The sequence below is a fragment of the Sneathiella glossodoripedis JCM 23214 genome, from assembly GCF_000616095.1.
Lineage (GTDB): Bacteria > Pseudomonadota > Alphaproteobacteria > Sneathiellales > Sneathiellaceae > Sneathiella > Sneathiella glossodoripedis.
Map to the genome: position 1 here is coordinate 1 of NZ_BAMS01000001.1, position 57,671 is coordinate 57,671.

General features: G+C 45.7%; 52 protein-coding genes and 5 pseudogenes (1 of these 57 running past the window's edge). 32 read left to right on the forward strand and 25 right to left on the reverse strand.

The window, feature by feature from the left end; translation table 11 throughout:
- Positions 1-1,172 (reverse strand): LamG-like jellyroll fold domain-containing protein (locus tag JCM23214_RS18305; protein ID WP_037492547.1); only part of this gene is annotated, 1,172 nt, incomplete at its 3' end.
- A gap of 633 nt (positions 1,173-1,805) precedes the next feature.
- On the opposite strand from JCM23214_RS18305, the gene JCM23214_RS00015 reads away from it, so the two are divergent.
- A complete protein-coding gene (locus JCM23214_RS00015; RefSeq protein ID WP_037492548.1) occupies positions 1,806-2,438 on the forward strand; it encodes a VPLPA-CTERM sorting domain-containing protein in 633 nt (210 codons plus the stop codon).
- A 49-nt stretch (positions 2,439-2,487) separates the two neighbouring features.
- On the opposite strand, the gene JCM23214_RS00020 is transcribed toward JCM23214_RS00015, so the two are convergent.
- A complete protein-coding gene (locus tag JCM23214_RS00020) occupies positions 2,488-3,348 on the reverse strand; it encodes a crotonase/enoyl-CoA hydratase family protein (protein WP_025896822.1) in 861 nt (286 codons plus the stop codon).
- 121 nt (positions 3,349-3,469) lie between these two features.
- Complete coding sequence (locus JCM23214_RS00025; protein WP_025896824.1) at positions 3,470-4,132, reverse strand: hypothetical protein; 663 nt, start codon at positions 4,130-4,132, stop codon at positions 3,470-3,472.
- A gap of 387 nt (positions 4,133-4,519) precedes the next feature.
- Between JCM23214_RS00025 and JCM23214_RS18310 the strand changes: the two genes are divergently transcribed.
- Positions 4,520-4,858 carry a DOPA 4,5-dioxygenase family protein gene (locus tag JCM23214_RS18310; protein WP_037492549.1) on the forward strand — a complete coding sequence of 113 codons (339 nt, stop codon included), beginning with the start codon at positions 4,520-4,522 and terminating at the stop codon, positions 4,856-4,858.
- 52 nt (positions 4,859-4,910) lie between these two features.
- Entirely contained in the window at positions 4,911-6,956 is a 2,046-nt protein-coding gene (locus JCM23214_RS00035) for a tetratricopeptide repeat protein (protein WP_025896825.1), read from the forward strand.
- A 1-nt stretch (position 6,957) separates the two neighbouring features.
- On the opposite strand, the gene JCM23214_RS00040 is transcribed toward JCM23214_RS00035, so the two are convergent.
- Together JCM23214_RS00040 and JCM23214_RS00050 are read right to left on the reverse strand one after the other, a co-directional pair.
- Positions 6,958-7,284, reverse strand: a complete 327-nt coding sequence (locus JCM23214_RS00040; RefSeq protein WP_025896826.1) for a GcrA family cell cycle regulator — start codon at positions 7,282-7,284, stop codon at positions 6,958-6,960.
- A gap of 355 nt (positions 7,285-7,639) precedes the next feature.
- Complete coding sequence (locus tag JCM23214_RS00050; protein ID WP_025896830.1) at positions 7,640-8,131, reverse strand: hypothetical protein; 492 nt, start codon at positions 8,129-8,131, stop codon at positions 7,640-7,642.
- 143 nt (positions 8,132-8,274) lie between these two features.
- Between JCM23214_RS00050 and JCM23214_RS00055 the strand changes: the two genes are divergently transcribed.
- Complete coding sequence (locus tag JCM23214_RS00055) at positions 8,275-9,036, forward strand: SDR family oxidoreductase (protein ID WP_025896831.1); 762 nt, start codon at positions 8,275-8,277, stop codon at positions 9,034-9,036.
- A gap of 41 nt (positions 9,037-9,077) precedes the next feature.
- Complete coding sequence (locus JCM23214_RS00060) at positions 9,078-9,788, forward strand: glutamine amidotransferase-related protein (protein ID WP_025896832.1); 711 nt, start codon at positions 9,078-9,080, stop codon at positions 9,786-9,788.
- Here JCM23214_RS00060 and JCM23214_RS00065 read toward each other — a convergent pair whose 3' ends face one another.
- From JCM23214_RS00065 to JCM23214_RS18315, 3 genes and pseudogenes are all read right to left on the reverse strand, one after another.
- On the reverse strand, positions 9,789-10,976 hold the full coding sequence (locus tag JCM23214_RS00065; protein WP_025896833.1) for a CaiB/BaiF CoA transferase family protein: 1,188 nt from the start codon (positions 10,974-10,976) through the stop codon (positions 9,789-9,791).
- 160 nt (positions 10,977-11,136) lie between these two features.
- Positions 11,137-11,628: a cold-shock protein gene (locus JCM23214_RS26330; protein WP_025896835.1), complete on the reverse strand. Its 492-nt coding sequence runs from the start codon at positions 11,626-11,628 to the stop codon at positions 11,137-11,139.
- 405 nt (positions 11,629-12,033) lie between these two features.
- Positions 12,034-12,563 (reverse strand): annotated as a pseudogene (locus JCM23214_RS18315) (peroxiredoxin-like family protein).
- Between the two features lie 209 nt (positions 12,564-12,772).
- Here JCM23214_RS18315 and cobT point away from each other — a divergent pair.
- On the forward strand, positions 12,773-13,750 hold the full coding sequence (gene cobT, locus JCM23214_RS18320; protein WP_148301723.1) for a nicotinate-nucleotide--dimethylbenzimidazole phosphoribosyltransferase: 978 nt from the start codon (positions 12,773-12,775) through the stop codon (positions 13,748-13,750).
- A 5-nt stretch (positions 13,751-13,755) separates the two neighbouring features.
- On the opposite strand, the pseudogene JCM23214_RS26335 reads toward cobT, so the two are convergent.
- From JCM23214_RS26335 to JCM23214_RS18325, 3 genes and pseudogenes are all read right to left on the reverse strand, one after another.
- A pseudogene (locus JCM23214_RS26335) lies at positions 13,756-14,411 on the reverse strand (histidine phosphatase family protein).
- Positions 14,395-14,763: an ATP-binding cassette domain-containing protein gene (locus JCM23214_RS25740; protein WP_148301724.1), complete on the reverse strand. Its 369-nt coding sequence runs from the start codon at positions 14,761-14,763 to the stop codon at positions 14,395-14,397. Before JCM23214_RS25740 ends, JCM23214_RS26335 begins: the two are co-directional and overlap by 17 nt.
- A 7-nt stretch (positions 14,764-14,770) precedes the next feature.
- Positions 14,771-16,213, reverse strand: coding sequence for an ABC transporter ATP-binding protein (locus JCM23214_RS18325; protein ID WP_148301725.1), 1,443 nt, complete (start codon positions 16,211-16,213; stop codon positions 14,771-14,773).
- Between the two features lie 181 nt (positions 16,214-16,394).
- On the opposite strand from JCM23214_RS18325, the gene JCM23214_RS00100 reads away from it, so the two are divergent.
- Entirely contained in the window at positions 16,395-17,210 is an 816-nt protein-coding gene (locus JCM23214_RS00100; RefSeq protein WP_025896839.1) for a metallophosphoesterase, read from the forward strand.
- Here the strand turns inward: JCM23214_RS00100 and JCM23214_RS00105 are convergent.
- Positions 17,207-18,382 (reverse strand): MFS transporter, encoded by a 1,176-nt coding sequence (locus JCM23214_RS00105; protein ID WP_025896841.1) that lies wholly within the window; start codon positions 18,380-18,382, stop codon positions 17,207-17,209. The genes JCM23214_RS00100 and JCM23214_RS00105 overlap by 4 nt on opposite strands.
- Positions 18,383-18,767: 385 nt before the next feature.
- Here JCM23214_RS00105 and JCM23214_RS26340 point away from each other — a divergent pair.
- Positions 18,768-19,735: pseudogene (locus JCM23214_RS26340) on the forward strand (UDP-glucuronic acid decarboxylase family protein).
- Positions 19,722-20,678, forward strand: coding sequence for a glycosyltransferase family 2 protein (locus JCM23214_RS21835; protein ID WP_025896842.1), 957 nt, complete (start codon positions 19,722-19,724; stop codon positions 20,676-20,678). The pseudogene JCM23214_RS26340 and the gene JCM23214_RS21835 overlap by 14 nt, the downstream one beginning before the upstream one ends.
- 27 nt (positions 20,679-20,705) lie before the next feature.
- Here the strand turns inward: JCM23214_RS21835 and JCM23214_RS00120 are convergent, their stop codons facing one another.
- On the reverse strand, positions 20,706-21,713 hold the full coding sequence (locus tag JCM23214_RS00120; RefSeq protein ID WP_025896843.1) for a glycosyltransferase family 2 protein: 1,008 nt from the start codon (positions 21,711-21,713) through the stop codon (positions 20,706-20,708).
- A gap of 279 nt (positions 21,714-21,992) precedes the next feature.
- Positions 21,993-22,877, reverse strand: a complete 885-nt coding sequence (locus JCM23214_RS00125; protein ID WP_025896844.1) for a diacylglycerol/lipid kinase family protein — start codon at positions 22,875-22,877, stop codon at positions 21,993-21,995.
- A gap of 143 nt (positions 22,878-23,020) precedes the next feature.
- Here JCM23214_RS00125 and JCM23214_RS00130 point away from each other — a divergent pair, with 143 nt between their 5' ends.
- Genes JCM23214_RS00130 through JCM23214_RS26215 form a run of 3 tightly spaced genes read left to right on the forward strand, consistent with a single transcriptional unit; the run spans position 23,021 to position 24,821 of the window.
- Entirely contained in the window at positions 23,021-23,869 is an 849-nt protein-coding gene (locus tag JCM23214_RS00130; protein WP_025896845.1) for a UDP-2,3-diacylglucosamine diphosphatase, read from the forward strand.
- Positions 23,806-24,426: a glycosyltransferase gene (locus JCM23214_RS26210; RefSeq protein WP_304945088.1), complete on the forward strand. Its 621-nt coding sequence runs from the start codon at positions 23,806-23,808 to the stop codon at positions 24,424-24,426. Before JCM23214_RS00130 ends, JCM23214_RS26210 begins: the two co-directional genes overlap by 64 nt.
- Complete coding sequence (locus JCM23214_RS26215; protein ID WP_304945089.1) at positions 24,396-24,821, forward strand: glycosyltransferase; 426 nt, start codon at positions 24,396-24,398, stop codon at positions 24,819-24,821. Before JCM23214_RS26210 ends, JCM23214_RS26215 begins: the two co-directional genes overlap by 31 nt.
- Here JCM23214_RS26215 and JCM23214_RS18345 read toward each other — a convergent pair.
- Together JCM23214_RS18345 and JCM23214_RS23220 are read right to left on the reverse strand one after the other, a co-directional pair.
- The gene (locus JCM23214_RS18345) at positions 24,818-25,324 is read right to left on the reverse strand and encodes a DMT family transporter (protein ID WP_369405877.1); all 507 of its coding nucleotides are present in this window, start codon (positions 25,322-25,324) and stop codon (positions 24,818-24,820) included. The genes JCM23214_RS26215 and JCM23214_RS18345 overlap by 4 nt on opposite strands.
- Before the next feature lie 51 nt (positions 25,325-25,375).
- A pseudogene (locus tag JCM23214_RS23220) lies at positions 25,376-25,704 on the reverse strand (EamA family transporter); the annotation flags it as partial.
- 121 nt (positions 25,705-25,825) lie between these two features.
- Here JCM23214_RS23220 and JCM23214_RS00145 point away from each other — a divergent pair.
- A complete protein-coding gene (locus JCM23214_RS00145) occupies positions 25,826-26,308 on the forward strand; it encodes a CYTH domain-containing protein (protein WP_025896847.1) in 483 nt (160 codons plus the stop codon).
- Here JCM23214_RS00145 and JCM23214_RS00150 read toward each other — a convergent pair.
- Positions 26,294-28,312: an ATP-binding protein gene (locus JCM23214_RS00150; RefSeq protein WP_148301727.1), complete on the reverse strand. Its 2,019-nt coding sequence runs from the start codon at positions 28,310-28,312 to the stop codon at positions 26,294-26,296. The two genes, JCM23214_RS00145 and JCM23214_RS00150, sit on opposite strands and share 15 nt — an antisense overlap.
- A 120-nt stretch (positions 28,313-28,432) precedes the next feature.
- Positions 28,433-32,032 carry a bifunctional proline dehydrogenase/L-glutamate gamma-semialdehyde dehydrogenase PutA gene (gene putA / locus JCM23214_RS00155; protein ID WP_025896850.1) on the reverse strand — a complete coding sequence of 1,200 codons (3,600 nt, stop codon included), beginning with the start codon at positions 32,030-32,032 and terminating at the stop codon, positions 28,433-28,435.
- 162 nt (positions 32,033-32,194) lie between these two features.
- Here putA and JCM23214_RS00160 point away from each other — a divergent pair, with 162 nt between their 5' ends.
- The gene (locus JCM23214_RS00160; protein WP_025896851.1) at positions 32,195-32,656 is read left to right on the forward strand and encodes an Lrp/AsnC ligand binding domain-containing protein; all 462 of its coding nucleotides are present in this window, start codon (positions 32,195-32,197) and stop codon (positions 32,654-32,656) included.
- Between the two features lie 4 nt (positions 32,657-32,660).
- Here JCM23214_RS00160 and JCM23214_RS00165 read toward each other — a convergent pair whose 3' ends face one another.
- The 6 genes from JCM23214_RS00165 to JCM23214_RS00190 form a co-directional block, all read right to left on the reverse strand.
- Entirely contained in the window at positions 32,661-34,436 is a 1,776-nt protein-coding gene (locus JCM23214_RS00165) for an SLC13 family permease (RefSeq protein ID WP_025896853.1), read from the reverse strand.
- 34 nt (positions 34,437-34,470) lie between these two features.
- A complete protein-coding gene (locus JCM23214_RS00170; protein ID WP_025896854.1) occupies positions 34,471-34,869 on the reverse strand; it encodes a nuclear transport factor 2 family protein in 399 nt (132 codons plus the stop codon).
- Positions 34,870-34,911: 42 nt separating this feature from the next.
- On the reverse strand, positions 34,912-35,736 hold the full coding sequence (locus tag JCM23214_RS00175; protein ID WP_025896855.1) for a metal ABC transporter permease: 825 nt from the start codon (positions 35,734-35,736) through the stop codon (positions 34,912-34,914).
- On the reverse strand, positions 35,729-36,493 hold the full coding sequence (locus JCM23214_RS00180; RefSeq protein WP_025896856.1) for an ATP-binding cassette domain-containing protein: 765 nt from the start codon (positions 36,491-36,493) through the stop codon (positions 35,729-35,731). The genes JCM23214_RS00175 and JCM23214_RS00180 overlap by 8 nt, the downstream gene beginning before the upstream one ends.
- 7 nt (positions 36,494-36,500) lie before the next feature.
- Entirely contained in the window at positions 36,501-36,962 is a 462-nt protein-coding gene (locus tag JCM23214_RS00185; RefSeq protein WP_025896857.1) for a transcriptional repressor, read from the reverse strand.
- Between the two features lie 67 nt (positions 36,963-37,029).
- Positions 37,030-38,325, reverse strand: a complete 1,296-nt coding sequence (locus tag JCM23214_RS00190) for a mechanosensitive ion channel family protein (protein WP_025896858.1) — start codon at positions 38,323-38,325, stop codon at positions 37,030-37,032.
- 159 nt (positions 38,326-38,484) lie between these two features.
- Between JCM23214_RS00190 and JCM23214_RS00195 the strand changes: the two genes are divergently transcribed.
- From JCM23214_RS00195 to JCM23214_RS00205, 3 genes and pseudogenes are all read left to right on the forward strand, one after another.
- A complete protein-coding gene (locus JCM23214_RS00195) occupies positions 38,485-39,066 on the forward strand; it encodes a helix-turn-helix domain-containing protein (RefSeq protein WP_037492656.1) in 582 nt (193 codons plus the stop codon).
- Positions 39,067-39,078: 12 nt separating this feature from the next.
- Positions 39,079-41,525 (forward strand): annotated as a pseudogene (locus tag JCM23214_RS23565) (GcvT family protein).
- A gap of 87 nt (positions 41,526-41,612) precedes the next feature.
- The gene (locus JCM23214_RS00205; protein ID WP_025896861.1) at positions 41,613-43,160 is read left to right on the forward strand and encodes an acyl-CoA carboxylase subunit beta; all 1,548 of its coding nucleotides are present in this window, start codon (positions 41,613-41,615) and stop codon (positions 43,158-43,160) included.
- Positions 43,161-43,212: 52 nt separating this feature from the next.
- Here the strand turns inward: JCM23214_RS00205 and JCM23214_RS00210 are convergent, their stop codons facing one another.
- On the reverse strand, positions 43,213-43,710 hold the full coding sequence (locus tag JCM23214_RS00210; protein WP_025896862.1) for a MaoC family dehydratase: 498 nt from the start codon (positions 43,708-43,710) through the stop codon (positions 43,213-43,215).
- 394 nt (positions 43,711-44,104) lie between these two features.
- On the opposite strand from JCM23214_RS00210, the gene rplU reads away from it, so the two are divergent.
- From rplU to JCM23214_RS00285, 15 genes are all read left to right on the forward strand, one after another.
- On the forward strand, positions 44,105-44,503 hold the full coding sequence (rplU, locus tag JCM23214_RS00215; protein WP_025896863.1) for a 50S ribosomal protein L21: 399 nt from the start codon (positions 44,105-44,107) through the stop codon (positions 44,501-44,503).
- A 5-nt stretch (positions 44,504-44,508) separates the two neighbouring features.
- Positions 44,509-44,766, forward strand: coding sequence for a 50S ribosomal protein L27 (gene rpmA / locus JCM23214_RS00220; protein WP_025896864.1), 258 nt, complete (start codon positions 44,509-44,511; stop codon positions 44,764-44,766).
- Between the two features lie 106 nt (positions 44,767-44,872).
- The gene (gene obgE, locus JCM23214_RS00225) at positions 44,873-45,937 is read left to right on the forward strand and encodes a GTPase ObgE (protein WP_025896865.1); all 1,065 of its coding nucleotides are present in this window, start codon (positions 44,873-44,875) and stop codon (positions 45,935-45,937) included.
- Complete coding sequence (proB, locus tag JCM23214_RS00230) at positions 45,925-47,052, forward strand: glutamate 5-kinase (protein ID WP_025896867.1); 1,128 nt, start codon at positions 45,925-45,927, stop codon at positions 47,050-47,052. The genes obgE and proB overlap by 13 nt, the downstream gene beginning before the upstream one ends.
- 25 nt (positions 47,053-47,077) lie before the next feature.
- A complete protein-coding gene (locus tag JCM23214_RS00235; RefSeq protein ID WP_025896868.1) occupies positions 47,078-48,463 on the forward strand; it encodes a glutamate-5-semialdehyde dehydrogenase in 1,386 nt (461 codons plus the stop codon).
- 2 nt (positions 48,464-48,465) lie between these two features.
- Positions 48,466-49,071, forward strand: a complete 606-nt coding sequence (nadD, locus tag JCM23214_RS00240) for a nicotinate (nicotinamide) nucleotide adenylyltransferase (protein ID WP_025896870.1) — start codon at positions 48,466-48,468, stop codon at positions 49,069-49,071.
- A gap of 67 nt (positions 49,072-49,138) precedes the next feature.
- Positions 49,139-49,498, forward strand: a complete 360-nt coding sequence (gene rsfS, locus JCM23214_RS00245) for a ribosome silencing factor (RefSeq protein ID WP_025896872.1) — start codon at positions 49,139-49,141, stop codon at positions 49,496-49,498.
- Between the two features lie 41 nt (positions 49,499-49,539).
- The gene (gene rlmH, locus JCM23214_RS00250; protein WP_025896873.1) at positions 49,540-49,998 is read left to right on the forward strand and encodes a 23S rRNA (pseudouridine(1915)-N(3))-methyltransferase RlmH; all 459 of its coding nucleotides are present in this window, start codon (positions 49,540-49,542) and stop codon (positions 49,996-49,998) included.
- A gap of 92 nt (positions 49,999-50,090) precedes the next feature.
- Positions 50,091-51,638 carry a 2,3-bisphosphoglycerate-independent phosphoglycerate mutase gene (gene gpmI / locus JCM23214_RS00255; RefSeq protein WP_148301728.1) on the forward strand — a complete coding sequence of 516 codons (1,548 nt, stop codon included), beginning with the start codon at positions 50,091-50,093 and terminating at the stop codon, positions 51,636-51,638.
- Positions 51,604-53,025 (forward strand): murein hydrolase activator EnvC family protein, encoded by a 1,422-nt coding sequence (locus JCM23214_RS00260; protein ID WP_148301729.1) that lies wholly within the window; start codon positions 51,604-51,606, stop codon positions 53,023-53,025. Before gpmI ends, JCM23214_RS00260 begins: the two co-directional genes overlap by 35 nt.
- Positions 53,025-54,314 carry a S41 family peptidase gene (locus tag JCM23214_RS00265; protein WP_025896876.1) on the forward strand — a complete coding sequence of 430 codons (1,290 nt, stop codon included), beginning with the start codon at positions 53,025-53,027 and terminating at the stop codon, positions 54,312-54,314. Before JCM23214_RS00260 ends, JCM23214_RS00265 begins: the two co-directional genes overlap by 1 nt.
- A gap of 104 nt (positions 54,315-54,418) precedes the next feature.
- Entirely contained in the window at positions 54,419-55,810 is a 1,392-nt protein-coding gene (locus JCM23214_RS21845) for a divergent polysaccharide deacetylase family protein (protein ID WP_159104274.1), read from the forward strand.
- Positions 55,807-56,289, forward strand: coding sequence for an RNA pyrophosphohydrolase (locus tag JCM23214_RS00275; protein ID WP_025896880.1), 483 nt, complete (start codon positions 55,807-55,809; stop codon positions 56,287-56,289). The genes JCM23214_RS21845 and JCM23214_RS00275 overlap by 4 nt, the downstream gene beginning before the upstream one ends.
- A 301-nt stretch (positions 56,290-56,590) precedes the next feature.
- Complete coding sequence (locus tag JCM23214_RS00280) at positions 56,591-56,824, forward strand: hypothetical protein (protein ID WP_025896881.1); 234 nt, start codon at positions 56,591-56,593, stop codon at positions 56,822-56,824.
- Positions 56,784-57,671, forward strand: partial view of a class I SAM-dependent methyltransferase gene (locus JCM23214_RS00285; protein WP_148301730.1) — the 5' portion only. Its footprint extends 378 nt past the window's final position; the window shows 888 of its 1,266 coding nt (coding positions 1-888); the start codon lies at positions 56,784-56,786; its stop codon lies off the right edge, out of view. The genes JCM23214_RS00280 and JCM23214_RS00285 overlap by 41 nt, the downstream gene beginning before the upstream one ends.

A 57,671-nucleotide genomic window follows, 5' to 3' on the forward strand; every position in this document is an offset into this window, starting at 1 on the left:
GGCGTGTTTTCCACAGGAGTTTCGAATTCTGGGAGGTTGCCGTCATCGAGTGCATACATACGCTCTGCAATCGATTGCGACGCATCGATCTGCAATACTTCATCATGGAAAGAAACATCTGCGACGCGACCGTCCAGCTCGCGCCCCCACAATGTACCTCCTGCAGTGACATCCCAGTATTTAGGGCCACTTATTTCAACATCAGTCGTGATGGTTGAGAAAACGGACTCACCATCCAAATACATGCCCAACACATTCGAAGAAGCGTCGTAAGTAATTTGAACATCGTGCCAACCCGCTTCTTTCAGAACATCCGGAATGGTATAGTAGTTGAGTTTGCCATCTTCTCCGCGTAGAGCAATGCGGACATCATCGTTTTTGACTCTAATGCCATACTGCATGTGGTTCCAAAGTAGTGCCTGATCCCCTCCACTCAAACTATTCAGCTCAAATGTCGCACTCAATGTGAAGCTTTCCATTCCAAACATGGATGGATCACGCCCAAGATTGACAACCCCCTCACCAAAATTGGCGGAAGCGGCTTCTAACAATTCCTGCTCAGAGAGAATTGGTGTTTCAGAAGCTGGCTGATCTGTTTCTACAGGTGTTTCGAGTTCCGGTAGATTGCCATCATCAAGAGTATACATGCGTTCAGCAATTGACTGCGACGCGTCGATCTCTAACACTTCATCATGGAAAGAAACATCTGCTACATTACCGTCCAGCTCTCGCCCCCATAGCGTACCACCTGCAGTGACATCCCAGTATTTAGGACCACTCAACTCGACATCGGATGTAATGGTTGAGAAAACAGCGGAACCATCCAGGTAAATATTCAGTTCATTTGATGGTGCATCGTAAGTAATTTGGATATCGTGCCAACCAGCATTTTCCAAAACATCCGGAGCAGTGTAGTAATTTAGCTTTCCGTCTTCTCCGCGCAAAGCGATACGGACATCATTATCTTTTACAATAATACCATACTGGGTATGGTTCCAAAGAAGCCTTTGGTCTCCTCCGTTCAAGCTATTCAGTTCAAATGTCGCACTCAGTGTGAAACTCTCCATACCGAACATGGATGGATCACGCCCCAGATTGACAACTCCCTCACCAAAATTGGCGGCAGCTGCTTCTAACATTTCCTGTTCAGCTTGAGACGATAAACTTCTCATTCCTGGGTTTCTCCTACTTACACGAGCACTTGAGCAGATGAGCGAAACTGCTCAATTAATCTTGCGAAAATATAGGAGAAAAAACGTTTTCAATTGGTTACTGTGTCAAATAAAAAAACAGAAATCACAAAGAAAACTTAATTTAAAATTCTGTAAAATTTTATACTTTTATGTAATTAATATTAAATATAAATATCTTTAAATAAAATTAAATAAAATAACTAATTGCAATAAGTATTTTTAAATAAATTACACAAAATTAACCTATATAAAACATGCAATAACTACAATAAATTATAATTAAAAAACACTTACAATCACATTAAATCTGAACAACACTTAAACTCGCATACATGGCTTAAATCATAAACCTTTGAAACCAACATATCGAAAGCCTAATACTTGATCTGGCTAGTTTGCAAACCCACTCCTAGAAACGCACAATGTAACGTTAAACTCAAAATTGATTACAATTTCCCGCAAAATTAACCATATTTATTGCCAGAAATTGCAGTTCTCCACCCATTTGGGGGATGAAAAATTGATAAAATTTTAATAAAAGAAGGGTCAATGGTGAGAGAATTCTCTCCTGTCGCGTAGTTTGTTAAGATTTTTTTATAGAGAGACATGAAAATGAAGACAAAAGCTTCGATGATTCTCGCAGCCATATTTGCGCTATTCACTGCTGTTTCAGCCAATGCTGCCACGCTATCCATTGTTGGTGGCACAAGCGTCAATTTGCCCGGAAATTTCAGCGAAAGTCCACTTGCAGCCACAGGCCTGCAAGTTGGTGACACCGTCACAGCATTTGACAGCAGCAATTCAAGCAGCGAAGGTCTGGCCCTTTCCGGATCTACGCAAGTTCGTTTCGAGTATTTGGGCAAGGAAGCAGGATATACCAACCGCGCGATCGAGCTTGGTGGATTTGGGATCCTGTTTAATACAAACACCGCGTCAGTTGGAGATAGCGTTACCGTAACTCTATCGCCGAATGCAAATGGCCTGCTGCCTTTCAAATTTTCCACATCTGGCGGTGGCACTCCAGCTGATGCTGAAAATGGCAATATCACCAATCCACTGGCCATCGCATTTTCATCAATAACAAATAATTCAGTTGTTGCCTTGTTCGGCGATGGTGCTGGTGATCATGATTTTGATGACATGGCAATTCGAATTTCAGTGGTCCCCCTCCCACCTGCGCTACTCCTGTTTGGCGGTGCATTAATTGGTCTGGGTTGGATTGGTCGCAGACGCAAAGCCGCTTAATCTTGTACCTAACGAAAAAAGGGAGCCAACGGCTCCCTTTAATTTGTATTCATCTAAATTCCGGCTCGTCCCACCATGGATAATAATCTGGCATATCCTTTGACGGCCGCATCGTAAATTTTGCAGGCCGTTTCTCCAAAAAGGACTGAACCCCTTCGGCGACATCGGCGCTCTGACCCATAAAAAAGATTCCCCGGCTATCAATTTTGTGGGCTTCCATCGGATGAGAAGCGCCAAGCATACGCCACATCATTTGTCGGCTAAGTGCAATTGATACCGCTGAGGTTTGATCACAGAATTCCTTCGCCAATTTACGGGCGGCATCCATTAGCTCGTCATCTGCATGCAGAGATTTTACCAGCCCGCCTTCTTTTGCCTCCGCTGCGGAGAATACGCGCCCCGAATAGACCCACTCGGTTGCCTGAGAGATACCAACAAGGCGCGGTAAAAACCAACTGCTGCAGGCTTCAGGTACAATTCCGCGCTTTGAAAACACAAAACCAATTTTCGCATTATCAGAAGCCAACCTTACATCCATTGGCAGGGTCATCGTGATCCCGATACCAACCGCAGCCCCATTAATTGCGCCGATAATGGGTTTTTTCGACCGAAACATTCTAAGTGTGACCTGCCCTCCGCCGTCGCGGTGCACTGTGTCAGCTTTGGCCAAGCCTCGCGCTTCGTAATTGAATGTATTCTTGCCCTCACCCAAATCAGCGCCCGCACAAAAAGCACGTCCAGCACCTGTTACAATAATTGCCCGAATATTGTCATCCTCATCTGCGCGATCAAAAGCATCGATCAATTCATCACGCATGATATGCGTGAAAGCGTTCATTCTATCAGGCCTGTTCAGCGTAATAGTCAGAATTTGATCTTCAACATCATAGAGAATTTGTTCGTAGGTCATTTTTGTTTTCCTTGTTATTGCCTGATAAAAGTCTGCCTTTTTACCACTGAAATAGCAATAACAACAAAAATGGCGGCACATCTGCCGCCATTTCCCCATTTAATAACCCACAAACCGCGTTTTAAGACAGCTTGCGCTTGCGCCATCCTAAGAACCCGAGCAAAGCGACACCAGCTGCATATAAAGGCAAAGCTGCTGGTAGTGGAACCGCGCTAACCGTAACAACCCGGATCCAGTCACCCGGCTCTGTCACTTTCATGCTTAATGTCAGTACATTGCCGATAAAGGAATATTCATCATTATTGGCAAACACACCGTCATTGTAATCACCCTCAAGGCCCCGGTTTGCAAATGCAGACGGATATGTTGTGCCTGCGGCGCCCAGTTCCGCAGATGAAGCTGCTTCGTCAGTGCCTCCAATATCAGCCATAATACCCAATATAGCACCACTAAAGGTCCATTCGACATTGAAATGCGTAATGAGAGTATTCCCTTGGCTGTTCAAGAATATCATATGGCTGTCTACTCTGGTGCCCGCAGCAATAGTGCCTTGATCCGTATCAAAAGCCTGCGAGGTCACCACTCCCTGCGCTTCATCAAATCCCTGCTGCGCTGTATTAATTGCCGCGTCATCACTTACATCAGCCGGCGCGGCGACAATACTGGCAAGTCCGGTCGCCGAACTTGTGCCTCCGGAGGCACTTATGATCGCAGCTTGAACGGAGCCAACTAAAAAGCCCGAAAATACTAACGCCACTAATCCTCTGTTGATAATATTTCTCATGGTAATTACCTTTCGTCAGAATTGCGATTGACAGAGGCAACCCCCATGCATCCATCGCGCCCACTAAAAACAACTCGGCACCAAAAGATACTTTTATACTTACCACACACTACTTTTCATTTTTCTTATATAAATAGTTCCCTTTAATGAAGCTCGTGTCAAACCCTGACCCCACCAAAATTCACTGTTTTGTGATAAATGCAAGTAATTGACAGCTTTACATGGAATACTCTGAGACATTCTATTACCTATGAGAAAAATAACATCTCTGCACATACAATTTTTGCAAATTCACTGGCCGAAGAATAGTATGACAAAAGAATCATTGTGAAACAGAGGTAGTAAACTCAACAAAAATAGGGCGCTGTAACGATAGAAAGCAATTTAATGAACAAGCCGATTTCGATCATAACTGGCTACCATGCCCATATTTATTACACTACTGAAACCAAAGAAGTGGCTCAAAGATTACGCGAACAGATAGGTCAGAAATTTGCCGTCAAATTGGGACGCTGGCATGATAATTTTGTCGGACCTCATAAAGCTTCAATGTATTTAGTCGCCTTCAAAGCCCCGGAATTCAACAAGATCGTCCCCTGGCTTATGATCAATCGCACTGGTCTGGATATTCTCGTTCACCCGGAAACCGGGAACGACCTTGAGGACCACACAGAAAATGCATTATGGCTCGGAACCAAGCTGGATTTAAAATTGGATGCACTCTAAGGTGAAACACCCTTGCCCCTAGAGCTATATTGTCGATGAGTTACGTGCACGAATGAACAGGAAATTAACCTTATCACTCCTCGTTGCCACAACAGTTTTCCTGGCATGCGTCACGCCAAATAGTCATGCCATTGAACAAACGCAGCGAAATACTGCAGTATTTGCGATGCCTGTCGTACATGAAAGGTTGCAAACAGCGGTTGCGGCGATCAAAAACAATCAATTTGCGTCCGCACACAAAGCTTTGGAATCTATTACGACTGATTTTCCGTGGTTCTTTCAGGCTTATTATTTACGAGCGTCAATCTACGCTATTTCAAACGAAAAAGACGCTGCTTTTAACGCATTGGGAAAAGCAATTGAGGCAGGGTTAAATAATAGCACTCTTCTGCAAAAAGACAAAAACCTCAACAATCTGCGCGATGACCCCCGCTTCGGCAAACTAATGGAAAAAGCTATAGCCGCTCAGGCTGCGCCACATATCCGTGACGACGCGACAGTACCTGACCCTGTTCCAATTGACCAATCTTTAGCTTCAATTTCGGCCACCAATAGCATCTGGGACCCAAAGCTACAAACCATCAGAGTGCTTTTTCGCTTTAATCACCGGAAAGCTGCTACCCAAATTGTCCAAAAATCTGAAGATGCCGCGTCGAAAATGCTCAACACATTGTTTCAACGGGGCCTTGCAGCCGGAAATATGGGTGATATCTATGACAACCGGGATAGAGGGCATTCCAAGCTTCAAATAAATTCCTATCCCCAACTGGCTTTTTCACACTACACAAGAGAAGCCGTCAATAATGCCATTGATTATGGCTTAAACACCAAAATTCTCTTTAATGCACCGACTTTTGGAAACTCCTCCACAGCGGTTTCATCTGGCCCTTTCTGGCGCAGTCTAGCCCGGCTGGCCTATACAATTCCAAATGGCCCAAAGCATTTGACCTTTCAATACTTCAACAATCACATATATATTTATCCAGCTGTAAACGACTATAAAGACAAACAAGATCACTTTCCAACCAACACCCCCTACATGGTAATCACTGAAGGAAAGTCGGGCTCAGATAAACCGTTTTTACACGCTGTCGCTACAATATTTGCAGCCCTTAGACCTGCGGAAAAAGACAAGCTCATAAAGTCGCGCAAGTTATCCGCTGCGGTTCAGTATATATTGCGCAGGAGCCAAACATCTGTTGTTGACGATGGCGATTACCTAACATCGAAAGCGCACCCGGTAGTCTTTCGCAGTTCCGAAATCTCTTTTCGTAAAATGATAGAAATCGCAAATGACTTAAAAGCTGATGATTTTCCAGCACCCGTTCTTCTCAGAGTCGTAAAAGAATCTCAACCTGTTGGTGGTGTAGATGACTTCACTCAAATGCTCCCGGAACAATTGTTCGATACACCGGTAACGATTGCACGCGTTATCAGAAATACCTCGTTCCAGAAAAACATGACAGTAAGAGTGGCATCTGCCACCAACATAGAGGAAAGTCAGGTTTCTTATAAATGGGTCGTCTTGCAAGGGAATCCCCGCAAAGTCAAAATCACCCCCAAAACACCCCGCGCAGATACTATTGATCTAACAATAGACTGGCACGCGCCTTTTCAGAATGCTAATCGTCCCGAGTTTAAGAGTAATCGTGTTGAAATCGGCGTATTTGCGACCAATGGAAAAGATTACTCAGCCCCCTCTTTCGTTACTTTTCTTTATCCAACACATCAACTACGCACCTATGATGAAGAAGGAAGACTAGTTAGCATTGACCATCGACATCAAGAAAATGCCTATATAGATCCGCAGATTTTTACACGCAGAAACTGGAAAGACACCTATCACTATAATGAAGATGGACGGCTTACTGGGTGGACCCGCCAGCGAAGGAACAAGAGCACAGACTACACACGACATGGCGCGCGGGTTCTGGAAAAAGACAGCAATGGCAGGGCGGTGACAGCCGAACAGGTCACCTATGTATATAAGCGCGCTTCAAACGGAGTGGCACATGCCAGCGAAGAGCTTACTGGCAAGATCCTAAACTACCAATATCTGGGTGCGAGTGACACCCTGGGTATCCTTGTTCGAAACTAATCTAGTTATTATCCCTGGATTGATACGCCATATTGCAATGTTTCAAGCAATATGGTTTCCCCGGAACTGATTCATCACTACAAAAATGAAAATCAGGCTCACCGGGGTGTCCGATTGGCCATTGACAGGCTCGGTGTGCAGGTACAACTTTTTTCTTCGCTTTTGGTGCGGCTGTTGTACTTGACTTGGCGGAGAGGCCGAGCCGATTGGCTTTACCGATAACGGCATTGCGCGTAACTCCGCCCAATTCTTCAGCGATTTCCGCAGCGGTCTTTCCAGACCCCCATAGGCTTTTCAGTTTTTCAATTCGCTCTTCAGTCCAACTCATCGTCAGCCTCTCATGCCTAAACTCAAAATCACTCAGATAAAGCTCACGCCTCTAAAATAATGCGGACAATGGTATAACTATCCAAAACTAAAGAGTCCATAGATAATCAAAATCCTCTGCAATCACATACCGCGATCAGCCCTTTGATTTCTTTATCCGTACAGCAACAGATAACAAGTAAATCAGGAATGCCATCGCCACAAAGAACTCCTGCGCTTCACTTACATTCAGATTAAAGGGATAGGGGATATTATGCGCCCCAAAAATTCTATCAGGAATCTTCATTAAACCGACAATCAGGCATACCGGCATCATAACCCAAGTTGGCCAAAATAGATCCTGCCAGCTTCCCGCATCAAAAAAAATGCCTTTGTGACGCCGCCACAACGGCAACACCACCCCCCCGATTAGCAGACAGCTCGACCAACAAACGTGGCTTCTGATCTAGCCAGGAAGACATATTATGAAAATTGGTTTCCCCCTGATCATTAAGCTTCTTCATACTTTCAGGGGTTTCCCAGCCAAACCAGTGCTGACCCCAACTGGCTTCTTCGCCAGCAAAATACAGACATGCCAAACCCAACAGCATATACCAATACCACATCCAGTTTTCCGGAAGGTGCCTTCTATTACTCGCAATATAACCTGCCAGTAATATTGCCGGTATCAAGATAACGACGGTCAGGTTTTCGATAATTCCGGTTTCCCCGTTTAAATGATTGGCCGCAAATTCAGGAAACAACCAACGGACCCCCAGCACCGCGACCAAGAAAAATGGCGGCACCCCTAACCAAAGCAGTTTTGGTAGATCATATGTGGCTTCAACGGATAATTTCGACTGCACCATTAATAACTGATCCTGACATAAGAGTAATTTTAAATAATTTCCAGCGTCGGTTGACAAGCTGCAAACTATCACAACACTGAACAGCATAGTTAATCTAATTACGAAACCTAAACAATAAACATGGGTAAAAAAAGGGTTCAGATATGGGAAGAGTCTCAGGAAAAATCGCGTTGGTAACTGGTGCAGGAAGTGGCCTTGGGCGGGCAACAGCCATCATGCTTCAAAAAGAGGGCGCAAAAGTAGTCGTTACTGACATTAACATTGAAAGTGCGCGTGAAACAGCGGATCTCATTGGTCAGGATGTTCTTGCGCTGGAGCAGGATGTGACATCTGAAGATCGCTGGAAAGAGGTTCTGGAAGAAACCAAAAATCACTTCGGTGGCCTGAATATTCTGGTAAATAATGCTGGTATTGGCGGGGGCAGCGACGTTGAAAACACAGACTTTGAAACCTGGAAGAAAGTGCATTCCGTAGATCTGGATGCCGTATTTCTTGGCTGTAAGTATGCGATTTCGTATATGGAAGACACTGATGGAGCCGGATCCATTATCAACATTTCATCTATCGCAGGTATTATCGCTGGCCATAATCTGGCCGCCTATAATTCTGCAAAAGCTGCTGTGCGTCACCTCAGTAAATCCGTAGCGTTACATTGCGCGCGAAAGAAAAATGGCATTCGGTGTAATTCAGTTCATCCGACATTTGTCCGGACCCCAATTTTGGATGCAATGTTTGCCAGATTTGGCACCGACAAAGGGCAAGAAAAACTGGCACGGCAAGTTCCGCTGGGACATATTGGGGAACCCGATGACATTGCCTACGGCATCTTATATCTGGCATCAGACGAGTCCCGTTTTATGACCGGTGCAGAGCTGGTTCTGGACGGCGGCATCAGCGCCATGTAAATAGAAATTGTGGCGTACCCGTATTTCAGGATTAGTTCAGAATGTCCGTAAAAAAAATATTGCTGATTATGCATCAAGCCAGCTCCGACCCGGGTAGGGTGGGCGAAATGCTGCGAACCTTAGGCTTTGAGCTGGATATGCGGATCCCTGCAATCGGCGATCCACTCCCTTCCGATCTTTCCAAGCATCATGGTGTCGTCATTTTTGGCGGCCCCATGAGTGCAAACGATGACCATGAGCACTTTATTCTGGAAGAAACCAAATTCACAGAAAAACTACTTCAAAGTAACACTCCTTATCTCGGGATTTGCCTAGGAGCGCAGATAATGGCGCGTGTTTTAGGTGCCAACGTGAAACTTCACCCCGAAGGTCTGATGGAAATCGGTTATTACAAAGTCGAACCCACAGAAAAAGGGAGCGACTACTTTGATAAGCACCTGAATGTATACCAGTGGCATAAGGAGGGGTTTGAATTACCTGATCAATGTGAATTACTGGCGACCGGTGAATATTTTACAAATCAGGCATTTCGATTTGGAAAAAATGCCTATGGTATTCAATTTCATCCCGAAGTAACTGAAGCGATGAACAGACGCTGGCTGTCAAAAGCTTCGCACATGCTGGAAGAACCTGGCGCGAAGTCCGCTGAAGAACAGCTAAAAGACCGCGCCAGACATGACAGGGAATTAAACGACTGGGCATGGCGTTTTCTATCTCACTGGACTAGTTTGCCAGAGAAAAGCCACGCTTAATCAGACAACTCTTGCGTCTCTTAATGCTGTGATCTCGTCTGCAGAAAAACCGAGGTCCAGCAGGATTTCCTCAGTATGCTCTCCGAGCAGAGGAGCCCTGCTTTTTATAGACACTTCTGTCTTGGACATCTTAACAGGAAAATTAGCTATTCGCGCAGGCTTGCTAAGACCGGGATATTCAACTTCCTGAAGCAACTCCATCGCTTTCAGATGCGGATCATCCAAAACCTCCTGAGGTGACAGAACAGGTCCGCATGGCAGACGAACGGCTTCCATTTCTTTAATAGCCTCTTGCGTTGTACGCTCAAGACACCACTTGGCCATCCTTTCAGAGATTAAATGGCCATTGTCTCCGCGATCCTGATCTGTATCAAATCGGGAATCGCTCAGCCAATGATCCTCTCCAATCAATTGACACCATCTTTTGAAAAGTGGGCGACCTATGCTCTGCACAAGCACCCAACCGTCTTTCGTCTTGTACGTATCAGACGGTCCACCATTATAACCTCTGTTTCCAATTCCAGTTCTGTTCAGCCCAAGCATATCCTGCTCAATTAATGCTGCAACTGATACGAGGACGGAAGAGCCAAACAGCGAGCCTGTAACCTGCTGACCTTCACCTGTCGCCCGATGATGCATTATTGCTGAAAGTGTACCAATGCAGCCAACCATAGCTGTCGTAAAATCAACCCAGGGACTGCTTAGCTTCCTTGGGCCGGTTTGCGGATCACCAGACATGTACATGGCACCAGACATAGCCTGACCAATCCCATCAAATCCCACTCTGTTTTTGTAGGGACCCGTGTCTCCAAATGCGGATTGGTGCGTTAGAATAATATCCTCTTTAATTTTGCAAAGGCTTGCATAATCAAGCCCCATGGCCTCTAACGTTTCGATGGGTAAATTTGCAACCACCACATCGGAGGATTTCACCAATCTGCGCAGGACCTCCCGCGCTTCAGGTTTCATGGGATTGAGGGTGAGACCTTTTTTACTATTGCCCATCTGCAAAAGCATGCCACCTTCGCCAGTATCCGTTACCGGAGTAGTGAAACGGTCTTCACTCCCATCAAGTTTTTCGATGCGAATAACTTCTGCACCCAGGTTTGCTAAAATAGTTGTACAATATGGCCCTGCTATATATCGGCCAAAATCCAGCACTCTGACACCTTCGAGGATCCCTGGCATTTTTTCACTCCTGATTTTATTTTTGTTTTTTCAGGCTTAGTCCTTAAGCGCAAGGGTGCCGTTAATCCTCGAAAAATTCAAGCTCTAAACTTCACACACACCCCCCCCGCAAGCACTTTATCACAGCAGGGGATAATTAAAGAAGTCCAGTACTGAAAAACTATATCAGCTCAACGCCTTCGGCCAATGGCCCTTTCTCACCGCTTTTCACATTCAAGCGGACACGTTGTGCAGTTTCAAGTATACCGAGGCCGGATTTTTCCAATGCTTTCATATGCACGAACACGTCCCGACTTGCATCATCAGGCGTAACAAACCCAAACCCTTTTTCGATATTAAAAAACTTAACAGTACCTTCTATGAGCTCTGTATCACCTTCACGTGGATCCAGAACAGGAGCTGGACCTAGATCATGAATTTTATGAACTTGCTGTCCTCGCACTCCGGCAGTTAAGTCGCATGTAATAGGTGCACCTTCGGGTAGTCCCTGCAAGCCAATCGTCTGCAGTACAGAAATATGCACAAACGCATCTCCTGTACCGTCAAGCGGTTCCACAAACCCAAATCCCTTTGCTGTGTTAAACCACTTCACACGACACTCAATGTTATTACGCGTTTCGATCTCAGTTCGTACTGTACTAGTTTCTTGCATTACACCTGGTCCTCAACCACCAATCGGCACTCATCCACACAGGACAATTTTTTCACTTGGCGTTACAATTTTCCAGAATAAAATCAAAAAATATTTAATTTAGTTGCACAAAACAAAACTGTAAATTGTTTTACCCCAATATATGGGGGATAGACGAAGCATCGCCGCAAGTACAGGTTTTATTTTCACAATATACTTATATTCCAAAAATCGGAATTGACTTCTTTCTGTTAAAATTGGGCTAAAGCCGATAAAAAATAGAATCATATACCTTCCTTCATCGTATCTGATTCGGATTTTTTATGGACTAAAACTTTTAGCCTAGTTACATTACACAACAGCTGATTGATTTTCCAGTGCAAACCCTTAAAAAGTTATTAACAGTAACAAATCGTAATATTATTGTCACATTTTATGAGTGCCTCTGACCGGATACCCATTTTCTCTTACGAATTTCAGGCCTCTTAGTATTCCTTCCAGGTCAGGACGTGCAAATGGAGCATTGGAAATATCCAGTATCTGAATAGTACCATCAGGCCGCACAACGAAAAGCCCCGGCTCTGGAAATGGCTGATCTGTCTCTTGTGGTGATCGTGGCTCTGAAACATACAGGCCGAGTTTGACCATCTGCTCTATACTCAATCCATATGCCACTGGAATTGAAAGTTGGCCCTTTTCAATTTGTTGCCTCGCCTTTTCAATTCCGTCGCCTGATACAGCGATTATATCAGTTTCCGCAAGCTCAAATTCACCCTTCAACTTTTCCAATTGGTCAAGATATTTTGCACATAGTGGACAATGAAGCCACGGTAAACCACAACCAGTTTCCATCTATCCGGTGCAGAAGAAGCACCGAGAATTGTGTTTCCGCCACCAACAAGGGGAACTTCTATTTCAGGAAATTTGGAGCCTGCCTCCAGTTTAAACTCTACCATTTTTTCACTTCACCTTAATTTTGAACAAACGTTCCAAATACATATTGATCACCCCTTAAAATGCAAGTCTTCCATATGACGAAATGTCAAAAAATCTTGTTTGAATAAGTTGCGTTTCCAAACTCCTCCCGTAGAATGCAGCAAAATCAGAATTTCCATGGAATAAAATTAATGCCTTTCAATAGCTTAAGTGACTTCAAAGCCATCGTATTAAACCTTCCCTCCGCCAGCCTGCAAATCGGAATGTTGCTGAGAAGAGAAACGCCACACTTACCAAACCCGCGGGTTCTCTCGGGAGGTTGGAGGAGGTTGCAATTTGGGCTGCTGAATGGCAGGGGAAAAATCCACCCACGATTGACGCGCCCCAAGTCGCCATATTTGCAGGCAACCATGGTGTGTGTGCACAAGGGATTTCTGCATTTCCCGCTGAAGTTACGGCCCAAATGGTCATTAATTTTGAAAACGGTGGCGCTGCTATTAATCAACTTGCTAAAGCATTCGGTGCTAAATTTTCTGTACATTCACTTCAACTGGATCAACCCACTCAAGACTTCACGAAGAATGCAGCAATGAGTGAGACTGAATGCCTGCAAGCCATTCAAGCTGGCTGGCAAGCTGTTGACGCAAGCAGTGATTTCTTGGTTGTGGGTGAAATGGGTATTGGCAACACAACCGTTGCCGCGGCCATATGCACTGCTGTGTTTGGCGGCAATGGCGAAGAGTGGGCAGGACCGGGTACTGGTGTTGATGCCGCAGGTGTTAGCCGAAAGGCAGATGTAATTAACCGGGCAATCGGTCACCATTTGGAACATTTAAGTGAACCGCTTGAAATCCTGCGCAGGCTTGGTGGCCGCGAATTGGCGGCAATGGTTGGTGCGATTGCCTCCGCTCGCAACAAAAACATTCCTTTGGTTCTTGATGGCTTTGTTGTTTGTGCCGCCGCTGCGATCCTGCACGCCATTGCCGACGAGTCACTGGATCATTGTATTGCTGGTCACTGTTCTGCTGAGCCAGGACACACAAACCTCCTGAAAAAACTTAAAAAACAGCCCCTTTTACAACTGGGCATGCGCCTTGGTGAAGGATCCGGAGCTGCGCTGGCGCTTGGCATCATAAAAGGAGCAATTGCCACTCATAGCGGTATGGCGAGCTTTGCCGAAGCAGGTGTCGCTGAACAGGAAGATTAAAAAACTCAGTAAGCGGCTGTCGAGTTGATGAAATCAATTTTCCAACTGAGAGCGCCTTCGTGACGATAAAGCGTAATTCGACTAAGCGACAAGGGAGTGATGTCAAGCAACTGTGACTGCGCGGGCTCGAGTTGAAGGGCCTGCGCAAGAATTGCCCTAATCGTTCCGGCGTGAACAATAAATACCACATCGTCGTTGGTATTCTCACGCACAACAAGATTGAAAAATTCGCCTACACGCTGACACACTTCAGCGAAACTCTCACCCGCAGGAGGGGCGTTTTCAACAGGGTTCTCCCAAAACTTTGCGTAAGCTTTCGCATTTTCCAGCCTCGCCTGCTCATATGACAGCCCTTCCAATGGCCAAAACTCTGCTCTCTCAGCTCTTTGGATACACGCGTCAAGACAACTTCTGAGCCAATTTTCTTAAGCTGATCAAGTGTCTCTCGGCATCTCGTTAGATCACTTGTATACGCATTAAACGATTGGGGGAGCTGCCGATAAAGCCAGTGAAATGCAGTCATGTCGGCCAACTCAGCTGATAAATCCTGCTGACCATAAATATAGTTCACTGCAACAGGCGCATGTCGGACTAACCAAAACCTGATTTCTTCGGTTTTGGATATAGAGGGAACTTCTTGAAAATCAGACTTTTTTGGCATCCGCTATAGATGCAATCTTTGCATCAGCGCTGAACTGGTTGTTATAGAGTTCCGCGTAGATACCATTTTTGGCATAGAGTTCTGTATGCGTTCCTTTCTCTGCAACCTCCCCCTTTACCACAACATAAATGATATCAGCATCCAAAATTGTCGATAATCGATGGGCGATAACAACGGACGTGCGCTCCTTCATCAGTTGGTTCAAAGCAAGTTGAACCTTCCGTTCAGCTTCCGCATCAAGGGCTGAAGTTGCCTCATCCAACAACAGAATGGGCGCATCTTTCAGCATGGCTCTCGCAATCGCAATACGTTGCTTTTGTCCACCTGAAAGTCGAACGCCATCTGATCCCACGCGGGTCTCATACTTCGGGCAAACTTACAATGAAATCGTGAATGGCAGCAGCCTTTGCTGCAGATTGGATCTCTTCATCAGTGGCACCATCACGTCCATAACCGATATTTGCTCTTATCGTATCGTCAAAGAGAAAAATATCCTGACTTACAAGTGCAAACTTTTCTCGCAATGATTTAAGGGTAACATCCTTCACATTTTGTCCATCTACAAGGATTTCGCCCTGACTCACGTCATAAAAACGAGGCATCAGGTTCAATATCGTTGACTTACCACCGCCCGATGGCCCGACCAAAGCAACCCGCTTTCCTGCGGGTATGGACAATGAAATGTTATTCAGAACCGGCTCTTCCGCACCATAGCCAAATCCAACTGACTTAAATTCAACCTCCCCTTTATGCAGCTCTAGTGGTGTCGCCCCCGGCTTTTCTACAACCTCATCTACAAGATCCAGCAAGTCGAAAATTCGCTGTGCAGCTGCCAACGAATTCTGGATCTGAGGAGCAATTTTGGCGATGCTTTTAATAGGTTGGTAAGCAAGCATTACGGCCGTGATAAACGCGAAAAAGGTACCTGGCGTCGTCTCTCCGGCCGTTACCCTACTAGCGCCATAATAAATCACGAAAGCGATCATCACGCCCGAGATGGTTTCCACAATTGGATTGCTTGTTGCCTGAATTCGCATTGCTTTAAACTGATAGCGAAATCGGTGTTCTATCTCCTTATCACCCTTTAAGCGCATCTGCTCTTCATGACTATAGGCCTTAATCACTCGGATTCCCTGAAATGCTTCCTCAAGAAATGTACTAAATGTTCCTGTCTGCTCAAGCACACGGCGCGAAGCTTTGCGGGCGAGTTTTCCCACTTGCCGAATGGCAATTGCTCCTGGAGGTAAGGCTACGAAAATAATAAGAGCCATCTTCCAATCATAATAAAACAAAGAGCCAATCAGAAAAATTGCGGTAAGACTGTCTTTGGTAAAAACTACCAATGCTTGCGTCGACCCCAATCGCAGCAAATTTGTATCATAGACAAAGCGCGAGATCAGTTGACCTGTCGAATTTTCATGGAACCAGGCCAGATCGGCGAAAATCAGTTTTCGAAACAAGTCACGCTGAATATCCGCAACCACCCGATTACCAACCCATTGCATAAAATAGGCCTGACCAAATGTAGAAAAACCTCTCAGCGTAAATATAAAAACAACCGCAATTGTCGTGAAAAGAACAATTTCCGGATTTTTTTCAAAAAACACTTCGTCTACAATTGGCTTCATAAGAAACGCCGTTGCCGAAGTTGTGATCGCGCCAATGATCATAAACACTATCGCGGCAATTAGCCTGAACTTGTAGTGAAGCACATACTCCTTAAGCAACCTTCCATAAAGAACAGAAGATTTTTCTCTATGCTTTTGAGAAGTTTTTGGTAGTTCAGGTACTTTATTACTCAAGTAAAATCTCCTGAGCGACAGGATGGCCGCAAGCTTTGCTCAACACATTTACCATTTTAGCACGATGTGTTCACACGGCTTTCAGATATCCTCTATCAAATGAAAAGGCAATGGTGTGCTTTGGCAACAGTTTCGCTTGGATTTCATTGACATGCCCTAAAAAACACGAGACAAAGCTTCCATGCTCAGACTGTTCACTCAGGAAAAAATCCCTGTCAAATTGCCAAGCGGAACGCGAGTTACTGCGATTGGCGATATTCACGGACAGCTCACGCGGCTCACGCGCCTTATGGAAAAAGTTGACAAGCTTAGGCAGGAACAGCCCGTAAAAAGTGATTACGTGATATTTATGGGCGACTTTGTAGACCGGGGTCCAAAGTCAGCAGAAATAATCGACTATCTTGTCCAAAGAAGAAAAAAAGCTAAAAAGCAGGGAAAGCACAAGGAAATTTTCCTGCAGGGAAATCATGAAGAATTATTACTCGACAGTTTAAATGAGAACGACAAACGTCAGGATCTATGGTGGCGCAATGGTGGGCAGCAGACGGTAAACAGTTACCTGAAATTTCAAAACATCGAACTTACCGATGACGTGGACATGCTTCATCGCATCACACTTCTGCGCCAGCATTTTCCCGAGAAGCACTTAAAGTTTCTCAGCAAACTAAAAGACCTGTATCAGGTAGGCCCCCTTGTCTTTGTCCATGCTGGTCTTCGCATGGAGCATCCGTTAAATAAACAGGTTAGTAGTGATCTTAGATGGATCCGAGATCCGTTTCTAAACTGGAAAGGTCAGAAAAAGGATTTCATGGTTGTGCATGGCCACAGCATTACAAAAGGGTTCAAACCCGAAATCCTAAAGCACCGCATTGGAATAGACACAGGAAGTTACAAAACGAAAGGACGAATTACCGCAGCCATATTCCAAAAAAACACCGTCAAATTTTTAGCAAGCGGCACGAAAAAAGACTTCAAGCAGAATAAATTTTCAGATTAGCACTCCGAATGATGCCTTTCATAAGCCCGCACCCGGACAAGTAAAACCAACGAAAGAAGCAATCCACAGGCGGAACATACGGCCATCAGGTAAAAACTGTAGGCAGGCTGCATCTCGAAAAGAAAACCCGCCAGCATGGTCAACAATCCAAAAAACACCCCCATTGCGAGACTATCATATAGCCCCTGCGCAGACGCTGATATCGATGGAGGAATTCTTTTGCTCATATAGGCAATCAACGCCATATATAATAGTGCGAATGTGAGAGCATGGAGTATTTGCGCAAAAACCAGAAAGTAAATTTCACTTTGAGTTGCCAATAACACCCATCGAATGATCCCGCCAATTGCCGCAACACTGATCATTGGCATAGCACCAAAACGCTTGATCAACCTGCCTGAAATACTGAACATACCGATTTCTGCGATAACCGCGATTATCCAAAGTATCGTAATCGTAAAATTACTGTAGCCGAGGCTTTTCCAGTATATTGCGCTAAACCCATATAGCGCCGCATGCGTTGACAAAAGCAGCGCCACCGTTACCAGAAACAAGGGAAAATTTGGCAAAGAAAGCGGGCGGAATAAAGGAACTCTTTCAGGGTCAGGGGGCGTATAAACTTTGGGAACAGTAATAGAGGCTCCGATCAGCAAAACTGATGTGAACAATAATGTCCAGTATATCGCGTCCAGCCCATAAAAATCCGCAAGCGCCCCCACGATTAAAGAAGAAAAAATAAAACTGACAGACCCCCACCGCCGAACCTTGCCGAACTCTATCCCAAGAATCTGACCCAAGCGCATGCTCAGTCCATCCGAGAGCGGCACTCCGGTAGAAAGCGCAGCCCCCGCAAGCCCCCAAATTGCAGCGTACAAAATCCAGCTATCTGTCAACTGCAATGCCAAAACACCAGCCAGTACCATCACAGACAATACAATCATTACCCGGCGGCGATCACCGACACTATCAGCTATAGAAGAGGAAATCGGGACCACCAGCAGCTTTAACCAATAGGCGGCCCCAAGGACAATTCCCACATATTCAAGTGTAATCTGTTCTTCCAACCATCTCGGCCATAGTGGAATGGCGATCCCGTAAACCGCAAAAAAAGCCGAATAATAACCCGTCAGCCGCCTTGCAGCCTGATTTTTTGAATAGGAAACTTCACTCATACGTATCTCGGTGGCAGGGCGATTAAACGATTTGTTTTTGTGTGGACCAAATCCAGTATGGAAGATTATAGGCTCAATCCGATACTTTGAACCATAGAGCAAATAAAAATAGATCCAGCAATTCCAACAAAACCCAAGTCTTCACCAGCCAGATCCTTACTGAATTTAATTGCATCGACATATATATTTCACAGGTCTAAACGCATTAAACAACTTATTTCCAGCTATCCTTCCGAGAATAAATAACTTCTCTTGTTAACCCATAAGAGCAACAGTGCGTTTAATTTTCTAACTTATATATCGAAATTTGAGCGAAAAATTTTTGTTCATGGTAGCATTTTGGATAAAGTTAGGCTGGGGACTAAACTTTCAAGGGGGATAAATCTTGAAAAACCAGAAAAAAATTCTAGTAACCGGTGGGGCTGGCTTCTTGGGATCACATTTGTGTAAACTGCTCGTTTCTGAAGGCCATGACGTTCTATGTGTTGACAATTTTTACACCGGAAACAAAAAAAACCTTGAGGAATTAAGAGATAACCCCTTGTTTGAAATTATTCGTCACGATGTAACATTTCCACTTTATGTTGAAGTAGACGAAATTTACAATTTAGCCTGCCCAGCATCTCCTGTTCACTATCAGCACGACCCGGTCCAAACGACAAAAACGAGTGTGCATGGTGCGATTAATATGTTGGGACTTGCTAAAAGACTGAACGCAAAAATATTACAAGCTTCAACCAGTGAAATTTATGGTGATCCTGAAGTACATCCACAAACGGAAGATTACCGTGGGCGCGTGAATATATTGGGCCCAAGAGCCTGTTATGATGAAGGGAAACGATGCGCGGAAACACTTTTCCATGACTATCACATTCAGCATAATCTAAGAATTAAAATTATGCGAATTTTCAATACTTATGGACCAACATGCATCCCAACGATGGCCGGGTGGTTTCCAATTTTATTATTCAGGCCTTAAACAACGAGGATATTTCTGTTTTTGGAAAAGGTGATCAAACTCGATCATTTTGCTTTGTAAGTGATCTTATTCGCGGAATGACCTCGTTGATGAACTCCGAAGACCAATTCATTGGTCCCGTAAATATCGGAAATCCACATGAAATTTCGATTTTTGAACTCGCAGAAACGATCATCGAACTAACCAATTCAAAATCAAAAATTATTCACAACCCACTGCCCGTAGACGACCCCGTCCGTAGGTGCCCTGATATTTCATTAGCGCAAGAAAAGCTAAATTGGACCCCAAAGATTAGCTTGAAAGAAGGTTTAGAAATCACTGTTTCCTATTTTGATAACCTACTAAAGAAAGCCGCCAACGGTGCCTTCAATTAAATCACATAAAATATCAATAATTATTCCAGCGTATAATTGCGAGGCGACTATTCGCAATACATTGGATTCCGTTTTCTCCCAAACCTACTCTCCCTACGAAGTAATTTTGGTGGATGATCATAGTCCAGTTTCAGTTGCCTCTATTTTGAATGACGACTATCCCTCGGTAAAAATTATCAGACACTCGAATAATCTGGGAGTGCAGAACGCGCGAAACACTGGCTTCGAGCAAGCTGTCGGCGACTATATTCTGTTTTTGGATGCCGATGATGTTTTATATAAAAACTTTCTTCAGTCAGCAGCCCAAACACTAACAACTCATCCACAAATAGCTGCCTATTTTGGAAATTTTGTAACTATTAAATCTGTAGATGATCACAATGCGATACCCAATGAAAGCACCCAAAAACCAAATCTGAAGCTGCTAGACCAACAAGGTGGATTTTCTTTTTATTTAGCAAATACAGGCGCTTTTCTACCCTCCTTTACAGTGTTTAGAAAGACTGCTTTGGATGAAGTCACCATTAATGGTGAATTATTTCCAAAAAATGTTTGGGGAAATGAAGATTTCCACCTTTTTCTTCGCATTCTATCCAAATTTGAAACGGCATATGAGCTAAACGAAATGGGTTTATATTTACTGCAGCCCACCAGTATCTCTCAAAATCAACTAAAAGTATGGAATTCTCGAGTAATCGCAATCAATTCACTCATCGAAATTTTTAGAGATGGACCTTGGAACCATGAGCACCTCAACTTACTCAAAAAGCTATATAGTGCGTCACTAAGAGTTTACGCCCGAATACTGGCTGCCGAAGGACAAAAACAGAAGGCTCTAAAACTACTGACGAAACGTATCCTCGTTAAGCCAGAAATAAAAACACTTGCATTGATAGCACTGATCTTACTCAACCGTAACACCAGAAGAGCCACAGAAACCTGATTAAAATCCGACGACTGGATCGCTTTTTTACAGTTCGCCCTGCGTATAAGCTCTCCAGCGATTATATTCTTTTTTGACAGTTATTTTATTTGCGAGCTTATCAATCATAGCTACAATTCTATTCATTGTAACGCTTGCAATTTTTCTACCAAATATCTTCTCAAGAAATTTTTTTGTTTTTACATATTTATAAAGACGGTGGTCCTTAACGAAAGTTCGACCAGCCTTCAGATTGCCGGTACCTGGGGTCAAATCATACTTGCTAATCATTCTTGCCACACTTTCGTTCAACCAGCTTTCTGACCATCGCAAATTGAAATAACGAATATCATCATTACTTACATTTTTCGGAGGTAGGTATGACACCTTGGACTTTGGCTCAAAAAATATTTTCTTATTCCGACGCATTGCCTGAATGCACAAATCCCACTCTTCATACATGCACCGTATCTGTTCATCCAACCCGCCAATTTCCTTAAGAAAATCCACTTCAGCCAGAACAGTGTGAAATTCAACCAGAGTAGTTTTTTGTCTTTCAAACTCGACTGGGTTTGTTTGACTATCATGATGCGTATAGTAGGGTAACTGGTGGCAAATACGTTGACCTTCCGGCGTTTCGATAAGCTTTCCCTCTCCCCCAGCGACGTGAATGTATCGCCATGGAGGAAAGCGCTCATAAATCAACGGAACGACTAAGGCAGCCCCTTCTTCTACGGCACAGTCAACTAGATTTTTCAACCAGCCATCTTGGACTATCACATCGTTGTCAATGAACACGACATACTTGGTTGTGACAGACTTTAAAGCCAAATTTCTAGCTTGTGTGGGAGTTAGATACTGATCTATTTCAATAAACTCGACATTCCGATTTTCAGAAACCTTTTTAAGTTCATCAAGAGTTAAATCTGGAAATCTAGAAGCAACAAAAAGTATCTTTACGTCACGTGGTGAATGCTCAAGCACAGAAGACAAAGATTTAACGCTTGTGGAAAAGATTTCCCTTATTGTCATGACAATCGTTACTGAGTCTTCCATATTAATCTCCTGGCACCAACGTAATTTAATGCGAAATGAGTACGCATCGTTGTTCAGCTAATTTTCTCAAAGTACGAAGATACGAAACAAACTTATTGGAACAACATGTAACTTAAAAATAAAATTTTTACTAAAACGAGAAGTATAAATTTAGCAGAATTTGAATTACCCGTAAAAATGAATTTAACTTCGGATATCAAATTTTCCTCCAAATCAGGGGGCTCCATCCAGTAGCGCACCCATCAATCCCACTGAAGTGACTAACATTAAAACAGAAAATTACTTAGGCATTAAGATATAGAGCGGTGTTCTATCAACTGATAACCTGATCGGAGTATATTTTTCTGCATCTCCATCTCGCTGACAGGGCAGAGCAGGCTCTGAGCAAATTAAAACGTCGCCAATGGCTGAAAACATTTCTACGGATTTCAATTTGGGAAGATAATTCAGCCCAAGTGCAACAGCATAACTTAATGCCGCAAGCCTCCCCCCGTGTTTCAAAAGAAGAACTTGAAAGTCTCGACTTTCTAAATTTGCTTTTGGAAAGACAGTGAAGGGGCCTCCATATTTGCGCGCACGTGAAACAACCACGCTTGCCGCCCGATATGTTTCCCCTCCGACTTGCACTGAAACATTCATTTTTGAAAAAGAATTTCTCGCCCTGATCGCCGCCAATAAATAGGCGACCGCGCCCCATTTGCGCTTTTGATCTATATCTAACGCGTGAACGGCCAGCGAGTCATACCCGCATCCCAGCATCAACAAAAATCGCTTATTCTGGGCCCAACCGGGCCAGATCTGTGTGGCCTCGCCTGCTACAATTGCATTTACGATTTTCGTGATATTTGTTCCGATTCCGATTTCATGTGCAAATACATTGGCTGTACCGAGTGGAATTATACCCAGTGGTACCTCGCTTCCCCTAAGGCCTTGTGCGACTTCCCCTAGTGTACCGTCTCCTCCAGCGGCAATCACGGCAAACACTGTGTCATCCTCACTCGCTTGAATCGCGAGTTCAGTCGCATGAGCAGGGCCACTTGTGTGATGCAACACGATGTCACAGCCGGCCTGTTCTAATCCCTCCAGTACCTTCTGAAACCTGCGCCCATGACGGCGACCAGCCATCGGATTATAGATTACATGTAGACGCTTGCCTGTTGTCACTGGACTGACTTCCTCTCGAAACAAAAATTTAACGTTGCAGACATTTACCTGACCAATCCGTTCGTAAAATTAGCAACAGGGTTTGATTGCTAATTCTTTTCACCTTGGTGAAAGTTCCATTACACGATGCGTAGGGTACACATATGAACGCGGTGTCGACCAAGTTAAAATACAAAACGATCTGGATATCGGACATTCATCTTGGGACACCTGGCTGCAAAGCCTCGCTACTTCTGGACTTTCTAAAACATACTGAATCCGAAAAATTGTATCTTGTGGGTGATATTATTGATGGCTGGGCATTGCAGCGTAACTGGTTTTGGCCTCAACAACATAACGATGTGATCCAAAAAATCTTACGTAAAGCCCGTAAAGGTACAGACGTTTATTTTATTCCCGGCAATCATGACGCCTTCGCAAGACACTATGTAGATCATAATTTTGGCGACATCACAGTTGCCAAAGACTGGGTCCATGAAACGATTGATGGCAGAAAATTTCTGGTTTTGCATGGAGACGAGTTCGACGTTGTTGTCAAATACGCGAAATGGCTCGCATTATTAGGGGATTGGGCATATGGCCTGTGCCTGAAGCTAAACGATTTTGTAAACCATATTCGCCAAAGCATGGGATACCCATATTGGTCTCTATCGGCATATCTGAAACTGAAAGTAAAAAACGCAGTTCAGTTTATTGCCGAGTTTGAAAATGCACTCGCAGGGGTCGCGAAAAAGAAAAACGTCGACGGTGTGATCTGCGGGCATATACATCATCCGGAAATTCGAGACATCAATGGCATCACCTATTGCAATGATGGCGACTGGGTAGAGAGCTGTTCAGCATTGGTTGAGCATTACGACGGCCACCTGGAAATCATCAAATGGGTAACCCCCTTCTCCAAATCCAGCTATTCAAAAGGGAAATATGAATGCGATACGTCATCGTCACTGACGCTTGGACGCCTCAAGTCAATGGTGTCGTTCAAACCCTAACCCAACTAAAAATTCAGTTGGAAAAGCTTGGCCATGACGTACACATGATTACGCCTGAGAGCTTTTTGACAATTCCCTGTCCTACATATCCAGAAATCAGGTTGTCACTATTCGCGGCCAAGCGTGTCAAAAAAATGATTGAGCAGGCACGTCCAAGCGCAATTCACATTGCGACTGAAGGCCCGTTAGGTATGTGTGCCCGCCGATATTGCCTTAAGAACAACATTCCCTTCACTACGGCCTTCCACACTCGTTTTGCAGAATATGTAAATGCGCGAACGCGGTTGCCGCTATCTGTTGGATACGCCTTCCTTAGATGGTTTCACAAACCTTCAAGCACGGTAATGGTTGCAACACAAAGTATGGAAGACCAGTTAAAAGAAAGGGGCTTCCACAATATTTCTCGGTGGACAAGGGGAATTGACGCATCCCTTTTTCATCCGCGCACCCATAAACTTCAAGGATTAGCCACTCCGATTTTCATGTATGTGGCCGAGTTGCCATTGAAAAAAATATTGAAGCGTTTTTGGAACTGGAACTGCCCGGCAGCAAGGTAGTTGTCGGTGATGGCCCGCAAAGAAACCAGCTACAGAGCAGATATAAAGAAGTAAATTTCGCTGGAATGAAGCATGGCCATGAACTTGCTGAATATTTTTCCGCGGCCGATGTTTTTGTATTCCCAAGCAAAACTGACACGTTTGGGCTTGTCTTGCTCGAAGCCCTAGCATCCGGCGTTCCCGTAGCCGCCTATCCTGTTACAGGACCGCTGGATGTAATTGGCGGCGCGGCGGTTGGTGTCCTCGATACAGATTTACAAAAAGCAGCTCTGCAAGCGCTCAACATATCATCAGAAGCCTGCCGGGAATTTGCTCTGCAATATACATGGGAAAATAGCGTGTCGCAGTTTTTGGGAAATTTGGCTGAATTCGACACAACTGATTATTTTCCTTAAGCGTCCGCTGAAACTTGTGCATTTTTTTTAAGCTTCTCTGCACTCCTGAGGTTAATAATAAAAACTCCAGCCAACGTAACTGCCCCCCCAACGATAAATCGCCAGGTCACAGGCTCATCAAAAAGAACCAATCCAAATCCCACTCCGAATAAAGGGGCAAGCAGGCCATAAGGCGTTAACACTGAAACCGGGTATTTTTGAAGCAGATAGTACCAACTGCCATGCGCAACTATTGTTGTCGCAACCACTGTAAAGAGAAGAGCCGCGACATGGCGTAAATTGAGCGTCAAAAGCTGCGATAAATGATCGTCCTCAAACGCATAGGAAAATACAAAGAGGATGGGGAAAGAAATCAAGGCAATCCATGCCTGCATCTGCATGGCCCCTATTCCAGTCGCCTGCCGCATCAGGATAACACCGGCCGCCATAAACAAAGCAGCCCCGGCAACGAGTGATGCACTTGTAAGATAATCAAACACAATTGGATCAAACCCCATCAACATTACCCCGACGAATGCCAGAATGAGCCCCAGAATTCTTTTCCAGCGAATGGTTTCTTTAAGAAAGATAATTGCCAGAATTAACGAGAAAGGAGCAACCAGCTGGATCGTAATCGCAACTGCCGCGACACCCCCGGCAACGTTCAAGCCATATAAAGAAATGTAAAATGCGCAACCCCTACAAGCAACGCGATTGACATTACATGCCTCATTCTGCCTTTTGGAAAGCGTAAATAAGGCATAAGAAAAAGGGCAACCAGGACAAACCGTAAACTGGTAAAAAGCAGCGGAGAGTAATGCTCCATAGCCACCTTTGCCGCGACAAACGAAAAGCCCCAAATGAGATTTACGAGCAGTGCAAGCCCAAGATGGGGTAACGTCATGGATGTTCCTTTTACAAAGAAATGGAACAGCTGTTCCAAATATAAGGCAAATAGATAGGTTGCCTTGAGGTTAAAGTCAAAATATGTTCCTGCATAGCAGACACGCGATAGCCGGGGCACAATGGAAATCGAACGCAAATTTCTGGTAAAAGAAAATAGCTGGAAATCTCAAATTATTGACCGCTTTGAAATCGAACAAATCTATCTGACCACACCGGATCACGTTCCTACAGTGCGATTGCGCTCCCAAAATGAACGCGCCTATATCACATTAAAATACCCCTCTTCCGATGATCAGGTGTTAGCTCGCGCAGAATTCGAATATGAAATTCCAGAATCCGACGTAAATGCTCAACTGTCTCAAGCTAAAGGTAACCCAATTCAGAAAACCAGATTTCTGGTAAAAGACGAATTTAACCAACGCTGGGAAGTTGATGAATTTCTTCAACCGAATGAAGGTCTGATACTGGCGGAAATTGAATTAAGCGACATTGAACAGGAAATTCAACTGCCAGAATGGATCGGAAAAGAAGTCACCGCGGATAAAAAATATAGCAATATCGAAATGGCGTTTAGCAAAAATATCAATCTAAATCGCGGTTAAAATAGCATGCAGTAATGGTCGCAAATGAATAGGTTTGTTTAACAAAACATCCATGCCCGTTGTCTCAATTTCCAACTGGTGCCCCTGAATATCCTCCCCGGTTAAACCAATAGCCGGAATATCTTGCAGCTTTTTGTTTTCTCTCATTTTTTTCGCCACTTCAAAGCCACTGAAAACAGGCATTTGGATATCCAGAATGACCAGGTCTATTTCTTCATTTTCTAGAATTTCCAGCGCTCTCTGACCATCTTCCGCCATATGAACTTGCTTGACCCTGGGCGTCAACATGGCATTAAGCAACATACGATTAACCAGCACATCATCCGCGACAAGCACTTTCAACTGACTCAATCGCTCTGTATCCTCTTTGGTAAGTCCTTCCTCGGCCGTCTTATTCGTTGCGCTCTCATCCACCGGCTCTAACAGTGGAATATTTACAGTAAACCGTGATCCTTCCCCCAAAACGCTCTTTACGGAGATATCACCTTCCATCACATCAACGAGCATTTTGGCGATCGCCAAACCAAGACCGGATCCACCCTTGCTTTCACCTCCTTCGCTCCGCGTAAACCTATCAAACAATGTTTCCAGTTCGGCGGGTTCAATACCAATTCCTGTATCTTCAATCGTAATGTAAAGTTGACAAATATCTGATTGCTGTTGTGTGGTTACGGAGACCTGAATGTAACCCTTGTTGGTATATTTAACCGAATTGCCAATCAGGTTCACCAGGACTTGGCGAGTTTTCTTTTCATCTAACATGACCAGCTTGGGAACTTCATCAGATACCGCAATCTTAATTGAGGCGACCTGCTCTTTCTTCCCTGCAGTTACAATCGAAGTTACGTTGTGAAGCATCGAACGTAAGTCGACAGGTGTGGCGTTATTTTTAAGTTTGTTGCTCTCTGCTCTTTGTAAATCCAGGTAATCGTTAATCAACCCGACAATATAATTGCCTGATTCTTCCGCCGTTTCCACAATCGGCCGTAAAGTTTCCGGCACACCGTTTTCCAACAAAAACTTCTGGGCAGCGAGCACTCCTTGTAATGGAGATCGGATTTCATGACTTAGTATTTCCAGAAACTCTTCTTTTTCCCGAAGAGCTCTTTTCTTCTGCTCTCTAATCTCCAAACGCTCTTTCAAATACGTATCTGCAAATCGCCAGAAAACAATGAGTACAAAAAACAGGCAAATAAATGCAACACGCGTCACCGTCTGTTCTGGAAAACTGTTCGCCCACCCTTCCTTTGGACGCATGGCCAACACCCAATATCCATTTTCCAGCGCAATATTATAGGTCACACTCTGTGAACTCTCGTTAAATAGATTAGGGTCACCAAAAAACACATCACCATTTTCGCCTAATCCGTCTTTTCCTCTAATCGCAACATGATATTTTTCGGTTAGTTCAGAGATCTCCAATTCTTTGTAAATGATATCAATATCAACTGGTGCTGCTAAAATCCCCCATAAGTTCTGTTCGCCATTTTGACCTGTAATATATACAGGCAGCCTGAAAATAATTGCTCTTCCGCCCTGCACCAAATCAACAGGACCAGCTACAATTGCTTTCGCCTCCCTTATTGCCTTATATACGGCAGTTCTCTGCTCTTCAGGTGCATTCCGATAATCAAGGCCCAAAGCCGCTTCATTCCCTTCAAGTGGATACACATATTCAACAACCAAATTGGGTGCTGCTGCAATGTTTCTAATGGAGGGTCGAATTCTCTTTAAGGAAGCAGCATATTTTGCGTAATCTTCTTGTGAGACATTTGGGTTTGCTTCGATAAAACCACGCAATCCGTATAATAGATGAATATCTTGCGATAACACCGCAACCATTCTGGTTTGCAAATCCTTTGCCAGTACTTCTGTCTGCGCTCTCTGTTTCTGTTGAGCATTGTAGATGGCAGATCGCTCTATCTGCCATTCAAACGCAAATAAAATAGCAGCGGCAACTGACAATAGAATTGCGGAGGTTATATTGTACTTGCTTATGGACAAGCTTCTTTTCCAAGTTAGTCAAAATCATCAGATACATGCCCGAAAGCACACAGATTCAGTACCACACTCAGAAAAAGTAGCGACTGGTTGTAAACAATCCGTTAGCAAGCGACTAAAAACTTACTCAGCAGCGTTAGCAAGTAACGCTGCATTTCCCCCCGAAGCTGTCGTATCCACGCTTAAGCACCTTTCATGAACATATTCACGCCATGTTCTGTTACTATCTAAAATTGGAATAATCTTACCACTCCTTTGAGCAAGCTTCCTTCTAATCGCAATCACTTCTTCAGAGTTTTCATGTGAGATACAACATCCATCCATTGGTAATTCAAACACTCTCTCTGGATCTGCAGACGAATAAAAAATAACTTGGGTTGCAATCTGTGGGTATTCAGATAGCAAGGCACGCAATCGATTTATCCCTTCAGAGCTCTCATCCAACAAAACTTTATTACCCGTCGCTATCGCTACCAGAAAGTCAACTTTCCAGTTTGCCCCTTCAATCCAGATAACTCCTCGCGGAAATTGTGACAGCTGATTGCGCTCCCCAGTAGGTCCGGGACAAAGGATTTTTCCGCCTTCGTATCCTTTTAATCGTCTATTTAGGGGAGCCATCAAATCTTCATGTGCTTCAAGTTGCCACTTTTTCACCAACTCTGTCAGTCCACTGATATTCTTCTCCAGATCAGCCTTTAATCCGGATATGCATTCAGCTGCGCTATCTGTTTCACGGAAACGATATAAATAAAGAGGTCCACCGGCCTTGGGCCCTGTACCCGAGAGCCCCTCGCCACCAAATGGTTGTACCCCCACAACAGCACCAATCTGATTTCGGTTAACATATAAATTTCCAACATGAGCCTGTTCGGATACGGCCTGTACGCGTTGTTCAACGCGAGTATGCAGGCCAAGCGTTAATCCATATCCGGCAGAATTTATTGCTTGAAGTACATCCTCAAGCTCAGCGGCTTTATAAGTCGCGATATGAAGTACAGGGCCAAACACTTCACTATGCAAATCTTCGATACCAGATACTTTAATAAGCGCAGGGGCCACAAAATTTCCGTCCAAGCCTTTCGGGACTTCAAGCTGTTTAACAAGTTTCCCTGTTTTTTCAGCTTCAGCAAGATATCCTTCAATATTAAGCATGGCCTGCTTATCAATTACAGGACCCACGTCAGTTGAAAAGCAAGCGGGGTTCCCGATTTCAAGTTCATCCATTGCGCCGGTGAGCATTTCAACCAGCTTGTCTGCAATATCTTCCTGAACGTAAAGAATACGCAAGGCAGAACATCTTTGACCTGCACTTTGGAAAGCTGAAGTTACAATATCCTGAACCGCTTGTTCAGGCAGCGCCGTACTATCAACAATCATTGCATTCAACCCACCAGTTTCAGCAATCAAGGGAGCGTCAGGCGCTGAACGCTCAGCCATAACGGTATTAATACGCTTGGCCGTTGCGGTACTTCCGGTAAAACAAAGCCCGTCAAGTGCTTCCAGTTCCACGACAGATTGCCCGACTTCAGCGCCGCCAAAAACAAGTTGCAAGACATCTTCCGGCAACCCAGCCTTGTGCATCAGATTTACAGCATATGCAGCGATTAGAGGTGTCTGGGGGGCTGGTTTGGCAATGACTGTATTTCCGGAAACAAGTGCTGCAACAATCTGCCCGGTAAATATGGCCAGCGGAAAGTTCCAAGGAGAAATACACGCAAACACTCCTCGTCCTTTTTCACCCTCTCCTTCAGCAATCTCAGCCTGATCCGCATAGTATCTGCAAAAATCAACAGCTTCGCGTACTTCGTTGACACAATCCATCGGAGTTTTCCCCGCTTCACGCGTCAGAATTGCTGAAAGCTCCAACCAGTTATTCTCATATTCGTTTGCAATGTTGCGTAAAATTGCGGCGCGTTTCCTGACAGGAGTGTCATTCCAGACAGAGAATGCTGATTTAGCTTTCCCATATCGCTCGATAATTTCCTCAGTGGTCGTTTTTTCCGCCTCTCCAACAACATCACCAAGATCAGCAGGGTTAATGACGTCCTCTCGGTTCGGAGCGTTTCCAGCAGACCATTTTTTCTGCTGAAACGCTTTCAGCGCTTGTTCATATTCTTTCAGAACCTCTGGGTTTGAAAAATTTACACCTGCAGAGTTTTTCCGGCCGTCGGGGAAAATATCGACAGGTAATGGCAGTGTTTCCGCGCTCTTTTGTCGGTTATGCAACATCAAACCGATTGGATCGCGAACCACGTGCCGAGCCGGTACCTTTTCATCAAACACCTGATTGACAAAAGAACTGTTGGCGCCGTTTTCCAACAGACGCCGCACCAGATAAGCCAGCAAATCCTCATGAATACCAACGGGAGCGTAAATCCTGCAACGACTACCAAATTTCTCGCGCGCCAGCTCGTGAAGAGCTTCCCCCATACCGTGCAACCGTTGGAACTCGAACCCTTCAACTCCATCTGCCAACTCAAGAATACTCATCACTGTATGGGCATTGTGAGTTGCAAATTGGGGATAAATTCTGTCCGTCATGGATAGAAGCTTTTTGGCACAAGCCATATAGCTGACATCAGTCGCTGATTTTCGAGTAAAGACAGGATATCCATCGAGACCTTCGACTTGAGCAAGTTTGATTTCAGTATCCCAATAAGCGCCTTTTACAAGGCGAATCATAATTTTCCGATCCAGCTTCACAGACAACGCATAACACCAGTCAAGAACATAAAATGCCCGGGGACCATAGGCTTGCACAACGACACCGAAACCGTCCCAACCAGCCAAATCCGGCACACTCATCACGGCTTCAATTACATCCAGAGATAAATCAAGACGATCCGCTTCTTCCGCATCAATATTGAACCCCATTCCAGCATTTTTTGCCTGAATAGCCAGACTAACCACTCGCGGTACCAATTCATCAAGAACACGCTTTTTGTGCCCAAATTCGTACCTAGGGTGCAGAGCCGACAGCTTAATGGAAATACCCGGATTATCTCTTGTCTCTGCGTTGGTCGCTGCCTCAGAAAGCCGAGCAATTGCTTTTGAGTAGGATAGAAAATACCGACTGGCATCTTTAGCCGTCCGCGCGGCCTCCCCTAGCATATCGTAAGAATATTGGTACCCCTTCTCCTCCATCTGGCGTGCACGCTTAACTGCTTCGTCAATGTTACGGCCAAGCACGAATTGGTGGCCAAGTGTTTTCATCGCCTGCCCAACAGCTTTTCGGATTACCGGCTCCCCAGCCCTTTTGATCAACTGCCGTACGTTGGATACAACATCCCAGCTTTCCCGCTCTTCAAGGGAAATCACTTTTCCTGTGAGCATCAAAGCCCAGGTAGACACATTGACAAGCGGCGATGTGGAGTGCCCCAAATGCTGGCTCCAGTTCGATGGCGCTATTTTATCGTGAATAAGAACGTCAATCGTATCCTCATCTGGGACACGAAGCAGCGCCTCCGCCAGGCACATCAAAGCAATGCCTTCTTCAGTGCTCAAGCCATACTCGCTCAAAAACGTCTCCATCATACCGGGGGTGGCCTGACGGCGCAGAAGACGCACAAACTCAGTCGCGTCATCTACAATCTTTTCCCGCTGATCTTCCGTTAAATCGAGATAGGCAACGAGATTGTCCAATGCGGTCGTCTCATCACAAATATGATGGCGACGGATCTCGGTTCGTATGGCGTTCAAATCAATGACGGATAACTGATTCATTGGAACCTCCCAGCGGGCGTCTATCTAATTAATATAGGAAGAGATCATACAGGAACCAGAAAAACCCTTTTGACCAAAAAACTTCCGTTAATTAAACTTTTTGACTATATTTTTCGTAAATATTAAAAAAAATCACTAGAAATACCAAAATTTAAAGACCATATGGATAAGATCGACAAGAAAATACTCACTGAGTTACAAAATAACGGCCGGATAACCATGACAGAGCTGGCCGAGAGAGTTTCACTCACCAAAACCCCTTGCGTGGAACGCGTTCGAAGGCTCGAAAAAGCGAAAATCATTACTGGGTATCGAGCGGAACTTTCACCCGAAAAACTGGACGCAGGGCACATCGCATTTGTGCAGGTCACTTTAAGCGATACAACTACCATGGCGCTTCAGGAGTTTAACCTTGCTGTCCAGCGCACACCGCAAATCCAGTCCTGTCACATGATCGCAGGGAACTTTGACTATCTGCTCAAGGTCAGAACTAAAGATGTAAACGAATATCGGCAGTTTTTGGGAACAACAATTGCCCAGCTACCGAAAGTTCAACAGACAAGCACCTTCATTGTAATGGAAGCTGTCTGCGACAGAACCACCGTAAACATTAAAGATAACTAAGCGACTAAAGCGGCCAAAAAAACAGGATTGCCGGTATGGAAATCGCGACGATCAAAATTTCAAGTGGTAACCCCATGCGCCAGTAATCACCAAACTTGTACCCACCCGGCCCCATGATCAAGGTGTTGTTCTTGTGGCCAATTGGCGTAAGAAAAGCACAAGAAGCAGCGACCGCGACCGCCATCAGAAATGGGTCAGGATTAGCATTTAACCGGTTCGCCACCTCAACTGCAATTGGCGCACCAACAACCGCTGTTGCGGTATTATTCAGCACATCCGACAGCGTCATTATGACAACCATTAACACCCCCAGAACGGCCATCGTTGGTAATCCCGATGTTAGATCAACAATGCCTCTTGCGATTAGCTCGGTTCCACCGGAATTCTCCAAAGCGGTCCCCAGCGGAATCATTGACCCCAACAGCACGATAACCGGCCATTCAATTTGATGATACACTTCCTGCAGGGGTACAATGTCCAGCAGGACATAGGCGGCAACGACGATAGCAAGTGCAACAGCCAAATAGAGCCCCCCAAAGCTGGCGACACCAATCGCAGCAGCAAATATACCAGCCGCCAGGCCTGCGCGCTTGTACTGTGTCACTGACAGGCCGCGCTCAGCCAAAGGCAATACACCAAGCCAGTTTGCGACTTCTTCAACTCTTTCAGTGGGACCCAGCAGAAGCAGTATATCACCCGCTTCAATCTTCAGGCGTCGAACCCGCTCCCGAAAACGTTCCCCTTCCCGAGAAACACCTAAAAGGGTTACGCCATGACGCAACAATAGCTTGAGCGATAGCGCAGAACGCCCCTCGATCAGCGAGTTCTGGGGCACAACCACTTCCAGAAGAGACATACCGCCGGAAGCGACTTTTTCATGCCGACTTTCACCGGCAAACTCCAGCTTCAAAGAACCTCGGAACTGATCAAGCTCCTGAGGTCCCGCCTCGACAACCAGAACGTCCCCCGCTTGGATTTCAACATGACGCGCATAGCCCGAAAACCTGCGCTTTTTTCGTACGAGACCAACTATGGACACATCCGCATCTTCCGCAAATGGATCCAATTCCCTCACCTTTTTGCCAACTGCTGGCGACTTTTCAGTCACCACAATCTCAGCGATATAATCATCCAGATCCCGTAAATCTTTTCCGGGATTTTTGTCGCTATCCTGCCGCGGGATCAAACGCCACCCAAAAAATGCGACAAATGCTATTCCAACAACAGCACAAGTCAGTCCCACTGGTGCAAAATCAAACATGCCAAAGGCTTCGCCCAAATTCTGTTCGCGATAGGCAGCAATGATGATGTTGGGAGGTGTACCAATGAGTGTAATCATCCCACCCAGAATAGTCGCGAAGGCGAGTGGCATAAGTGTGATACGAGGGCTCCGCTCTTTCTTTTTGGCCGCCTGAAGATCAACTGGCATCAAAAGAGCGAGGGCTGCAACGTTATTCATAAAGGCAGACAAAAGTGCGCCAAGTCCACTCATTGCCATGATGTGCCGGGACAATTTGAGATCAAGCGCCGTTACTTTTCTTGTAATCACATCGATCGCACCGGAATTAACCAAACCGCGCGAAACAACCAGCACCAAAGCAACAATTATAGTGGCAGGATGGCCGAAACCTGAAAAAGCGTCAGATGTGGGAACTACCCCCAGAATGACGGCAATTATCAAGGCAATAAAAGCGACCAGATCATATCGCCAGCGCCCCCAAAGCAAAAACACGAAAACAGCAGCAAAAAGCGCAAAAAGAATTATCTGATCTGCTGGCATAAAAATCCTTCGTCCTTAAAACTGTGGGCTGATATCAGGAAGCCGATTGATATTGCTCAAGCATTTCCATCATCTTTTGATGCAGCAGATTGATGGCTTTCAAAGGACGAACCATGACTTTAAAATCTGTGATCAAGCCCTGTTCGTCACAAGTAATCATATCAACGCCGTTTATAACAATCCCATCCACTACCGTCTGAAATTCCAGAACGGCATTTTGGCCATCAACTACTTCTCGAAGATACGTAAACTCTTCACCCGCCAACACATGAAAGGCTGACATAAGATACATATGTGTCAGATCCCTGCCTTTTTGCGGAGTATGAACAACGGGAGAATGAAAAACTGCATTTTCATGCAACAAAGAATATAATGCTTTTGGATCCTGATCATTTAATAGTTGATGCCAACTTTTCAAGGTTTTTTTTATCATTTTTGCGCTCCCATTTTTTTACAGCTTAACGGAGCAACTGATTCAAGTAAATATACCCCTTCTGCGTCGCTGCAAATGAGTGATCAGACCTGCAATCGGTACAATGGTTGCAAAAAGGATCGTCGCAACGCTTACAATTGATGGGCCTGTCGGCGTATCCAAATAGGCAGATCCCATAATTCCGCCAAAAACTGCGAAAAGGCCAAGCAACAACGCACACACAGCCATCATTTCTGGACTTCGTACCAGGTGCCGCGCTGTTGCTGCTGGAATGATTAGCAAAGACGTGATCAACAGGATACCAACGATGCGGATCGAGACAGCCACGACAATTGTCATTAACAACACCAGTATCAGATTGACCCAAAAGGTTTTGACACCTTCCGCCCTCGCCAGATCTTCGTGCAGCGTCATAAGGGTGAGCGACTCCCAGCTTTTTATCAAAAGCACCAAGACAATGAGCCCTCCCCCAAATATCCAATACAGATCGACCGTTTGAACGGTTAGGATGTCACCAAACAGATAAGCGTGAAGATCAAAGCGCAAATTATCGAGGAAACTGAGAACCACCATGCCAATTGATAAAGCCGCATGTGCCAGAATTCCAAGCAACGTATCTGTTGCCAGAACGCGAACATGCTGCAGCCAAAGCAAGAGGATCGCAAACGCGCTGCATGTAATGACGGTTGAAAGATTACTACTCAGCCCCGTAAGCAGCCCAAGAGAAATACCCAATAGAGCACTATGTGCCAAACTATCACCAAAATAGGCCATGCGGCGCCAAACCACGAAGCATCCAAGTGGACCCGCCACCAGCGCAATTCCGCCACCGGCCAATAACGCGCGAATAATAAAATCATCAAACATGATTTAAATCCTTCATGACTGTCGGATGTTCATGGCCGTGGTTATGGTGATGTTGTTCATGATCATGATGGTGATAACTTGCCATCATTTTTGCCATATCCTCACCAAATAAGGTAATAAAAGCAGGGTCCTGCGCTACCGAACTTGGCTCACCATAACAACAAACTTCACCGGAAAGACATAGCACGTTTCGAGTGGCCGACATCACCAAATGCAAATCGTGAGACACCATGAGAATGCTCACATTTCTCTCCCGATAGATACGCTCAATCAACTTGTAAAAAGCTAATTGACCGGTGACATCCAGATTTTGTGCGGGTTCATCAAGAACAAGAAGAGTCGGATTATCCAGCAATGCCCGCGCAAGTAAAACCCGCTGCAGTTCCCCGCCGGATAAAACGGATAAAGGCTGACGAAGAAGCAAACCGATTTCTGTTTCCGCAATTACACGATCGCGGCTTTCGCTGGTAGATAATTTTCTCAGCTTCAGGAAACGCTCTACAGTAATTGGAATCGAATGATCAGCGACAAGACGTTGGGGAACATATCCGATTTTCAAATCTGCAGACTGAGTGACACTTCCCCGATCTGGCGTGTAAAATCCCATCAGGCATTTCAGTAGCATGGACTTTCCCGCACCATTTGGCCCGATTATTGTAATAAAATCCCGATAACCAATGGAAACAGAGACGTCTTTTAAAACTGACTTGCCATCACGTTCGACACTAACGTTTCTGGCAGAAATTAAATTGTCCATATACTGGCTAGCCTTCCAACTGGCATTCCTGACATACGCCCTCTATTTCCAGCGTTGTCTGATTGTGGGCAAAACCCTGCCCAGCTACCATATTCCTTACGGCTTTCGCAACATCTGATCCGCAGCATTCCTGCACTTCGTTACAGTTTGAACAAATCAGAAAAAAACAATCCGTATGCTTCAATGGATGACTGCATCCAACATAAGCGTTAAGGCTGTTAATTTTGTGGACCAGTCCATTTTCCTGTAGAAACTCGAGAGCTCTGTACACTGTTGGCGGTTTGGCGCTGTAATCCTTATCGAGCTTTTCGAGTAAGTCATAGGCCTTTACCGCCCCATGATTTTCCCAAACCAATTCAAGCACATGCCGGCGCAGTTCGGTGAAGCGCAGCCCCCTTGCTTTGCAGATGTCATCTGCTGCAACCATCGCATCGCTTATGCAACTGTCATGTTCATGACGTCCGTACATGCCCACCTCACCGATATTGATTTCAAATTGTTATATTATTACAAAAACAAGTGGTGGTAAATGATTTTCAATTTTTATCTTGTTCTTCTGCGTTTTTGACAATTTGCACGCGCACGTCTCTTTGTGGGAATGGGATGTCAATGTTGTGATCCCGAAAAGCTTTCCAGACCTCCACCAGTACGGCACTGGTAACATTTGCGCATCCCTGCTCCGGATCGGCGATCCAAAATCGAAGTTCAAGGTTGATTGCACTGTCACCGAAACCTTTCATCAGGCATCTGGGCGCGGGATTTTCAAGCACCCGATCTACCTTTACGGCCACACTTTCCACCAACTCAACAACTTTGGGAATGTCAGAGCCATAGCCAACGCCGATAGGAGTTTTCAGGCGAATGTTTTTCGAACTGTATGACCAGTTCACCACCTGCTGAGTAATCAGATCTTCGTTCGGGATTAAATATTCAGAAGCATCGCGCGTAATCACAGATGCATATCTTGCCCCCATGGAATGCACGCGACCATAGGTTTCATCAATTTCGATTACGTCGCCCGGTTTTATACTCCGATCCAATAGAAGTATTACGCCACTGATCAGGTTGGATACCACTTTTTGCAGGCCAAAACCGATACCCACACCCAAAGCACCACTGAAAACAGCGAAGGCAGTAATATTTATTCCTGAGTTGGACAAGACAATCAGAATTGCCGCCGCGATCAGTCCTACCCGTATTAATTTGGCGAGAAGTACCTGAACTGAAGGAGTAAAGGCTGTTGTTTTATGAATCCTGTTTTCTGCAAATTTGGATAATCCCAACGAAATCCAGAACACAATAATTGCCGCAACCAGTCCTTTGGCAATTTTCAGCATGGAAATGCGGGTTTCACCAAAGCTGAATGACAGGCTATCCAAAAATTCAAGCGTAGGGGTCAGCAACCCAAGAATGTTCAGGGCTGCAATTGTCCAAATACAAAAGGCCACCAACCGTGCCCATGCTGTATTTTGCATCAAACGGGTGATAATTTGAATGATTACCCATGCACTTAAAAGAGAGCAGGTAATACTCAAAATATATGAAGGATGTCCGGCCCCCTGAATAACAGCCAGCGCTAAAAACTGAACGATAAGCCAGACCAGAGGCAACGAGACAGATTGCAAAACGGGTAGAAAGCGGTCCAGAATTGCGAAATTAAATCGGCCTGCAACACCGTTTAGAGCCTCAACAAGTTTAGGTTTTAGCCAAATCGCAACGACATAGCCAAAAACTATCGCTACAAGCTGGACGATAGAATCTGCTGTCAACACTGCAGACTGAACATAGACCCAGCTTTGCTCAAGAAATTCAATTAAATCTGCTTCATTCATCGAGAAAGCTTACCGCGCAGCACCGCGAAACAAAAGTATTTAGTCGATAGAACACGGAGCATTCAGAATAGAATTTCATTGTAATCACTCCCAGAAAATGAAATTATTTCATAAAATTTCATATATATGAATATTTTTTCAAATATTGCGAGTTTAAAAATGCCTAATAAACGCCCTTATGATCCAAAAGCGTTAGGGTCGCAAATACGTGATTTGCGAAAAGCTAAACGCATGACACTGGTCGAACTTGCACATGCAACCAACAGATCTACAGGTAACATTAGTGAAATTGAACGCGGTAAAACTGCAGTTACAATTCCGGTTCTTCAAGAAATAGCTGCTGCATTAGGAGTGGAACTCAACTGGTTCTTTGAAGGGCAATCGCAAGTTAGCGGTGATGAAGCAAATTACATCGTTCGAAAGCAGAACCGTCGCATTCTGCAAATGCAGAATGTCGGCTTAACGGAAGAACTGCTGTCCCCGAGCCTTCAAGGCCCCCTTGAATTGCTGCTGACAACATTTGACCCCAACTCAGGTACCGGTGAAGGCGGCCGCCACCGAAAAGGTGATGAGGCTGGTTATCTTATCACTGGACAGTTGGAAATTAGCATTGAAGAGAAATGCTACAAGCTCGAGGCAGGAGACAGCTTTAGCCTTCCCAAAGGCGGGACCCATTCGTGTTTCAATCCAGGTCCCGACAAAACGACTGTTCTTTGGGCGATCACCCCCCCTACTTTCTAAGGAGATAGCGAAATGCCGCAAACAGAGTTCCCCAGTGAAACGGAAATTGTTATTATCGGGGGTGGAGTAATCGGATGTTCAGTCGCCTTTCATTTAACACAGCTGGGATATCGTGACGTTCATTTACTAGAGCGACGCGAATTAACATGCGGCACCACATGGCATGCCGCGGGTCTAATCGGACAGCTTCGCGCAACCAGCAACATGACGAAGCTCTCCCAATATACAAGTGACCTGTATCGAGATCTGGAAAGTATTTCAGGATATGCTACCGGCTTCAAACAAAATGGTTCATTAAGCGTTGCAACCAGCGAAGCCCGCTGGGAAGAACTCCGCCGAGGATCAGACATGGCACGCAATCTTGGATTAGCGTGTATTACGCTCAGTCCTGACCATATTGAGGAGCTGAACCCGCAGATAAATATTAAAGATGTGGTCGGTGGCCTGTTTCTGCCAAGTGATGGCCAAACCAATCCAATTGATACAACACGGGCCTTGGCAGCAGCAGCACGCCAAGGCGGGGCCACAATTCATGAAGGTGTTACGGTTACATCTATTCTAAAAAAAGATGATGTTGCCACTGGAGTCAAAACCAGCAAAGGTGAGATTTTTGCTAAAAAAATAGTACTTTGTGGAGGAATGTGGTCCCGCGACCTTGCTGCTTCTGTTGGGGTTACCGTACCCCTTCACGCCGCTGAACATTTTTACGCGGTTACTGAACCCATTCCAGGATTACCTACCAATTTTCCTGTCTTACGTGACCCAGATAACTGCATCTACATAAAAGAAGATGCAGGAAAACTGCTTATTGGCGCTTTTGAGCCGATTGCCAAGCCTTGGGGGCACGACGGCATTCCTAAAGATTTCTCCTTCGATGAACTTCCGCCAGACCTTGATCACTTCGAACCATTTCTTATGAAGGCAATGCACCGCTTGCCCGCTCTTGAAAATGCGGGGATTCACACTTGGTTTAATGGTCCTGAAAGCTTTACTCCGGACGATCGTTATATGCTGGGCGAGGCACCAAACCTGAGTAATCTGTTTGTTGCAACCGGCTTTAATTCAGTTGGCATTCAATCTGCTGGCGGGGCAGGCAAAGTTCTTGCAGAATGGATAAGCAAGGGGGAGCCGCCAATGGATGTTTGGGATGTAGATATTCGCCGTATGCACCCGTTTCAGCAGAACAAAGCCTATTTGTATGACCGCACAATAGAGTCTCTGGGATTGCTTTATCAAATGCACTGGCCTCATCGCCAGCCTGAAACCGCCAGAGGCGTCCGCAAATCACCATTACATGATCGCTTAAGCCAAGCCGGGGCGTGTTTTGGAACCAACACTGGCTGGGAGCGACCAAACTGGTTTGCGCACAAAGGTCAGGTGGCTAAATACGAATATAGTTACGGGCGCCAAAACTGGTTCGACAATTCCAGACATGAGCATATGGCAACTCGAGAAAATGTTACTTTATTTGATCAGACTTCTTTTTCGAAATACCGAGTAGAGGGGCCCGACGCGAGGCACTCTTAAACCGTCTCTCTTGCAACGATATTTCGGTACCGGTTGGGAAGATGGTATATACCCAATGGCTGAATCAGCGCGGCGGAATAGAAGCAGACCTGACAATTACCCGCCTTGAGCCAGAAGTTTTTCTGGTTGTCACCAGTTGCGCCACGCAAATCCGTGACTTCAACTGGCTGAAGCGAAACATATCTCCCGACGACAGGGTGATGGCGACCGACGTCACATCTGCATATTCTGTTTTAGGAATTATGGGACCTAAGTCTCCTGCACTATTAAGTAAAATTTCTCCTGCAATCTTCTCAAATGAAGCTTTTCCTTTTGCGACAGCACAGGAAATCGACCTGGGATACGCACGAGTTCTTGCCTGCCGGATCACATATGTCGGTGAATTGGGTTGGGAGCTGTATATCCCAAGCGAATTTGTCCAAGACGTATATGACAAGATCATTGATGCTGGTAGCGAATTTGATCTTGTTCACTCGGGATATCATGCCATCGATTCTTTACGACTTGAAAAAGCCTATCGCCATTGGGGACACGATATTACTGATGAAGATACGCCACTCGAAGCAGGACTTTCTTTTACAGTGAAATGGGACAAAGCAGGTGGTTTCATAGGCAGGGAAGCATTGCTTAGACAAAAAGCTGAGGGAATAAAAAAGCGATTGGTGCAATTCAAACTCAAAGATCCAACAATCATGCTCTATCATAATGAACCAATTATCCGTAACGGCGAATATACAGGCTATATTTCTTCCGGGGCCTATGGGCATGCAATTGGATCCTGCCTCGGTATGGGGTATGTTCGAGCAGGATCATTAGCGAATGAAGATCTGCTCTCCAGCCGATATGAAATAGAGGTGGCGGGAAAAAGAGTGGAGGCGATTGCGTCCCTCATGCCCTTTTACGATCCAAAGAGCACGCGCATCCGAAGCTAGGGGAGCGGTTCATTTTATTCTCGCAATAACAGGTTTCCTCCCGTACTCTTTCATGAAGAAAGAATAATAAGAAAAGGAGGCCGTGAATTGTCCTGGGAAAAAGAAATAGAAGAGCTGCGCAAACGGCAGGAACTCGCAAAGAAAATGGGAGGGCCTGAAAAACTGGCCCGTCATGTAAATGCAGGAAAACTGCCAGTCAGAGATCGCATTAATAAACTTCTGGATAACGGGAGTTTTCAGGAAGTTGGATCGATCACCGGAAAAGTCGAGTATGATGAGGACGGTAACATCATCCAAATGCAACCCGCCAACCTGATCACTGGTCGCGGCAAAATCAACGGTCAAACAGTGGTGGTTGCGGGCGACGACTTCACGGTTCGCGGCGGGGCAAATGATGCTGGCATCCGCGAAAAATTGGTCCATGTGGAAATGATGGCGAACGAATTGCAGCTACCGCTTGTCCGTCTTGTTGACGGTACTGGCGGCGGCGGGTCTGTGAAAACCATAGAAACAGAAGGGCGAACCTATATTCCGGCTGTGCGGGGCTGGGAGGTAGTGGTTGATAATCTTTCCACTGTACCAGTTGTTGGACTAGCACTTGGATCGACGGCGGGGCTCGGTGCCGCCAGAGTTGCAGCCAGCCATTATTCAGTCATGGTCAAGGAAACTTCACAGATGTTTGTCGCAGGCCCGCCAGTTGTGGCCCGAATTGGTGAAGATCTTGGCAAGAACGAGCTGGGCGGGTCAGACATTCACACTCGTAACGGCGCTGTTGATGATGAAGTCGACACCGAAGAAGAAGCATTTGAGCGAGTGAGCCAATTTTTATCTTATCTTCCTCCATCAGTATATCAACTGCCGGAAAGACAAGATCCAAACGACGACCCTGAACGCGCAGACGATTGGCTGATCAAAGCCATCCCCCGCAATCCGCGCCAGGTGTACAAAATGCGCAAAATAATCAACTCTGTTGTTGATAGGGACAGCTTTTTTGAAATGGGCCACAAATGGGGACGTTCCGTAATCACCGGATTTGCCCGGCTTGATGGCTGGCCTGTCGCAGTGATGGCGAGTGACCCTTATCATTATGCCGGGGCCTGGACATCAGATGCGGCGGACAAAGTTCTGCGATTTGTCGATTTATGTCAAACGTTTCATTTACCTGTTGTACATCTGGTCGACATACCGGGCTTTCGTGTGGGATTGGAGGCGGAAAAGCAGGCAACAATTCGCCATGGCGTTCGGGCGATGACCGCTGTGTTTCAAGCAACTGTTCCCTGGTGTAGTATTATTGTGAGAAAAGCTTATGGAGTTGCAGGCGCAGCGCATATGAACGCTTCGCGCTTTAACCTTAGATATGCGTGGCCTTCAGGTGATTGGGGCTCACTTCCCATCGCGGGCGGGCTTGAAGCGGCATATAAAGCAGAACTTGAAGCGGCCGACGATCCAGCGGCAAAACTGCAGGAGATTGAAGATCGCCTGAACAGACTGAAATCTCCGTTTCGAACCGCGGAGAAATTCATGGTCGAAGAAATTATTGATCCGCGCGAAACTCGAAAGCTCCTATGTGAATTTGCAGAGCTTGCGGCTCCTCTTCGCAAAACCGGGCGCCCCAGCTTTGGTGTCAGGCCATAATTAATACTGCGGACAAGACATTAATAATGCCTTGTCCGCTGGCAGCTGCTGTCTATGATTGTTTCAGTTTCACCAAGAATTTCTGCTCCCCTTCCATAAGGAGTTCATTGCGTTGGTTATGAACGGTGGCTTTCAGCGTAATAACACCAGTTTTGGATTGTTTTTTCAGATCCACAACTTCAAGCATGGGATAAACCGTATCACCGCAAATCAAAGGTTTAAGGAATTTGCTCGATTGTTCAATAAACCCGATCATGCAATCTCCCATCACATGAGGAAACAATCCAGCGCCGGGGGTTGCCTGTATAAGAACCTGGAAACCATGCGCGAGCATGCCTGAATATCCAAGCGCCTTACAATATTCATCATCATAGTGAATAGGGTGATTATCACCGGACGCCAACTGAAAGGCCGCGAAATTGGCATCCCCAATTGTTCTGGACGGAATTGGAAACTTGTCGCCAATTTTCAGATCTTCAAAGCCTTTGGTTGGTACCAACTGATGGGAAAACGGATCAAACCTGTCCGCGCTCGTATCTTGATTGCTCATTATTCGCCCTCGTTTTTTAACGAGCTTTTAAGTAACTCGTTGAATTATTATTATTGTTATTTTCGAGAATACGCTCTCGCCCACAGCCATAACAGGGAATCTATAACGGTTCAATTCCCGAAATTCAGGACCGTTTGCCCAAAAAGCGTCATTCTTTGATTCACTCAAATTCAATGAAGCGGCAATATTTTTATGTAAAGCGACCTGCAAAGCCCCTGTTACTGGGCTTATTATGCTTGTGAATATGTCCTTACCGGGAAAATTACAAAAAACTTTCATCCTGTATTGGATTCATGTTGACTTAACACATGCCATGGATATATTGCGGCCTTCAATTGCGGTGCGCAGAGTATTGGTCTTTGCGCCCATTCATTATGTTCGAAACGGATCAGCCATGTTTGCAGTGATCAAAACCGGCGGCAAACAATATAAAGTCGCCAAAGACGATGTTATCAAGGTAGAGCGCCTGGCAGGAGAAGCCGGCGACACCGTTCAACTGGACCAGGTTCTGGCTGTTGCTGGAGATGATGGTGCTTTGACAGTTGGTGCCCCAGTTGTGGAAGGTGCCACAGTTTCTGCCACTCTTCTGGAACAGGCACGCGCCGACAAAATCGTTGTCTTCAAAAAGAAACGTCGCCAGAACTACCGTCGTAAAGCTGGACACAAGCAGGAACAGACAGTTCTGAGAATTACAGAAATCTCTGCTAAGGGCGGTGCCAAGAAAGCCGCTCCGAAGAAAGCAGCAGCTAAAAAAGCAGCCCCTAAAAAAGCTGCTGAAGCAAGCGAGGAGTAAGCTAGATGGCACATAAGAAAGCTGGCGGTTCATCCCGTAACGGTCGCGACTCAGCAGGTCGCCGCCTTGGCATCAAAAAATTCGGTGGTGAAAACGTAATCCCGGGTAACATCATTCTTCGCCAACGGGGCACAAAATGGCACCCGGGTGAGAATGTTGGCATCGGCAAGGATCACACCATCTTCGCTGTTACTGACGGTAAAGTTAAGTTTACCCGAAAAAGTGGCGGTAAGATCTATGTATCCGTAGAAGGTCAGGCATAAGTCAACCGATACGATACAGACAGGATTTTGAAGGGGAATGGTCCAACCATTCCCCTTTTTCTTTTGGAAATCACGCAGCGTCCGCATTTAATAGACAGTAAAGATCATGAAATTTCTCGATCAGGCAAAAGTATATCTTCGCTCAGGTAACGGTGGTCCTGGCTCACTGAGCTTCCGGCGTGAAAAATACATTGAATTTGGGGGACCAGATGGTGGTAACGGAGGGCGTGGTGGTTCTGTCATCGTTGAATGCGTTGATGGACTAAACACGCTCATCGATTATCGTTATCAGCAACATTTCAAAGCCAAGAACGGTGGACATGGAATGGGGCGTGACCGGACAGGAGCTGCGGCACCTGATGTCATTTTAAAAGTACCCGTCGGCACACAGGTCCTAGAAGAAGACAATGAAACCCTCATTTGTGACATGACGGAAGTTGGGCAAACCCTTACACTTTGCAAAGGTGGTGATGGAGGGCGCGGAAACGCCGCTTTTAAAACCTCCACCAACCGGGCACCACGCAAGTTTGAACCCGGCTGGCCAGGTGAAGAACGTTGGGTTTGGCTGCGCCTCAAACTGATCGCAGATGCTGGACTTGTTGGATTACCCAATGCAGGAAAATCCACCTTTTTGAGCGCGACAAGCCGCGCAAAACCTAAAATTGCGGATTATCCTTTTACAACCCTTGTTCCTCAACTGGGCGTTGTTGGTGCTGGCGGAAAAGAATTTGTGCTCGCCGATATTCCCGGATTGATTGAAGGTGCCTCCGAAGGGGTTGGTTTAGGCCATCGCTTTTTGGGTCATGTGGAAAGGTGCCGCGTCCTGCTCCACCTGATTGACGGAACGGAAGAAGATGTCACAGCCTCTTACCAAACAATCCGAGCCGAATTGGAAGCCTATGCGGATCATCTGGCGCAAAAGGATGAAGTTATCGTCCTGAATAAAATTGATGCCCTTCTCGATGAGGAAATCGAAGAAAAAAAGGCGCAACTACAGAAAATTTCAGGTAAAAAAGTCCTGACAATTTCAGCTGCAACAGGCGATAATATCGAACAATTGCTTTTCGTTCTGCTGGACATTATTGGCAAATCAAAAAAAGAAGAAACTCTCGCCGAAGAAAAAATCGAACGGGAGGTAGCCGGAGAAGAAGAAGAAAAATGGCAGCCTTAATCGACAGGTTTACCAAGGCAAAACGCGTCGTTATTAAAATCGGATCGGCCCTTCTTGTAGAGGAAAGTGAAGGACAGTTACGCCGCGAGTGGTTGCTCGCGCTGGCGCAGGACATCGCTCTGATGAAGAAAAGGGGGCAGGAAGTCTTAATCGTGTCCTCAGGCTCCATTGCACTTGGTCGTCGGATCCTCAAGTTAAAATCGGGAGCCTTAAAGCTGGAGGAAAGCCAAGCATCTGCTGCAGTGGGTCAAATCCACTTGGCCCACGCCTATCAGGAAATCCTTGGTGAGGAGCACCTAACGGTTGCTCAGATTCTCCTCACTCTTGGAGATACCGAAGAACGAAGGCGGTATCTAAACGCACGAAGCACATTATCCACACTTTTGGAACTTGGTGCTGTGCCCGTAATTAATGAAAATGACACAGTAGCTACCAGTGAAATTCGTTATGGTGACAACGATCGTCTGGCTGCACGCGTTGCACAGATGGTCGGTGCGGACTGTCTTGTCCTCTTAAGTGATATCGACGGACTGTATACCGAAGACCCGGCGTTTAATCCAAACGCTCAATTCCTTAGCGAGGTTACTGAGCTTACCGACGAAATCTTGAATATGGGCGGCGGCGTCAGAACCGCTTTTGGAAGCGGCGGTATGATTACAAAGCTCAAAGCGGCAGAAATTGCTATGGCTGCGGGTTGCAACATGTTCATTGCGAGTGGAAAGATTAAACACCCCTTACTAGCCATTGAAAAGGAACACGCAAAATCCACCTGCTTCCTTGCCAGGGACACTCCAAGAAATGCCCGAAAAAAATGGATTGCAGGGAGTCTCTCCTCTCAGGGTGCAATAATAATTGACGCAGGGGCAGAAAAAGCGTTGCAAAAAGGAAAAAGTTTACTACCTGCTGGTGTATCGGAAATCAGAGGTAAGTTTGAACGGGGTGATTTGATCACACTGTTAAACAGGGAAGGCAAAGAGCTCGGTCAAGGACTTTCTGCCTACTCATCTGCTGATGCCGAACTCATCATCGGTCACAAAAGCAGCGAAATCGCGAAAATACTCGGTTACGCGGGTCGGGATGAGATGATTCATCGCGATGAACTCGCATTAAAGTAACTGGTACCAAGTAGAGGATAAGACAATGGATCCCGCAAAGCTCGAACAAATAAAAACTGCAATGAACAAGATGGGCGTAGCTGCCCAGAAAGCATCCCAGCAACTGGCCATTGCACCAAATAATCAAAAAAATAAAGCGCTCACAACTGCAGCGGATCTTTTGGTCGAGAGGACTCAAAACCTACTCGAAGCGAATAGTGAGGATGTTCGACAAATTGAAAAAACTGTTGCAGATGCCAAAAAAACCCTCTCAGACTATACCGGAAATGCTGAACGTTTGCTGAGTGAGCCAAAGGCGATAGATGCTTTGCAAAATGCTGTTAGAAACATTAATCGATATAACCCTGCGTTTATTGATCGGCTGACATTAACTAAAGACAGCATTAAAAACATGGCCCAAGGACTCCGCGACATTGCAAAGCTTGACGATCCAGTGGGAAGAAATCTTGCTGAATTAAAGCCGCGGTCTGATAAGCTTCAAATTCACCGTGTCAGCGTCCCTTTAGGTGTTATCGGCATCATCTATGAATCCCGACCAAATGTAACCGCTGATGCCGGCGCGCTTTGCCTTAAATCAGGCAACGCCTGTATCCTGCGTGGTGGCTCTGACAGCCATAGATCCAGCATGGCAATAATTGACTGTTTAAAAGCAGGTTTAGAGGCAGCGAAATTGGACCCTAATTGCATTCAGTTGGTCGAGGAGACAGATCGCGCAGCGGTAAATCACTTGCTAACTATGTCTGATACGGTTGACGTTATCGTTCCGCGTGGAGGTAAAAGCCTCGTGAAAGTTATTCAGGAAAAAAGTAAAATTCCTGTATTTTCACATCTGGAGGGAATCAATCATATTTTTGTCGACAAAGAGTTCGATGAGGAAAAAGCCATAAAAGTCATTGTAAATTCCAAGCTTCGCAGAACAGGGGTCTGCGGTGCCCTCGAAACCCTGCTCATTCACAAAAATGTCGCAGAAAGTTTTGGTGCAAAAATTACGAAAATCTTGCTCGATGAAAATTGCGAAGTTCGTGGGGACGAAACCATTCAAGCCTTCGACAGGCGCGTCGTAAAAGCCACTAAGGGTGATTGGAATACGGAATATCTTGCTCCAATTATCTCAATCGGTGTAGTAGATGATTTGCAGGCGGCAATTACCCATATCCAAAGCCATGGTTCCGGCCATACTGATGGTATTATCTCAGAAAACCGTGAAAACATTACTGAATTTCAAAGACGGGTAGATAGTGCGATTGTCGTTGTGAATGCCTCAACACAGTTTGCCGATGGTGGGGAATTTGGCATGGGTGCTGAAATCGGTATCAGTACCGGCAGAATGCATGCACGTGGCCCCGTTGGCGTTGAACAGCTTACGACATTCAAATACTATGTAATGGGCGTTGGAACTATACGAGGTTAAGCTTGAAAAGAAAAGCTATTGGGCTTCTGGGCGGGTCTTTCAACCCCGCCCACGAAGGACATCTCTATATTAGCAATGCCGCCTTGCAGAACCTGAAGCTTGATGCCGTTTGGTGGCTTGTGTCACCTCAAAACCCACTGAAATCAGCATCTGAACTTGATGATTTTGATGCTCGTATAGCGGGAGCAAAACAAATTGCAAAATCTGGCAAAATTCATGTATCCGACTTTGAGCGGGATCAGCCGGTCAGCTACACAGCAAACTCGCTCACTCGTCTGGTTCGATCCTATCCCGATTGCGCCTTTGTCTGGTTGATGGGAGCGGATAATCTCGCCCAAATTCCAAAGTGGTACCGGTGGGAGAAGATATTTCAGCTATGCCCCGTCGCAATATTTGACCGGCCCGGCCAAACATACCCTTCACTTTGCGGTAGAGCAGCCCAACGCTATCGTCGCAGTCGCATCTTCCCTTCCGTCTGGGGAAAACCAATTCAAGGGTTTGCCCACTCCCCCCTGCCAGCCTGGACATTCGTTCCATATACGAAACATAAAATGAGCAGTACACAAATAAGAAAATCCGGTAAAAAACAAGGAAAAGCTTGCTCTTGAGCGAAAAAACACCCAAATTATGAAGTGTAAATATTTAACTTATGAGCGGGAGTAGAATAGACCCCATATGAAAGCTAAAAAAGCTGTTGCTTCTCAACTTCGCGACCTCGTCAAAGATTGCCTGGAAGACGACAAGGCGGAGGAAGTTGTATTAATTGACCTTGCAGGCAAAACCTCCTTTGCAGATTACATGATCATAGCCAATGGCCGTTCAACCCGGCAAGTTGGCGCTATGGCTGAGCATCTGAAAGACCGTATCAAAGAAGCCGGATTTGGCATTCCCCAAGTGGAAGGCAAGGCTAACTGTGACTGGGTTCTGGTAGATGCCGGTGACGTCATCGTTCATTTGTTTCGACCCGAAGTTCGAGAGTTTTACAACCTCGAAAAAATCTGGGCACCAATGGCTGCACAGGAAATGACCAACTAGGGACGATTGCAGCCGCAGTCGCTCCGGCGGGAGTAGCGCCTATGCGTGTGACAATTGCCAGTGTGGGCCGGTTCCGCGGCGGCCCATTGCAGGACCTGTATTCTGAATATTCCTCCCGTGTTCCGTGGGATATCACCTTAAAGGAAGTTGAGGAGAAAAAGCCACTCAAAGGGGAAAAGCTCAAAGCCCGCGAAGCCGAGTTACTTTTAAAAGCTGTTCCTAAAGGCGCTACTTTGATTGTGCTTCATGAAACAGGAAAGCAATATGAAAGTGTAAATTTCGCAAAAATGCTCACTGATTACGCGGATCAAGGTGTGCAAGATCTAGCTTTTCTTATTGGTGGAGCTGATGGCCATAGTGCAGAGACTCTCAAACTGGCTGATCAACTTTTATCTCTTGGCAAGATGACATGGCCTCACCTGATGGTACGAGGATTATTGGCCGAACAAATTTACAGAGCCTACTCAATTCAAAACAACCATCCTTATCATCGGGCCTAAGTAGAATTTAGACGGCCATCCACTTGATTTTAATGGAATTATGCTCCATCTAGCGATATAAACGGACCATGATGAAAAAACCGGATCTAACAATGTCAAAACCTGTGCTGCTGTGTATTCTTGATGGGTGGGGTTATCGCGAAGATGAAGCGGATAATGCGATTGCCCGTGCGAATACACCCAACTGGGACCAAATGACAGCGACCTGCCCTATGGGATTACTGGGAACCTCGGGCTTGGATGTAGGTCTTCCCGAAGGTCAAATGGGAAACTCGGAAGTTGGCCACATGACCATAGGCAGCGGCCGCGTTATTTTACAAGACTTGCCGCGCATTAACTCCGACATTGAATCCGAAACTCTGGCCTCCAACCCTGTCCTAAATAAGTTAATTTCGGACCTGAAACAAACTGGAGGGACATGTCACATTGGTGGACTATTGTCCCCCGGTGGCGTCCATTCGCACCAGGACCACATAATTGCCTTGTGTAAAATATTGAACGCCGAGGGTATACCGGTTGCAGTACACGGCTTTCTGGATGGCAGGGATACGCCGCCTACCAGCGGTGCTGGTTACCTGTCCGAAATCCAGAAAGAGCTAAGCCAGCTGCAAAGCGCTTCTATCGCCACATTATGTGGGCGCTATTATGCCATGGATCGTGATAACAACTGGGATCGTGTGTCCATCGCCTATGATGCTGTTTTCGGTGCAGTCGGAATGCGAACAGACTTATCCGACGTTGTGTTACTTGAAGCATACGAAGATGGGGAAAATGATGAGTTCATGAAGCCCCGCATTGCATCCGACTTTGAAGGTGTTCAAGACGGCGATGCTTTTCTTGCTGCTAACTTTCGTGCGGACAGAGCTCGTCAGTTAATGCATGCGATTGTAGATGAAACTTTCGAGGGATTTGCCCGCAAGTTCCAGCCAAAGTTAAGCAATGTAACCGGAATGGTGGAATATTCTGCTGACCTAGCCTCAAAGATCCCTGCGTTATTCCCACCAGTTGAAATAAAAAACACGTTGGGAGATGTAGTCTCGCGGGCTGGAAAAACCCAACTCAGAATTGCCGAAACGGAAAAATACGCTCATGTCACCTTCTTCCTGAACGGTGGTGAAGAACAAGTGTTTGAAGGTGAAGAGCGAATTCTTGTGCCAAGTCCGAAAGTTGCCACATATGATTTGCAACCTGAAATGTCTGCACCTGAAGTCAAGGCGAAACTGCTAGAGGCGATCAAAAGTCAAAAATTTGATTTGATCGTCGTTAATTTTGCTAACCCGGATATGGTTGGTCATACCGGTGTAATGGATGCTGCTATTGAAGCTGTCGAAGCCATTGATCAATGTATTGGTGACCTGCGCACCGCTGTTGATGAAATGGGAGGCAGTATGTTTATCACAGCCGATCATGGAAATATCGAGCTGATGAAAGACCCTCAGTCTCACAAACCTCACACGGCCCATACAACCAATCTGGTTCCTTTCCTCCTTGCAAGCGGGGAACAGAACCTAGAATTGCAAAATGGTACTTTGGCAGATATCGCTCCAACAGTTCTAAAAGTGATGGGGCTGGAGATACCCTCTGAAATGACCGGTAAGGTGCTCCTTGCCGAACCAGCTGCAGACCGTGCTGTTTCGTGAATGGTTCGCATATAACGCAATAACGCTTCCAAGAGGCGTAATTTTTCTTGCTTGTTTGGGATGTCTGTTCCTGATCGAAGCTCAAGCCGCCAGTCCAGAGCAGGAGCTTATTAAACTGCGTGAGCAGCTAAGCGCATCAAACGCGAAGCAGGAAAATATATCAGCACACCTGCAACTCTTAAGCGGAGAAATCGTTACTCTAAAAAGAAAACTTTCCCAAGCAGCAAGTCGCATTCGCGAGCTGGATCAAAAAATGATTGAAACGGAGGAACGACTGGCAGACATCGCTGCAGTAGAACAGCAAACCCTGTCTGTTCTTTCAAAGCAAAATGAGGGGCTTTCTGATACGCTGTCTGCGCTCCTCCAGTTAAGCAGGCAACCTGCAGGCAGTCTGGTTGGCAGCCCTGAAAACCTTATCGACACTTTGCGGGCTGCAACGCTATTAAAATCAGTGATCCCGTCACTCAAGACACAGGCTGACGAGCTAGCACAGCAACTCGAAGCTCTTGCCGAGCTGCGTGATGAACATCTCTCAGAGCAACATAAATTTGCTGAGCTGCGCAAAAGCAGAATGTCAGAGCAAGAAACACTTGATGAACTGGTTGCCACAAAAAATGCCGCCCGAATCGCTTTGAAGTCTCAAAACAGTCAGGAAAGTCGGAAACAGGATCAACTTGCCAGTCGTGCAGAAAATCTAGTCGCACTTTTGGGTAAACTGGAAGCTGACAAACGAAAACGGCTTAAAGAAGAGCGACGCCGAATAGAAGAAGAAATCCGCCGCCAAGAACAGTTAAGAGAAGCAGCTCTTCGCCAAAAGCAAGCTGAAGAACTGGCGGAGCGATCATCTTCCGATAATAAAACCGTCCAAAAGACTCCGACACCACCTCCCTCACGTAAAAATGATGAAAGCAAACCGGTAAATGTGGCCAATAATACCCAAGATCAGGTTGCCCGTTTGCCGCAAGTTGGAACGGGGCGTCCATTTTCAGAAATTAAAGGCACACTTCCTTTACCAGTTGGTGGTAGGATAGTTTCAAATTATAATTCAACCCGAAAGCGCTTGCAGCGCAGTGGTATTGTAATCGAGACAAGAGATGGCGCAGCTGTTGTTTCACCCTATGATGGTCAGATCGCCTTTGCCGGCCCGTTTCGGCATTACGGGCTCTTGTTGATTATTGACCACGGAGAGGGGTATCATACCTTATTGGCTGGTATGGGCGCTATCGAAGGGGAAGTCGGGCAGCTTTTGCTGGCAGGTGAACCTGTGGGAACAATGACAAGTGAAAATAATGTCAAACCGACATTATATATGGAACTAAGAGTAAAAGGGTCGCCAGTGAACCCGGTTCCGTGGTTGGCGGCAGGATATAGAAAGGTCAGTGGATAATGAGAAATGTTGTTACATGCTTCTTGGCGGCCTCAGTAGTCATTTTGTCGCTGGCTATACTAACAACTCCCAAGAACGAAGTGGCCGCAAGTTCCGAAACCTACAAGCAGCTAAATCTGTTTGGCGATGTATTTGCAAAAATCAGAGAAGACTATGTAGAAGAAGTGGATGATGCCAAACTGATAGAAGCAGCCATCAATGGCATGCTCGCTTCCCTAGATCCTCATTCCAGTTACCTGAATCCGGAAAATTATTCAGGAATGAAAATCCAAACCCGTGGAAAGTTTGGCGGCCTTGGAATAGAGGTTACGATGGAAGGCGGTCTGGTTAAGGTTGTAACCCCCATCGATGATACGCCAGCAGCAGCGGCCGGAGTACAAGCCGGTGACTTCATCACTCATCTAGACGGGGAACCTGTACTGGGACTAACCCTGTCACAGGCTGTTGAGCGTATGCGTGGTTTGGTTGACACTGATATTTCCATAACAATCCGCCGCGAAGGTGTAAAAGAGCCCATCGAGCTGACAATCACACGAGCAATTATCACAGTGCAGTCAGTGCGTGGTCGCCTTGAAGATGAAGACCTGGCCTATGTTCGAATTTCGAGTTTTACCGAGCAGACTGACAGTGGTCTTAGAAAAACCATCAAGAACCTGATCGAAGAAGCCGGCGACGTTAAAGGGCTCATTCTTGACCTGCGCAACAATCCAGGTGGGCTCCTGGATCAGGCAATTGCCGTTTCAGATGCTTTTCTGACCAAAGGTGAAATTGTCTCGACCAGAGGCCGGGAAGTTAAAAACTCACAGCGTTATAATGCCACACCGGATGATATTATGGATGGCAAGCCGATTGTCGTACTGATTAATGGTGGTTCCGCCAGTGCATCAGAAATTGTGGCGGGTGCTCTTCAGGATCACAGACGTGCCGTTGTCCTTGGAACACAAAGCTTTGGGAAAGGGTCCGTACAAACGATTGTTCCATTGCAAGGAGATGGTGCGATGCGGATGACAACAGCCCGCTATTATACACCGTCTGGTACCTCTATTCAGGCCAAGGGCATTACCCCGGATATCGAGGTCAAGCAATCGCGTCTTGAAGTTCTGGAGCCTGCACGCAGAAGATCCGAAGCTGATCTAAGGAATCATTTGGACAATGGCGAGGATGAGGATAAAGCTGAAAGCGTCGATGGTGATGGGACCGAAGATGAAAAAGCTTTGGACTATCAATTACTACGTGCAAAGGATCTGCTAAAAGGAGTCTCCCTTTTTGCCAGAAAAGATCTCAACTAATCTGACCTTTTCTTCACTCGAATGATGGGTAACTCTTGGCGATGCTAAGAAAAAAGAAATCGGCAGCAGCGAAAAATTCTAGTGGATTTTCGCTGCTGTCTACCATGTACACGCTGCTATTTCTGGCAATAGTCGGTTTGGTTGGCTGGATCACGTATGAAGACTACCAAAATCCAATATCTGAACAAAAGATCGAAGCTCAATCGGAAATCACCCCAGTAACGATTGTTCCGACCGATGAAAAAACCGAAGATGGCGCGACAAGTACACAGAGCGAGACTGCCCTTGAGTTAAGTACTGAACCTGAGGACAAAAAACCTGAAAGCGAAGAAGTATCGTCGACGGAATCAGAAATTCAGACAGAGGCTCAAGAAGAACTCAACCAGTCCGTAATCGATCAAAGCACCTCGACTGAAACAACTGAAATCAGCGCTTTAGAACCAGAAACCACAGCAAAAGAACTTCAAGAGTCCAAAACTAATATCGCCACCGAACCCAAAGCCGATGGCTTGAAAAAAGAAGTCGGCACTCCGGCAGAACCTGAAGTTAAAAATGAAACAAATTCTGTCACGCCTTCATCACCAAGTCCGGCACCAGAACCCTCGGTTAGTGATACTAACGTCGCTGAAAACGTGAACACTGATCAAGATCCACCGATCAGTATCGAAAACACAACCGAGGAAAAAATTGCGCTCGCGCCAGTTCCGGATCCGGAAATTTCAAAAAATTCGGACTTTGGACTATTACCTATTATTGGGCCTGGTGGAAAAATGCCGTGGCGTACCTATGGCCGACCATTTGATGACCCACTATCGCGCCCGCGTATTGCCATTGTCATTAGTGAAATGGGCATGAGCAGTTCCGCAACAAAAACTGCGATCCAGAAGCTACCGGGAGCTGTCACCCTTTCCTTCAATCCCTATGCCAGAGGTTTACAGGACTGGATCGAACAGGCCCGGGCAGCGGGTCATGAGGTACTGCTGCAATTACCAATGGAACCTTTTGGATACCCAAACAACGATCCCGGCCCTCACAGCCTGCTAACCAGCCTGACTGATAGGGAGAACCTAAATCGCCTAGACTGGATGTTGGGCCGTTTTACCGGCTATAGCGGCGTGACCAATCAAATGGGATCCAGATTCACCTCTTCTTTGCAGGATATGGAGCCAATCATGAAGGTTCTCAAGGAAAGAGGATTGCTGTTTCTGGATGGTCGCACTTCCTCAAAGAGCATTGCTGCAAAAGTTGCATCGCAGCTGCAGATGCCCTTCGCAGTAAATAACCGGTTCTTAGATCATAAAGCAGATCGTGATACAATCGACAAGCGCCTATCAGAGCTAGAACGAATTGCCAAATTTACGGGCACCGCAGTTGGAGTTGGATATCCTTACCCTGTCACCATGGAGCGTATATCCGTCTGGGCCCAGACACTCAACCGCAAAGGCCTTGTACTGGCACCAGTATCCGCTGTAGTCAACAGGCAGGAAATTAGATGACTAACCCAAATACCCTCCCTTATCGCCCTTGCGCTGGAGTTATGTTGTTGAACCAATATAAACAGATATTTGTTGGCAAACGGATAGATATGCCCTCCGAGCATTGGCAAATGCCACAAGGTGGCATTGATGAAGGAGAAACTTCACTCGAGGCTGCACGGCGTGAGCTCCTTGAAGAAATAGGCACGGACAACGCGACCCTGATTGCAGAACATGAAGACTGGCTGCAATATGATTTACCGGATCATTTAATTGGCAAGGTCTGGAAAGGCAAATACAGAGGCCAAAAACAAAAGTGGTTTTTATTTTCCTTTGAAGGTTCTGACACAGAAATCAATCTGGAAACGGAACATCCGGAGTTCTGTGATTGGAAATGGACAGACACAAATTCACTCATAAACCAGATAGTTCCCTTCAAACGGGACCTGTATAAACAAATTGTGAATCACTTTGAGTCTTTTCTCACCCCTCCGAAATAATCGCGTCACGAGAATATAAAAACAACCGTTTAAATAGTAATGCTATCCACAACACACACTATATCTTGTGGTTTGTTGTATTTTTGCATCCGAAACAAGATTAAGTTGTTGTTTTACGTGAAATTTTATCCCTATTATTTTAATAAATATTTAACCATATAGTCAGCTTGAATTTCATTGAAAGAATTTCTCGCGACTATGGGGTGCATTCAGGGGGATGCGAAAATTTCGGTTTGGTAACGATTGTAGCAATCAGTTTCGTTACTTTGGTTTAGTATGTAGCTCATAGAGTGAGAATGAGATGAAACATTACGAAGAACTCACGGGAGGTGAGGGTAAGCGAGTATTTTATCGGGCCGAGCGCTTCAAAGCTTCCAACCTGATGCAGGAAATTTCCCCCCAAATTAATCTTGAAGAAAAATCTTTCGACATTTTCGATCTTAGCATGAGCGGGCTGTCATTCATCAGCTACACGCGGAGAGTGGGAAGCATCATTGGAATCAGAAATTCCACTCACGTTGAAACTGGGCAGTAATGAAATTTTTCAAGGCAAAGGCCAGATTCGCAGAATTGAAAGTCAAGAAGAACAGCAAAAAGTCGCTCTTGAACTAACGGGTGGCTATCTGGATATACAGAAAATCATCGCCCATCATGATGAAATATCCCTTCAAAATCGGATAACAAATGGCCTTAGGGACAAAAGCGATCTTGTACCTAGCAGCTATAAAGAACTGATTAGTGACGCTGTCTACATGTTGAAGTCAGCGCGCGAAACACTGGATGGTGTTGAGCAAAATTTGCCCGCCGATGAACCAAGACGAAGTGAGCGAATTCAGGAAATTATTTTTGAGTGTGAAAAGGTTATTCTGAAACGTTGGCGCGACTTATCGCAAAAGGCGATGGTTGAAGTTAAAAAAATGCATGGTGACGCCGATGTCATCAAAGCTGCCAAACACTACACTGAGAAAGTGCTCACACCTGAATTGACCCCTGGAGCAAGCTGGAAACGCTCATATGAAAAGCCGTTGGGATACCCCGGTGATTTCGAGGTTATGAACTACGCTTATAACCTTGCACTACTGGGTGACACGGCTTACGAAAAATTCTGTCATCGGCTAGGAACATCCACTGGTGAGTTTATTTCTACGCGGATGACCCTAGTTAAACAGAAAATCGCTGCAATCATGTCAGCCGCTTTTGAAAATCAACGCTCAGAAATCAATGTAGCCAGTCTCGGTTGCGGGCCAGCACAGGAAGTCGCCAATTTTCTCAAAGGACATGTGCAACCTGTAACCGCCAATTTCACGCTGATCGATCAGGATCAGGACGCATTGTCATATGCCTATCAAAACAGTTATCCAGAGGTCATTCGTTTGGATGGT

Bases quoted from the DNA above. Each gene is read 5' to 3' on its own strand.
- JCM23214_RS00015 (WP_037492548.1), top strand. From the start codon at position 1,806: ATGAAGACAAAAGCTTCGATGATTCTCGCAGCCATATTTGCGCTATTC.
- JCM23214_RS00020 (WP_025896822.1), bottom strand. From the start codon at position 3,348: ATGACCTACGAACAAATTCTCTATGATGTTGAAGATCAAATTCTGACT.
- JCM23214_RS00025 (WP_025896824.1), bottom strand. From the start codon at position 4,132: ATGAGAAATATTATCAACAGAGGATTAGTGGCGTTAGTATTTTCGGGC.
- JCM23214_RS18310 (WP_037492549.1), top strand. From the start codon at position 4,520: ATGAACAAGCCGATTTCGATCATAACTGGCTACCATGCCCATATTTAT.
- JCM23214_RS00035 (WP_025896825.1), top strand. From the start codon at position 4,911: ATGAACAGGAAATTAACCTTATCACTCCTCGTTGCCACAACAGTTTTC.
- JCM23214_RS00040 (WP_025896826.1), bottom strand. From the start codon at position 7,284: ATGAGTTGGACTGAAGAGCGAATTGAAAAACTGAAAAGCCTATGGGGG.
- JCM23214_RS00050 (WP_025896830.1), bottom strand. From the start codon at position 8,131: ATGGTGCAGTCGAAATTATCCGTTGAAGCCACATATGATCTACCAAAA.
- JCM23214_RS00055 (WP_025896831.1), top strand. From the start codon at position 8,275: ATGGGAAGAGTCTCAGGAAAAATCGCGTTGGTAACTGGTGCAGGAAGT.
- JCM23214_RS00060 (WP_025896832.1), top strand. From the start codon at position 9,078: ATGTCCGTAAAAAAAATATTGCTGATTATGCATCAAGCCAGCTCCGAC.
- JCM23214_RS00065 (WP_025896833.1), bottom strand. From the start codon at position 10,976: ATGCCAGGGATCCTCGAAGGTGTCAGAGTGCTGGATTTTGGCCGATAT.
- JCM23214_RS26330 (WP_025896835.1), bottom strand. From the start codon at position 11,628: ATGCAAGAAACTAGTACAGTACGAACTGAGATCGAAACGCGTAATAAC.
- JCM23214_RS00100 (WP_025896839.1), top strand. From the start codon at position 16,395: ATGCTCAGACTGTTCACTCAGGAAAAAATCCCTGTCAAATTGCCAAGC.
- JCM23214_RS00105 (WP_025896841.1), bottom strand. From the start codon at position 18,382: ATGAGTGAAGTTTCCTATTCAAAAAATCAGGCTGCAAGGCGGCTGACG.
- JCM23214_RS00120 (WP_025896843.1), bottom strand. From the start codon at position 21,713: ATGGAAGACTCAGTAACGATTGTCATGACAATAAGGGAAATCTTTTCC.
- JCM23214_RS00130 (WP_025896845.1), top strand. From the start codon at position 23,021: ATGAACGCGGTGTCGACCAAGTTAAAATACAAAACGATCTGGATATCG.
- JCM23214_RS26210 (WP_304945088.1), top strand. From the start codon at position 23,806: ATGCGATACGTCATCGTCACTGACGCTTGGACGCCTCAAGTCAATGGT.
- JCM23214_RS18345 (WP_369405877.1), bottom strand. From the start codon at position 25,324: ATGTTGATGGGGTTTGATCCAATTGTGTTTGATTATCTTACAAGTGCA.
- JCM23214_RS00145 (WP_025896847.1), top strand. From the start codon at position 25,826: ATGGAAATCGAACGCAAATTTCTGGTAAAAGAAAATAGCTGGAAATCT.
- putA (WP_025896850.1), bottom strand. From the start codon at position 32,032: ATGAATCAGTTATCCGTCATTGATTTGAACGCCATACGAACCGAGATC.
- JCM23214_RS00160 (WP_025896851.1), top strand. From the start codon at position 32,195: ATGGATAAGATCGACAAGAAAATACTCACTGAGTTACAAAATAACGGC.
- JCM23214_RS00165 (WP_025896853.1), bottom strand. From the start codon at position 34,436: ATGCCAGCAGATCAGATAATTCTTTTTGCGCTTTTTGCTGCTGTTTTC.
- JCM23214_RS00170 (WP_025896854.1), bottom strand. From the start codon at position 34,869: ATGATAAAAAAAACCTTGAAAAGTTGGCATCAACTATTAAATGATCAG.
- JCM23214_RS00175 (WP_025896855.1), bottom strand. From the start codon at position 35,736: ATGTTTGATGATTTTATTATTCGCGCGTTATTGGCCGGTGGCGGAATT.
- JCM23214_RS00180 (WP_025896856.1), bottom strand. From the start codon at position 36,493: ATGGACAATTTAATTTCTGCCAGAAACGTTAGTGTCGAACGTGATGGC.
- JCM23214_RS00185 (WP_025896857.1), bottom strand. From the start codon at position 36,962: ATGTACGGACGTCATGAACATGACAGTTGCATAAGCGATGCGATGGTT.
- JCM23214_RS00190 (WP_025896858.1), bottom strand. From the start codon at position 38,325: ATGAATGAAGCAGATTTAATTGAATTTCTTGAGCAAAGCTGGGTCTAT.
- JCM23214_RS00195 (WP_037492656.1), top strand. From the start codon at position 38,485: ATGCCTAATAAACGCCCTTATGATCCAAAAGCGTTAGGGTCGCAAATA.
- JCM23214_RS00210 (WP_025896862.1), bottom strand. From the start codon at position 43,710: ATGAGCAATCAAGATACGAGCGCGGACAGGTTTGATCCGTTTTCCCAT.
- rplU (WP_025896863.1), top strand. From the start codon at position 44,105: ATGTTTGCAGTGATCAAAACCGGCGGCAAACAATATAAAGTCGCCAAA.
- rpmA (WP_025896864.1), top strand. From the start codon at position 44,509: ATGGCACATAAGAAAGCTGGCGGTTCATCCCGTAACGGTCGCGACTCA.
- obgE (WP_025896865.1), top strand. From the start codon at position 44,873: ATGAAATTTCTCGATCAGGCAAAAGTATATCTTCGCTCAGGTAACGGT.
- proB (WP_025896867.1), top strand. From the start codon at position 45,925: ATGGCAGCCTTAATCGACAGGTTTACCAAGGCAAAACGCGTCGTTATT.
- JCM23214_RS00235 (WP_025896868.1), top strand. From the start codon at position 47,078: ATGGATCCCGCAAAGCTCGAACAAATAAAAACTGCAATGAACAAGATG.
- rsfS (WP_025896872.1), top strand. From the start codon at position 49,139: ATGAAAGCTAAAAAAGCTGTTGCTTCTCAACTTCGCGACCTCGTCAAA.
- rlmH (WP_025896873.1), top strand. From the start codon at position 49,540: ATGCGTGTGACAATTGCCAGTGTGGGCCGGTTCCGCGGCGGCCCATTG.
- gpmI (WP_148301728.1), top strand. From the start codon at position 50,091: ATGTCAAAACCTGTGCTGCTGTGTATTCTTGATGGGTGGGGTTATCGC.
- JCM23214_RS00265 (WP_025896876.1), top strand. From the start codon at position 53,025: ATGAGAAATGTTGTTACATGCTTCTTGGCGGCCTCAGTAGTCATTTTG.
- JCM23214_RS21845 (WP_159104274.1), top strand. From the start codon at position 54,419: ATGTACACGCTGCTATTTCTGGCAATAGTCGGTTTGGTTGGCTGGATC.
- JCM23214_RS00275 (WP_025896880.1), top strand. From the start codon at position 55,807: ATGACTAACCCAAATACCCTCCCTTATCGCCCTTGCGCTGGAGTTATG.
- JCM23214_RS00280 (WP_025896881.1), top strand. From the start codon at position 56,591: ATGAAACATTACGAAGAACTCACGGGAGGTGAGGGTAAGCGAGTATTT.